We start from the raw sequence: 57,671 nt of genomic DNA, 5'->3' as shown, positions 1-57,671 counted from the left end.
ACGGTTCCCGGTCATAGGTGATAATAACCTTCGGCCTTAAGAGCTTTCCCCTTAGCGCCATATAAAAGTCCAGAAAAATCCTCTCCTTCTTCTCTTTGAGAAACTCATAGCGCCCCTCCAGAATCCAACTGGTTTCCAAAGGCGTAAGAAGGCCTGACTCCTTAAACCCCTGGGACAGGTGCTTTACTTTCTTTTCCAGACGGATCAGCGTGAAGTCTTCTTCATAGAGCCTGATTCTGAATTTCTCCCGGAGAGCGGCCCCCATCAGATTGTCCTGAAGCGCCTCATCATTGAAGCTGTCAAAATACAGGCTCCTGATGGTATAGCCTTTTCCTCTCACATGAGGGTCTCTTGGAAGGAATTTCTCCAATCTTTTGGATAAAATCTCTGCTTTCTCTGGGGAGAGGAGATATTTCAGTTCATGTCGATAACATGGTTCTTTCATCGCTTCCTTCCTCCTTTCTACATGTTTTATTCTAGCCCTTTGCATCAGGAGCATCTCCGAAAAACTCACCGAAAAGTTACGCAAAACTGATGCAGTTGAAACATAAAAAAAGAAAAAGCCCCTTAATATAAAAGGAGCTTTCATATAAAAAACAGTACTTATGGGGATTTACTTTCGATAGAATCCGGCAGGATTACAATAAATACGGTGCCGTCTTTCCCGCTTTTTACATCGATACGCCCTTCATAGGCGCTGATCACAGACCTTACAATGGATAGCCCTATGCCATGCTGACCATCCTTCCCTTTATAAAACCGGTCAAAAAGTTTCTTTCTGGTCTCCTCCGCCATGCCTTCCCCATCATCCTCCACTCGGATGAAAATGCGGCCTTCCGCCTTGGATACCGCAAGGGTGATTTCATGTTTCGCATAACGCACCGCATTGGACAGGAGGTTTTCAAAGGCTCTCTCAAGGGTCTTCTCCTCATAGATGAAATAAACGGGCTCCTTTGGAAAGTCATACCGGATGGTGAGTCCCTTCTCCAGAAGAAGGCTCATGAACCGCTCAGAGGAAGCAGACAGGGTCTCCCGAAGATCCAGCTTCTCTTTTCTTAAGTCCTCCATTTTGGCATCCAGTTTGGATAAAAGTATGATATCCTCCACGAGGCTTCCCAGATGATCCACTTCACGCTTCATCACCGGCAGGGCTTTCTCTTTTTCAAGAAGACCCACTTCCAGAGCTTCCGCATTGGATTTAATGATCTGAAGAGGCGTTCTCAGCTCATGGGACGCGTTCTGAAAGAATGTCCTTTGGTCTTCCTGATATTTTTTCAGCTTCTCACTGGTTTCATTCATAACGGCTTTCAGTTCATGAAGCTCCAGATCAGAAAAATCTTCCTCCAAACTGCCATACTCTCCTTCTCCCATTCTCTTGGCAAAAACCGACAGTGCCTTCACAGGCTTTACAATTCTACCTGCCAGAAAGTAGCCAAGGATCACCGTGAGAAGAAGGGCCACTGACATAATAAAGAGGAGCATTTGGGAGAGGTTTTTCTCAAAATCATAGAGATTGCTCATGTTGATAAAATGCACCTCATAAAGGTCTCTCCCAGTGACAGATCTGCTCTTTACCACGGTATAGTAATAGAGCCCCTCTCCAGCGGTAAGGCGTTTCACGCCCCCTTCCTCTAGAGAGATCTCTCTATCTTCCACTGCAGTTTTAACTTCAAAAAGGGGAGAGGATTCCGTGACCTCTGGATAAAAATCAGGCACCAGCACCTCATAGTCCTCTGTCACAAAAAGCCGCTGAGAGGATCCTCCTGGAATCTCCGGATACTTTTTCTCCGGCGGTACTTTTCCACCTTTCATGTCTTTGGGAATCCCATCACTTCTTACCCTTGTGAGGGCTTCCGTAGCGCTGCTTTCAATATAGCTGGAGATGAGAAGATTAAAGGCAGTAAAAATCAGAAGAAACACCAGAAGGATGAGGCCCGATAACAGAAATAGCACTCGGGTTTTTAGGCTTTTCAGTTTTTTCATGACTCTTCCTCCATGATTCTGAAGCCGAAGCCCCAGATATTGTCGATCCGGATGTTGGAGGAGGAAAGCTTTTTACGAAGCCTTCTCACCGTATCATCACAAGCCCTCGTCTCCACTTCGATGCTGTATCCCCAGACTTCATCCAAAAGCTCTGTTCTTGATACCGCCCGGTCACTGTTTTTCATAAGATAAGAAAGCAGCCGGAACTCTGTGGGCGTAAGCTCTAAAACTTTGCCCTCTAGCAGCACCTCCATGGTGCCTGGATTTACACTAAGGGTAGAAAAAGAAAGATTCTCTTCTTCCTTTTCCTTGAGGTTCTCCTGATCCAGGCGCACCCTTCTTAACATAGCCTTCACCCGCATGACCAGAGAAATGGCACTGAATGGTTTTGTAAAGTAGTCATCGCTGCCAAGGTTGATTCCTGTGGCATAGTCCAGATCGCTGTCTCTGGCCGTGAGGATGATGATGGGCACAGTGCTTCTTTCTCTTATTTTCTTCGTGATGTCAAAACCGCTGGACCCTGGCATCAGCACATCTAGAATCACAAGGTCCGGTTCTTTCTGAAGAAACTTTTCAAAAAGTGCATCTCCTGTAGAAAAATCTGATACCTCATAGCCTTCACTCATGAGAAAGGTCTTCACCATCTCTCTGATTTCTTTCTCGTCTTCTGCAATGTAAATGTGTTCCTTCATCTCTTTGTCACCACCTCTTTCTCTTTTATCATAGCAAGGATTCCGAACAGAAGTTACGCAAAACTGACGCAATCCATGGGAATCTAAAAAAAATTTCACCAGTTCTACTTCTCCGCTTCATAGTGTCATTGTAGAATTGTAGTGTGTCATCCCTGTGGCACAATGAAAAGATCGAGGTGAATAAAATGAAAGCATATGCAATAGAAAGTCCAGGCTCTTTTGAAAACCTGACCCTCATGGACCTGCCCATACCAGAACCAAAAAAAGGTGAGATCCTTGTGAAAATCCATGTGGCAGGACTGAATCCTGTGGACTATAAAGTTCTTTCTGGAGGACATAAAAAGTGGGTGTATCCTTTTGTGCCAGGTCTGGATGGCGCCGGGGAAGTGGAAGCGGTAGGAGAGGAAGTCACTGACTTCAAGGTTGGAGACCGGGTCTTTTATCATGGAGACCTCAGTAAACCAGGCGTTTTTGCAGAATACGCTGTGACCACAGCCTTAACTGCAGCAAAGATTCCTGATGGTATGGACTTTGCTGCCGCTGCTGCACTTCCCTGTGCAGGTCTTACCGCCTATCAGGCCCTCACTAGAAAAGTAAACACAGCCCATATGAAATGGGTGCTCATCCATGGAGGTGCAGGCGGAGTTGGCGGCTTTGCCCTTCAGATTGCGAAAAGCCTGGGTCTCAACGTCATCACCACCTGCTCCAAGGAGAATGAATCCTATGTTAGGGGTCTTGGAGCTGACGAAGTCATCGACTATAAAAGTGAGGATGTCACAGAACGGGTCATGACCATCACAAAATCTCTCGGTGCAGACCTCATTCTCAATACAGTGAGTAAAGAATCCGCCGAAGAGGATCTTAATAGGCTTGCCTTCAACGGCCATCTCATTTCCATCGTGGATCTTCCGGATCTCACGGGTTTCAACCCCTACAGAAAAGCTGTCTCTATCCACAGCCTGGCCCTGGGTGGAGCCCACAGCTCGAAAAATGACCTGCAAAGAAAAGACCTCCGTGTCATGGCAGAAGAACTTGCAGCTCTCACGGTTTCAGGAAAAGTGGATCCTATGATATCAAAGGTTCTCCCTTTCAGCGCATTGAAGGAAGGGCTCCGGGAACTGACCACAAGGCATGCCAGGGGAAAGATTCTCGTGCGTGTTACCCCCTAAAGAGTGAAAAGGAGTGTTCCCTTCAAAGGGTTCACTCCTTTTCGTATTTTTCCTTTCAGTCATCTTCAAGGTATTGCACGAAAGACGGTTCATATTCTCCACTTCTCCAAACCCATGGTTCCTCTCAGATTTCAGGAATAACTGTCATTAGAACAGTATGGCAAAGAGGCGTAAAAGAGCATCAAAGGTTCTGGCAAAGAGCGTTTCCTTCAGATCCTCTTTTTTGATCTCTTTGCTGACCGCAAAGGTCTCTAAGGCATCTTTCTTTAGATCCTTCAGCACCTCATGTCCATAGAGCAGTGCACCGCATTCAAAATGCAGATAAAGGCTTCTGTAATCCATATTGATGGTACCAACTACCCCAATATCGTCATCACTGACATAGCTTTTGGCGTGGATGAATCCAGGACTGTATTCATAAATCCGAACGCCTGCTTTCAGAAGAGGCATATAGTTGGACCTGGTGATCCGAAAGACCAGCTTCTTGTCAGGGATCCCTGGGGTTACGATCCTTACATCCACACCTCGTTTTGCCGCCAGGCAAAGAGCAGACTGCAGCTCATTGTCGATGATGAGGTAGGGCGTGAAGATATAGACATAGTCCCTGGCCTGGGAAAGGATCTCAATATACACATTCTCCCCCAAAGGCTCATCATCCAAAGGAGAGTCTGAAAAGGGCTGAACATAGCCTTTTGCTGTGAAGGAGGATGGTGCGTATAAAACTTCAGGAAGCGACAGCGGGTCCACCACATCGCTTCGGAAGGCATTCCACATTTCAAGAAACATCAGGGTGAAGCTTTTCACCGCTTCTCCTCTTAGCCGGATGCCCGTATCCTTCCAGTGACCAAAACGGACCTTTTCATTGATATATTCATCGGCCAGATTGATGCCGCCGGTAAAGGCGGTATGCCCGTCCACTACTAGAATCTTTCGGTGGTTTCGGTGGTTCATCACCACAGATAAAATAGGACGGAATCGGTTGAAGGCCATACACTTGATGCCTGCAGCCTCCATTTTTTTGATAAAGTCGCCAGGCAGAAGAAACATAGAGCCCACATCGTCATAGATCATGCGGACGTCCACCCCTTCCTGTACTTTTCCAGAAAGAACCTCCAGCATACGGTTCCACATGAGGCCTTCTTCCACTATAAAGTACTCCAGATAAATGAAGTGCTTTGCCTTCTCCATGGCCCTAATCATATCAGAGAACATCTCTTCTCCCACGGGATAGTACTTCACATCTGTCTTCTCATAGATTGGATAGTCATTTTTCTTCGACACATACTTTGCTGTGCCGTGGGCTCTGTCATCGTCCATCTTCAGCTTTTCTAAAATCTCTTTGCTTTGTGGAAGAAGAGGATGAATGGATTCATGGGACTTTTTCAGTCTCATTCTCATGAAACTGGAAGGTCTTTTGTTGCCAAAAAGAAGATAGAACAAGCCTCCAAATACGGGCAGCGTCATAATGAGTATGATCCACCCGATCTTATAAGAGGCATTCTCTTCCTTCATATTGAGGAACAATACCACCAATAGACTGAGGGCGGAAAGCATCACACTGATCCACTGACGGTTTCCCACAAAATCCATCAGAAACAGTGTCCCCCATAAAAGCTGCACCAAAATAATGAGGGCGATGAGGGTGATTCTATAGTTGATCTTCTTTAATAGCTGCATATGCCTCTCCTCCATACAATGTATCCTGTTCTTTTCTTCAACTGTAGCTTCAAATTTACATTTCTGCAAGCACTTGAAACCTATTGGTCTGATTTTCTTTCCATTTCTTTCTATCCCTAAGGTACAGACTTTATTGACCAGACACTTAATCCTGTATTTTTGAGTTCTTCAGCAAATGAAAAAGCCCGGAACAGAAGTTCCGGACCATGCATTTTAACCCTATAGGACCTGACTGTTTCTAGTTCTCCAGATGCTCCAGAATCTCATCAATGCAAAGATCTGGACTGGCCAAAACCGGGATTCCTGTACTCTTTTCGATCTCCTCCCGTAGATGGGCCATGGAAGCCTGAGCCAGTACAATGCAGTCCACATCTCCTATGGTTTTGACTTCGGCCCGAAGAAGATGGTCATGCAGCTCAGTATTTCCGGCCTTTAGCGCATCAAAGGCTTTTGCACAGACCTTTTGGCTCAATGACACATCTTTCCCCAAAAGAAGTGCTTCTCTCTCCAGTTTCCTTCTGGTCGGCACCACGGTGCTGCCTGCCGTGGCGAGAATGAGAATATTTTTCCCCATCCGCACAGCTTTTCTCCCCATGGCATCATCAATGGCAATGACCGGAACAGAAATCAACGGACGAAGCTCCTCCACCACAGGCGTTAAAGTGGAGCAGGTGACTACAATAAGGTCAGCATTTGTAAGCTCCGCATTTTTCAGATCATGATACAGCCTGTTCTTGTTTAGGATGGTGAACTCACCCACTTCATTGGGATGGAGCGCAAGAAAATCATCCAGAAGATTATAGATCTTCACAGGATCTTTTGCCCGGCTTCTGATCTTCTCATCAAAAGTATTCGCAACAGTTTTTACTGTATGAACCAGTGCTATGGTCTTCATTTTTCTTTTCTCCTTCTACATCATCACTTGTTTTTCACTGTGAAAAGGGAAGGTTCCCCTTCCCTTTTTTCTTATTCTATCATTTACAGAACGGAATGGACAGCCATTCTGGAAGCCATCTTCACTGCATTTTCAAAAGCAGAGGTTTTCACAATGCCTTTTCCAGCAATGTCATAAGCAGTTCCATGGGCACAGGTGACAATAGGTGCAGGAAGTCCTCCTGCTATGGTGATGCCCTGGTCAAAACCTTTCAGTTTCAGCGCAATCTGTCCCTGGTCATGGTACATGGTCACCACGCCGTCAAAATCCCCACGGAATGCTTTGATGAAAAGGATGTCTGAAGGGTAAGGCCCCATGGCATGGATGCCTTCCTCATTGGCCTTTCTGATGGTCGGTTCAATGACATCAATCTCTTCGCGTCCGCATTTGCCATGTTCCCCTCCATGAGGATTGAGGGCAGCTACGCCAAGTCTAGGGTTTTCAATCCCTGCAGCTTTCAATGTCTCATGGGCCAGAGTCATGGCTCGGAAAATTTTATTCTCTGTGAGGTTCTCACTGACTTCCTTGATTGGAATGTGACTGGTGGTTCTGGTGGTCCAGAGATTGTCCACATGGTTGATTTCTCCAAATGGAGCTGTATGCTCGAAAAGATGCGCCAGATAGTGGTGCTCACTTTCAAAGGCACAGCCCGCCTCGATCATTGCAGACTTGTTCAGGGGACCGAAGCAGAATCCGTGTATTTCTTTGGCTTTGAAAAGATCCGTGGCCAGCTTCAGAAGATCCAGTGTGACTTTGCCATTCTCTTTTGTAAGTGTGCCGTATGCCACTGTGGAAGGATCCTGATTCTTCTGATCCAGCACTGGAATTCCGTTTTCCCAGGTCGCTTCACTGATGCTTCCGATGATTTCCATAGGTACTGTTACCCCAGATGCTTTAGCACCCATCTCCAGAATTCTGGCATCTCCCAGAACCACAGGACGGCAGTGCTCTTTGTAAAAGCCATTCGCCGCAAGTTTTGCAATAATTTCAGGACCCACTCCTGAGGCATCCCCCAGAATGAGACCAATGATTGGTTTCATCTCCATATTCGTCCTCCATTTGTTCTCATTAGTGAAAGGAAAGGCAGGAATCTCCTGCCTGTTCCTGGTATCTTACTTAATGTTGTTGGCTGTCATAAAGTCCTTTTCATAGGTGGTCACATAAGTGGTGGCATCTGCTGCATTCTTATAGTCTGGAATCAGCTTGTTCTTTTCAATGTAGTCGTTCTTCCATTTATCTGATTCAGATACTTTCTTCAGTGCTTCTGTCCAGTAAGCCACTGCCTCATCACTCATTTCCTTTGGAGCCGCTACGCCTCTCCATACAGGAATCTCGACATTGTCATAGTCCCCAACTTCGCTAAGGGTTGGTGCATCTGCCAGATTTCCAGTGTATCTTTCATTAGAAAGTGCCAGTACAGGAATGAGGGAACCTGCTTCCACATACTGCGCCGCTGCTGCTGGCTTTGAGATGACAAATTCAACGTGCCCGCCAAGAGCTGCAGTGATGGCGTCTCCAGTGGAGTCATGGGTGATGAACTTCATATTGTCTTTGGAAACCCCAATCTCTTCTACCATGGCTTCGTAGGTCGCAATATCGTCTCCTTTAGATCCGCCGATGACAACACTCTCGCCGTTTTTGGCCGCTTCGATGGCATCCTTAAAGGTTTCATACTTTGTTTCAGTGCCCTTGAAGATCAGCTGCTTGTCCACTGCCATGATGGCCAGGATCCTGAAGTTCTCGGATCTGTTCTTGGTGTTGAGAACCATAGGCATTAAGTCTCCGCTGTTGAAGGTGAGCAAGGTGTCATTGGCCTTATTGCCTTTGGTGTTTGCCACTTCATTACGTCCGATTTCTCCGCCTCCGTCGGTCTTGTTGGTCACAACAAAGGTGCTGTCCACAATCTTGTCTGTAGTCATGATATCGCTGATCATTCTTGTGAAGATATCACTTCCCCCTCCAGGTCCGCTGGTGACAATCCAGGTGACGTTGGATGCGGGTTTGTACGCTCCGCCTTCCTTCGCGCCGCAGCCTGTGAGAAGAACCGCCAGTGACATAGCCCCAACCAGTAGTGAGATGATTTTCTTTTTCATAATGTACCCCCAATAATATATTTGAATTTAATTTGGAACACTTTGATTTTTCTTGACCCCGAATTTTGACAGTATGCTTCTCAGCACAGGAACCACAATGATGGAAATAAACACAATCATCAGCACAAGAGTAATGGGTCTTGTGAAGAAGATATTAAGGCTTCCACCGGATATAATGAATGCTTTTCTCATGTTGGACTCCAAAAGCGGAGCCAGTACAAAGGACAGAAGCATCGGTGCCACCGGATACTCATTCTTCTGAAGGAAGTAGCTGAGAATACCGGAAGCCAGCATCACAAACACGCCATACATGGAGTAGGTGGTGCTGTAAGCACCCACAAAACACACCACCGTAATGATGGGAATCATATAACGGGTCGGTACTGAGATGATCTTCGTTAAAAATGGAATCACAAGGATGGCGATGGTTAACGTTATAATATTTGAAATGAACAGTGAAGCGATGAGTCCCCAGGCAAACTCCGGCTCATTCTGAAAGAGCAGTGGACCTGGGTTCAGTCCCCACATCATCAGTCCTCCAAGAAGAACTGCGCCGGTTCCAGAACCTGGTATACCAAGGGCCAGAAGGGGAGCGAATGCCCCTGCAGCCGCAGCATTGTTCGCCGCTTCACAAGCCGCAATGCCTTCCACAGCTCCTGTTCCTAATGGTTCCTCATTTTTGAACTTCTTCTGCATGGCATACCCCATGAAAGAACCTGTGGTGGCTCCTGCTCCTGGCAGTACCCCCACAAAGGTGCCCAGAAATCCGGATCGCAAGGCAGGTGGAAGGAGCCTTTTCACATCCCTTTTCGTCAGCATACTTCCTTTGATCGATAGTTTGGACTCGAATTTTTCTTCAACTTTTTTATTTCTCTCACTCATGAGACTGATCACCTGGGAAAACCCAACGGTTCCAATGACAAAAGGAGTAAAAGGAATGCCGCCCAGAAGATACATATTGCCAAAATCAAATCTTGGCGCTCCGGAAAGGGTATCCATGCCGATGCTGGCAAGAAGGATTCCCAACATGGTGATGAGAACGCCTTTTATGGGATTCTCACCCACCAGCCAGCTGATGGAGGTCATGGCAATAAGGAGGATGGCCGTCATCTCCGAAGGACCAAACTTTAACCCAAGATTTGCCAGAGCCGGACCTGCAAAGGTCAGGATGATCATGCCGATGGTTCCTCCGATGAAGGAGGCCATATTGGCCGTGAAGAGAGCCTGTCCAGGCCTCTTTTTCTTCTTGGCCATGGGATAGCCGTCCAGAGCCGTCATCACCGCTGGAGAATCTCCAGGGATATTCAGAAGAATGGCACTGAAGCTTCCACCATACATGTTGGAGTAGTAAAGAGCACCCAGCATGATGATGGCGGTGGTGGGATTGAATTTATAAGTCAGCGGCAGCAAAAGCGCTACCCCAGCCAGAGATCCGATCCCAGGCATGGCCCCAACGATGAGCCCAAGGATGGCACCAAGAAATGCAGCCCCCAGATTCATTGGTGAGAATGCAACCATAAATCCATTCAGTAGCAGTTCAATATTTTCCATAATTTATTCTCCCCCCTATCCCACAAAGTTTTCCAAGAGTCCCAAAGGAAACTGGATGCCAAGCCAAGTACCGAAAACACCCATGGTGATGAGCATGGCAATGGCTACAATGACTGCACTTACTTTCCAGCTGATTTTCTCAAAGACTCTCAGCCACAGGAAAAGATACACGAGAATGGTCGGTACAAAACCGATGATAAAGGTTCCGGCAAAGATGCCAATACCTGCATAGATGACCAAAAGCTCTTCTTTTAGGAATTTTGCTTTTGTGTCGTCTTTCAGTGTCAGAAAGAAGGTTACCACCCCCATGACCATCATCACCGCTGAGATGATGGAAGGAAAGAAACCAGGTCCCGGACCATCCACCCAAAATCCCAGCTGAGTGAGGCTTACAGCCATAAACAAAGCTCCTAAGGCGATAAAGACCACGGGCAGTATTTTTTTTGTGTTTAGTCTTAACATCACATTTCCCCCAATATTAAACTAAAAGTCTCATGATCTGTGAGGCTGTCTGCGTCAGGTTTTTCTCCGCTGTTTCTTTCTTCATGGCTTCCTCCAAGGTCACCACCTCGTTCAGAATAGAGAAGCAGGCATCCATTCCCAATTCATTCAGTTTAGAGATCTCTTTTGTCACACTGCCCCCAAGGGCGATGACTCTTTTATTGTATTTCTTCGCAAGCTCCATGACACCCATGGGCGCTTTCCCCATGGAGCTCTGAGCGTCGATGCGGCCCTCTCCTGTAAAGATGATGTCCGCATGCTTCACATCTTCCTCCAGCTTCACTGCTTCCAGCACCAGCTTGACCCCTTCTTTCAACTCTGCGTTCAGATAACTAAGAAGTGAAAAGCCCAAGCCTCCCGCAGCGCCAGCTCCAGAGGAGTCGCTGTGGTCTCTATGAAGAGCATCTCTTGTCACCTTCGAGAAGTTCAGAAGACCTTCTTCCAGGACTTTCCCTGTTTCTGGTGTCACCCCTTTTTGTGGACCGTAGACCGCCGTGGCTCCTCGCTCACCCAGAAGCGGATTGTTCACATCACAGGCAACCTGGAATGTGCACTGAGAAATGAGAGGATGCACCTTCTCAAAGGAAACGGAGCAGATCTTTCCTAAGGATTCCCCAGTTTTATCCACAGGGACGCCTTCTTTATCCAGATACTCATACCCAAGGGCTGTGAGCATTCCAAGCCCTCCATCATTGGTGGCGCTGCCCCCAATGCCCAGAAGAAAGGTTCTTGCGCCCCGCCCTGCGGCATCAAGGATCATTTCCCCAAATCCGAAGGTGCTGGCTTTTAGTGGATTCATCTCACTTTTCTTTGCCAGCATGATTCCTGAGGAAGAGGCCATTTCCATGATGGCCATCTGTTTTTCCTTCAGCCAGCCATAGGTGGCTTCTACTGGTCTTCCATAGGGTCCTTCTACGGCCACTGTGATGATCTCACCGCCATAGCCTTCCACAAAAGCTTCTGTGGTTCCCTCTCCCCCATCGGCCAGAGCCTTCACCACCACTTGGCAGGAGGCTTCCTGAAGAATTCCTTTCTTCACGGCATTTCCCGCCTCCAGAGAAGTGAGGCTTCCTTTGAAGGAGTCCATTGCTACCACTACTCTCATCTTGCTACCCCCTCCTGTATCTCTGTCTGAAAACGGCTAACCGTTGACAATGTTCACAGGAGCGCCTTCAAGGTATGCCTTGAGATTGCTCACCGCAATATCCATGAGCCTCTGACGGGACTCCTTGGGCGCCCAGGCGATATGAGGTGTGAGATACACATTCTTTGCTGTAAGGAGCGGATTGTCAGAACGGATGGGTTCTGTAGAAACCACATCAAGGCCAGCTCCGCTTACTTTTCCACTGTTCAGCGCATCAGCAAGGTCCTGTTCCACCACAAGAGGTCCACGGCTGGTGTTGATGATCTTCACGCCGTCTTTCATCTTGGCGATGTTCTCTTTATTGATGATGCCTTGTGTTTCAGGGAACAGCGGACAGTGAAGAGAAATCACATCAGATTCTCTAAAGAGCTCATCCAGTTCCACATATCTGCAGGAATCAGACACCAGTTCATCAAACTTATGGGCATCATAGGCCAGAACCTTCATACCGAGAGCCTGTGCAATCCGTCCGGTGCCTTGGCCGATTCTGCCAAACCCGATGATTCCCATGGTTTTTCCAGCCAGCTCAATAAGAGGTCTCTTCCAGAAGGTCCAGTCCGGATTGCTGGTCCACTCGCCGTCTTTCACAGCTTCAGAATGAAGTCCGATGTGATGGCTCATCTCCAGAAGCATCGCTATGGCAAACTGGGATACAGCATCCGTACCGTAGGTAGGAATGTTTGAAACCAGCACATTCTTTTCCTTGGCATAATTCACATCGATGACATTATAGCCTGTGGCCAGAACACCGATGAATTTCATGTTCGGGCAGGCATCGATGGTTTCTTTGGTGATGGGCGTCTTGTTGGTATAAACCACCTCCGCATCGCCAATTCTTTCTACGATGAGTTCCAGTGGTGTTCTATCATACACGGTCAGGTCTCCAAGCTTTTCAAATCCCTCCCAGGAGAGGTCTCCAGGATTTTCTGTATATCCGTCCAGTATTACAATTTTCATAAGTATGTCCTCCTTCGTTTTCTAGTCTTCTAATAGTGCCCAGGCTCTGTTCAGCACACGCTTGCTGTTTGCCATGATGATGGCAGGATCTTCATCCTTCCATGGCTTCACTTCAAAAGAAAGCACATAAGGATTTTCAGCGTTGAAGAACCCTTCTTCTTTCAGCACCTTTAAGAACTCCAGAAGCTCCTCCACATCATTTGCGCTGTCCGGATATCCAAATCTTGGATGCTGGTCTCCATAGGCTTCATACCCTTCCTTCACCACAGCGTTTCCGATGTGGAAATGGGTGATATAAGGGCGTAACGTCTGAATCACAAATTTCGATGTCTCATAGGTGGTTGGGAAGTGGGACAGATCCACCATGAGCCCAAAATTGGCATGGGTGGTGCGCATGTCCGCAGCAAACTTCGCTGCATAAGGTGCAGGTCCGATGAGGGCTGCCTTGTCCATGTCAAAGTCAAAGACTTCCAGGTTCACGTCCATGCCCTTTTTTGCTGCATAATCACAAACATTCCGGGTGGTTTTCAGCAGCTGGCTGTAGGCTTCTTCTTTGGTCTCCGGATTCCATTTTCCAGACAGGAAGGCGATGGCTTTTGCCCCCAGCACCTCTGCTTCATCCAGAGCTTCCATCAGGGTCTTTTCCGCTTTCAGGCGTTCTTCCTCATCAATGGCATTGGGATTCAGCTTCGGACCCAGAATTCTTGGCTGTGCGCCATAGCATACTTTCAGGTGGGACTGCTTCAGAATCTTTACAGCTTCTTCTCTCATTTCCTCATCTGGAAATCCTTTGATTTCTATGGCATCAAAGTAGTCGTCTCTAGCAATGGTCCGGAGGGACTCCAGAAGATCCTCATTGGGATAACTCATAAACTGGATGACACCGACTTTAAAATATTTATGGATGGATTCTCTCATGTTCTTACCTCATTCTTTCTTATTTCATTTCCATGGCTTTTTTAGCCTTATCTGCAATGGCTTTTGGACTGTACCCGTATTTCTCCAGAAGGGCTTCGTAGTCTCCAGATTCTGCAAACTCTTCTGCTCCTACAAACTGCATTGGCGTCGGACATCTTCTTGCAAGGACTTCCGCCACTGCGCTGCCAAGTCCTCCATGGATGCTGTGCTCTTCCACCGTGACCACGGCTCCTGTTTTCTTTGCCGCCTGAACCAGAATGTTCTCATCTATAGGCTTCACCGTATGGATGTTCAGAACCTCTGCCTCAATCCCCTCTTGAGCCAGAAGCTCAGCTGCCTCCAGTGCCTTATGGAGAATGGTTCCTGTGGCCACAAGAGTCACATCACGGCCCTCTCTTAAGGTGACGCCTTTTCCAATCTGGAAGTCATAGGAGTCATCAAAAATCACTGGTGCGGGTGCTCTACTCAGTCTCAGATAAACTGGACCCTCATAGGCTGCCACGGCTTCCACCGCTTTTCTGGTCTCCACCGCATCACAGACTGAAACGATGGTCATGTTGGGAATGGACCGGATAAAAGCAATGTCTGTGATGGCCTGATGGCTTGCTCCATCATAGGAATCAGAAAGCCCTGCGTAGGTTCCTGCCAGCTTCACATTCATTTCATCATAGGCAATGAGGGTCTGGATGGGATCAATGCCCCGGGTGGTCATAAACACTGCAAAGGTGTTCACAAAAGGAATCATGCCTTGGGAGGCAAATCCTGTGGACATGGATACCATGTTAAACTCACTGATTCCTACATTGAAATATCTCTCTGGAAACTCTTTACCAAAGAGGATGCTCTTGGAGGATCCCCCCACATCCGCTTCCAGCACAACGATGCTGTCATTTTTCTTGCCGAGATCTCTTAAGGCTTCACCGTAAGCATCTCTGATTGCGATCTTCTTCTCCATCAGTTCTCTCCTCCCAGTTCCAGCTTGGCCGCCTTATACTCCTCTGGGGATATGGGCTTACCGTGCCAGATGTTCTTTCCTTCCATAAAGGAGACTCCTTTTCCTTTGACCGTTTTTGCGATGATCACAATGGGTTTCCCCTTGGTCTCCTTCGCTTCCTCCACGGCACTGGAGAAAGAAGCAATGTCATGGCCGTCACAGTGAAGCACTTCCCAGCCAAAAGCCTCAAACTTTCCTGCAATGTCTCCAATGCACATGATTTCTTCTAAGGTGCCATCCAGCTGCACTCCGTTATGGTCTAGAATGGCAATGAGATTGTCTGCTTTGTATTTTGCCGCAGCCATGGCTGCTTCCCAGATACCGCCTTCCTGCACTTCACCGTCTCCAAGAAGCACATAGACATACCCATCTGTTTTTTTCATCTTCTCCCCAAGAGCCATACCAAGACCAGCGCCTAATCCCAGACCAAGTGGTCCTGCGGAAAGCTCCACCCCTGGTGTCTTATGGGCACAGGGATGTCCCTGCAGATGGCTGTCCATCTGGCGCAGTGTCTTCAGGTCTTCCTTGGGAAAGTAGCCTTTTTCTGCCATATTCAGGTAAAGGATGGGACATGCATGCCCTTTGGACATGATGAACCGGTCTCTTCCCTCCATTTTCGGATTTTTCGGATCCACACGAAGTTTGTCAAAATACAGTGTTGTGACAATCTCTGCTGCGGATAACGACCCTCCAGGATGTCCTGTCTGGATCTCATACAGAATATCAATGAGATCATTTCTGAATCTGTGGGTCAGTTTTTTCAGCTCATGAACTTTTTCCTCTGTCATCTCTACATCTCCTCCTTTGTTCTTATGCGTAATACTTTTTCAAGATGGGCTTTAAATGTTCTATGGCGCCTTTAGCTGCTTTTTCCTGGCTTGGGATCTGGAAAATCTCTGTGGAGAAATTCCCCTCATACCCGCATTCCTTGAAGGTACCGATGATCTTATCAAAATCCAGCCCGCAGTGTCCGGGATATCTTCTGTTGTTGTCTGCCAGATGCACATGGATGTTGTGTGGACTGTAGGTTCGGATGGCTTCATAGAGGTTCTTCTCTTCCAGATTCAGATGAAACACATCCAGCATCAGCTGAAAATTCTTCATATCTACTCGCTTCACCATGTCGAGACCTTCTGCCAAAGTATTAATGAAGTTCGTCTGCATGATGGTCACCGTTTCCAGGGCAATTCTTACTTTCTTCTCCTCCCCATAGCGGCTGATTTCTTTAAACGCTTCCACCGCATAGGTTTCCGTCTCTTCTCTTGTGAGCTCCTTGCAGTACTGTCCCCGGATTCGGCCAATATTGATGTCCGCGCCCAGATAACTTGCAAAATCCATGATTTCTTTGGTTCGTCTGATGGCTTCCTTTCGGATGGCCTCTTCTTTGTGGGTGTAGGAAAGCTTCAGCTGTCCGAAGATTTCTCCAGTGCACACCAGCACCGCTTTCAGATGATACTTTTCAAGAAGTTCTTTCACTTCGTTCCAGTTCAGCTCTGACGGGTTCAGCGTCATAAACTCCACTCCCTGGTATCCCAATTTTGAAAGTTCACGCAAGCTCTTCTCCAACGGTCCCTGATAGGCTGTAACGGATTCATCCACTTTTACATCCGGAGTCGCCACCTGATAACATAACCTCATTTCGTCCTCTCCTTTTTCCCTCTACCCCATGAGCAGTTCTTTCATGGCATAAATATCTTTTTCTATATGCAGTTTTGCTTTTTCACCATTTTTTTCAGAGATTGCCTCTACCAGTTCTTTATGATCTTCCAGAGAACGCTTGATTTTTCTTTCATCCCAGAGCACGGATGCCGTTCTGGTATAGGTGAAAAAATCCTGTATGTCGTTGATGTACTCCATGAGCTTCAAATTCTCTGAAACCTTAGCGATGAACTTATGAATTCTGCTGTCCAGCTGACTGGCCTTTGCAAAATCCTTCTTTGTAAGCTTTTCTGTGTATTCCTCATAGATTTTCTGAAGCTCTGAGATTTCATCCTCCGTGATTTTTCTACAGCAGATGTCCACAGAAAGCGCTTCCAGCACAATGCGGATATCGAGCATTTTAATGAGATCCTCTTTGGAGATCTCCGCGGCAAAAATACCTTTTCGTGGCTCATTCTGCACAAACCCTTCTGCAATGAGCCGATTGATCGCTTCTCTGACCGGTGTTCTGCTGACCCCCAGTTCTTCAGCAATCTGTTCTTCCCAGATTCTCTCCCCTTGTTTGATGTGCCCTTCCATGAGCTTTTTCTTCAGTTCATGGTACACATACTCTTTCAAACCTGATATCTTCAACTTTTCACATCCCGTTCTATAATCCCCATTTTCTTATAGATTATAATGTATAATGTATAATGTATAATTTATAAGACAACCTCATTATACCGAAAACCTTTCCATTTGCAAACCATTTCATCTGATTTTTTACTGTTTTTGTGAAAAATAAAGTTTAGTTTCTTTATTTTGTTATTTTGTAAATCAAAGTATCTATTTTTCTTACAATACGTAATTGCAGCACCGGATTTTCCGCATAAAAAAGAAAGGATGCTTTCGCATCCTCTCAAGGGTTATTCTTCACTGAGCAGTTCCCGCATGGAGTCAATATCTTTTTGGACAATCTCAATGGCCACCTCTTCATTGCGGCTCTTGATGGCTTCAATGATTTTTTTATGCTCCCATATGGAGCGGTCTGCCTTCTCCTTGGTCCATTTGATGTTGTATCCTCTGGTATAGGCGAACACATCCTGAATGTCATTGACATAGGCCGCAAGCTTTTTGTTGTTTGCCACTTGAGCGATGAAACGGTGGATCTCACTGTCCCACTGGCTGGCTTTACTGTACTCCTCATCTTCCAGAGCTTTGGCAAAGGTTTGGTAAATGGCGTCCAACTCCTTCATTTGCTCTTCTGTAATGTTCTTGCAGCACTCTTTAATGGCAAGACTCTCCAGCGCCAGTCGCACATCCAGCATCTTTCTCAGCTCATCTTTTGTGATTTCCGCGGCGAAGATTCCTTTCCTTGGGCGATTTTCGATGAACCCTTCTGCCACCAGCTGATTGATGGCTTCACGGACTGGAGTTCTGCTGACCCCAAGTTCTTCTGCCAAGTGTTCTTCCCAAATCCTCTCCCCAGGCTTGAAGTGATTCATGATCAGCTTATTTTTCAGTTCCTGATATACGTATTCTTTTAACCCTGAAATTTTCATAGCCCCTCCTACATAGTTCCAAACATAATTACCTATATTATACGACATTATGTTCTCTTTTTATATTTATATATGAATATGTTTTCAGAAAAAACGGTTCTACTTCAGGCATTCTCATCTGATTCTCATAGATGAAAGAGTGCCTGAAGAAATATTCTTCCTCACCTCTCTTTGAAAACAAAGTAGAAACCCTTATAATAGCCATAGGATTCTTCCCCGGAATCCGTTATCTTTCACATCGGTTCATCCCCTTCTTCTGATAGAAAAGACGAGAGGAGAATGAATATGAACACAAAACAAATAGATAAAACGTTACGGATCCCCTCCATCGGATATGGCACCTGGAAGCTGGAAACTCCTGAGGTTTGCATCTCATCTGTACTTCATGCTCTGGAGGCGGGATACCGCCATATAGACTGCGCAAGAGTCTATGCCAATGAAGAATATGTTGGTGAGGCCATTATAAAAAGCGGTATCGAGAGACAGAATCTGTTTCTTACCAGTAAGCTTAGAAACAGCGCCCACGGATATGACCGGGTACGAGGAGAAGTAGCCGCAACCTTGAAAAACCTCAAGACAGATTATCTGGATCTATATCTCATTCACTGGCCCGTGGTCATGGGACATAAAGACGACTGGAAAGAGGATCTTCTTTCCACCTGGACAGCCATGGAAGAGCTCTATCATGAAGGGGTTCTCAAAGCCATCGGCGTGTGTAACTGCTCTAAAGAACATCTGGAGCCTCTTCTTGAAAAAGCCACGGTGAAACCCATGGTGAACCAGATTCTCATACATCCGGGTGTGCTATTGGAAGATGATATGAACTTCTGCAGACATCACGGCATCACACTGGAAGCTTATTCTCCTTTGGCTCCCCTTGCAGTGATCTACCAGGAGGCTGAGTTCATGGACATCTGTGCCCATCATAAGAAGAGCCCAGGCCAGATCCTTCTTCGGTTTGTATTGGAGCTGGGGGCGACTCCCCTAACCAGGTCCACAAAGAAAGAACGACTTACTGAGAATCTCAACATCTTTGATTTTTCCTTGAGGCCTCAGGACCTTACGTACCTAAGAGAATGGTCCCACAGGGATTTTACACCTCAAAACAATAAAGAAGTCCGTCCTCCCCAAAAGCTGGATTCTGTCCTGGCTCAGAAGGAAGGATAAGTATTAAAAAGCAGCCTATCTTAAACCGATAGACTGCTTTTTCTAGTTTATTCTACTTTTCACTGGCCGCATTTTTGCCAGCGATTCTTCCAAAGACCAGAATGTCCGTCAGCGCATTTCCACCCAGCCTGTTACCAGCATGAATTCCGCCGGTGACTTCTCCAGCTGCATAGAAGCCAGGAATGGCTGCTCCGTTTTTATCCAGCACCTGAGCTTCGTCATTGATTGCCAGACCACCCATGGTGTGGTGGAGTGATGGAGAACGAGGTGTTGCATAGAAAGGCGCTTCCAGGATCTTTGGACCAAAATTGGTTTTTCCAAACTCCGGATCCTTCTGATCATCAATAAAGGTATTGTACTTCTCGATTTCAGAGACAAATACATCTGCAGGAATACCCATCTGCTCTGCAAGTTCTTCCAAAGTATCTGCCCGGTAGATGCTCTTGGTTGCCACCAGATCATCAATGACATCTCCCCAGCCGTTCTTATCTCCAGGCTGTGGATTTCCTGCGGTGACCTGATCGCAGATGATATAGAAGAGGCTGTCTGTCTGCTTCAGTGCAGCGCTGGCCAGCACGTCTCTTTCTGCATATTCATTGACAAATCGCTTTCCTTCCTTATTGATGAAAACTTGGGATTCTGCACTTCCCCACACGCCTCCGGAAAGGGCTCCTGTTTCAGGATGTGAGCTTGGCATCAGCTGTGCAAATCCCATCCCCACAAGGTCTGCTCCCGCTTCAAGCCCCATATTGATGCCATCGCCTTGGGCATTAGAAGTATTGGTGCTCTTCATATCTTCAGGAATGGTAGGCCAGTAGGTATTGTACTGTGCAACCATTTTTGCATTGGCGCCAAATCCGCCAGTAGCCATGATGACACCTTTCGTCGCATGTAATGTCACTTCCGTGCCATCTGTCTTTACCGCTTTCACCCCAGAGACACGTCCATTTTCGATGATAAGCTCTTCTGCTTTTGTTTCCAGCATGAACTCAGCGCCATTCTTCTTCGCATCCTCTGCAAGAGGGTTTATAAATCCAACCCCAACACTGGCAGAAAGTCCGTGAGTTCTTGGCCACATGGCCCCCAGTACAGTTCCGATGCTGTCGTTGATTTTTAAAGTAGAGTCTTTGGAAACCAGCCAATTGAGCGCATCCAGCGCTTGACTTGTCAGCTTCTTTGCCAGGGACAGATCGCTTGTGATTTCTTCACCGTTCTTATCTGTACGCTTTCCACCGATATAGATCTGATACATATGAAGTTCTTCAGAGTCAAAAAGCTTTGTGGTATCTCCATCTTCAAAATACTTCTCAATCTGACCTTTCAGTGTCACAACCGTGTCTTTGAAATCTCCAAATGTGTTTTCATCCACTTCTAAGATTGCTTTCAGATCATTGACCAGTGCGTTGTTCATATCCACTGCAGATTGTCTTTCTTCATCTACAGCATTATAGGCACCGCCTGCACGAACAGTATTCCCACCTAGTGAGGAACCTTTTTCCACTAGAATCACAGAAGCTCCATTCTCAGCTGCTGAGGCAGCGGCTGCTGCACCAGCTCCGCCACCGCCAATAATGACAACATCCACTGTCTTTTCTATTGGTTCTTTCTTTCCTTGCTCGACCACTTTATTCTTGAGTTTCTCCACATCTCCGCCTGCTTTTAGAATGCAAGCTTCAATGGCAGCCAGAAGACCTTTACTGGAATTGGTTGCTCCCGCAATGACATCCACATGAAGAGTCTGGCCCTTCAAGATTTCCTCAGGAATCTTTTCAAATACAGGTTTTGCAATATCTGGTGTTTCTTCATTATCTCCGACAACAATGGACAGAATTTCTGTCTCACTGAATGTCACGGTTACTGGAATCTCCCCGTAGTTTCCTTCACCCGTTGCTGTATATTCTCCTGCGGTATAAAGCTTTTCAGATCCAGCCGATGGTGTTTCAGGAGCCTCCTCCACTTTCGCTCCACAGCCACCGCTGATGAGGAGGAGCATCAGGAGCACTGCTGCCATACATTTCTTTTTGAACATTTCTTTTTCCCCTTTCAAGTTTGATATTTATCAAACTAAATATAAACCCTGGTGCAGCACCAAGGTCAAGGGAATATTATTCGGTTTCCACAGGGAAATATGCGTAGTGATAGTTCACTTTCTGTCCTTGTTCTATTCTGCTTGAAATGTACATGGTCATGACATCACCAGATAGACGATAGCCATTCTTCTCCAAATACATCAGCCCCTGATCCAGATGTTTTCCAGAGAGTACTTCCTCATGATTTTTTCTAAGGATGGTATGGATACATTTTCTTTCCGGTGAAGTTCTCACGCACGGTGGAAGGGGTACTGGCCACAGAGCTAGATTTTCCTTTGAAATGCAAAGAGCCATATAGTAGTGAAAGGGCTCTCTCTTTTCGATAGATGCTTTGGGTACCCATCTGGTATAGAACGTCACAGGCAAAAGCTCCATCCACGCCCTGACATAAGGGAGAATATCTTCATCCTGCATGAGCTGGTCTTTCATAGAATGAGGAAGGTAGAGAAGCTCCGGAAGAGCCACTTCTTCATAGAAAGATTCGCCTCTTTCAATAAGATTATAGTATCTTTGAAATCTTATCAGCTCCTTGAGTTTTTCCTCCTCATATACGATCTGCCTCTTTTGCTCCAGGATTTTCTCTGAAAAGGCGGACTGTAGAGATTCATTAGACAGCGTCTTCATAATCTCCGCCACCTGACTCAAGGTAAATCCAAGACTGGAATACCATCTGGAGGTAGATACAATGCGAACGTCCATATCCGAATAATACCGGTATCCATTTTCCTCATCCTGAAAAGGCTGTATAATCCCCTTTTTCTCATACTAACGCAGCGTATCCACGGTTAGACCCTGCATACTGGCAAACTTCTTGATTGTGTAATTCATGATGCTATCCGCTCCATTTCAATGATTATGTTAGCATTTTAACATAATACGATGAAATATTCTTTTTTTCTACTGATTCATCTCTACCCACTCTTCCCGCAGCATAGCATAGATCACATCATCCACCCATACTCCCTCATAGAAAAGTCCTTTGATGAAATGTGCTTCTCTCCGAAATCCCAGTTTTTCCAGAAGCCTGATGGAATTCTCATTCAGTGGGTCTACGGAGGCTGTGACGCGATGCTTCTGAAGCTTCTCAAAAAGGTACTTCAGAATCTCATGCATGGCTTCAGCCGCATATCCCTTTTTCTGATAACAAGGGTCCAAGGTATACCCGATTTCCACCTGACAGCCATCTGGCAGAAAATGAAGCCCAAGATCTCCAATGAGCTTCTTCTCTTCTTTCAGATGGATGCCGAGCTGAAACCAAGTATCCTCCACATCAGGCACCTCGGCAAGATCCTTAAAGAACTCTTCCACATGCTGAAGGCTCCTAGGATGAAAGCTCTGAAACTTTCGCACTTCTTCTCTCGACCAATATGCATACAACACTTCTGCATCCCGCCTATCGAGCTTCTTCAGGATCAGTCTATCTGTTCTCAGCTCCATCGTCACCACACCTTTCATTCTCATTATTTTCAGTATACCATCTCTACTACTTGGAAAATATACCGCTTCCACTAGAAGAGTTATCACAGATGCAGGATGTATGTGCAGAAATCCTTTATACTGAAAGAAGAAAAACAGTTCCATGAGAAAGGGTGATGAAATATGAAGGGTGCATTGCATCATATTGAACTATATGTGAAAGATCTCGAAAAAAGCAAGGCTTTCTGGGGGTGGCTGCTGCAGGAACTAGGCTATGAAGAATATCAAGTCTGGCCTCAAGGCATCAGCTATCTCCTGGGACATACCTACCTGGTATTTGTACAGACAGAAGAAAGATTTTTGAACATCCCCTACCATAGATGCAGAGCAGGCCTCAATCACCTGGCTTTTCATGGGGGAAGCAAAGACTTTGTTGACAGTCTCACGCTGAAACTGAAGGAGAAGGGTGTGAAGATTCTCTATGAGGAAAGGCACCCCTATGCAGGTGGACCCGATTATTACGCGGTTTTTTTCGAAGATCCGGATCGGATGAAAGTAGAAGTCACAGGGGAGTAATAAAAGCCTCTCTGCTTTTTTGAGCAGAGGGGCTTTTATCGTCACGTCACTGAACCATATCCGAAATTCTCACAAAACTGTACCCAGCATCCTTCAAACGTTTCAGGATCGTGGGCAGTCCTTCCACGGTCTTAGAAGAATGCATGTGCATCAGTATGATGCCATTTTGAGCTGCTTTTGTTACCGCTTCATCAATGACATACTGGGTGGTGATGGTTACGCCATACCTGGTGGTTGCCCAGTCACTGGTATCTACTGACCACAAAATGAGATATCTCATGCCTTCCTCTGCTGCCAGTCTCTGGATTCTTTCATCATACCTTCCATTGGGTGGCCTTAACAGTGTGGAGGTTTTGCCGATGGCCGAATAGAGGGCATTTTTTGCCAGTCTGATCTCATTTCTCACTTCACTGTCCGAAAGTCCTGTTAAGCTCTTATGGCTGTATCCATGGTTTTCAATCTCATGACCTTTGGCTGCAATCTCCGAAATGAGCCCCGGATTGTTCTTCACAAAATCACCATTGGGGAAAAACGTAGCTTTTGCGCCATACGTGTCGAGAGCCTTCAAAATGGACCTGATATTCGCTGCAGAGCCTGAATCATCAAAGGTGAGCGCAATCTGCTTCACACTGCTTGCTTTATTGCCTTTATGAAGGACAGGTGCTAGAGCCGTAGGTTTCGTCGCCGACAAGTATTTGGGACTGCAGTAGCCTTCATATGTTTTATAGCGTACTTTTGGCCATGCTTCTGATGTGCTAAGAACCGTTACCTCAGATCCTTTTGGCATGACCGCAACGATTGCATAAGAGACCCCTGGTCCTTTTCTCAGATTCAGTTCATCAGTGGTATAAAGGACCGTTCCACCTGTGCTAGGCTTTTCTGCAGTCAGATACTTTCTGCTGGCGTAGCCCGTAGTGCCTTTATATCTAACCTGATACCAGTCCCCATTTTTCTGAAGCACTTCAACACCTGCACCTTTGGGCATCACAAGGAGCACCTGATAGCTGGTACCCGGACCAGATCTTAAGTTTAGACTTGCAGTGGTATAGTACATTTCCACTGCTGCAGGTTTCAGATAGGCATTGGATGCATAACCCGTCTTTCCATTATAGGTTACCTTCGCCCAGTTTTCACTGTACCCCGTGACTTCCACCTGAGCACCTTTAGGTATCACAAGAATCACCTGATAGCTTGTGCTGGGCCCTGTACGAAGATTCAAATTCGCTGTTGTCACTTTAACTTCAGTCGCTTCCGCTGTTGCTGCGATATTCTCCGTGAGTATATGATGTATTTCCTTCAAAGAAACTCCAGAAAAAACCAAAAGCAGAATCAAACAAAACGCAGAGACCACAACCTTTGGGATGAACCTTCTTGTTTTCATGGTTGCGCCTCCTTCTTATATTGATGAAGGTCCTTTTTGTCGATTCTATTGTAGCACTGCTGAACGAATTTACTTGTCAAAGGAGTAACAGAAGAAAGACGAAGTAGTAACAAATATGTGGACAAATAGGAGAGCCCTTCTCTAAGGGAAGAGCCCTATTGCGTGATGATTAAAACCAGCTATATTACTGTTTCAAGCTGATTTCTATCTGTTCCGTCCCCCAAAAACCAGTCTGTCCACGTAGCACCGCAGAGTTAAGATCCAGGTCTCCACCAACTTCAAAAACCACCTTTCCAGTCTTGGATAGACCAGGATTCACCTGTTGAAGGAAAAAATCTTCCTCTTCCATCATCGCCATCATGACAGCTCCGTCCGTGTTAGGGTCATATTCTACACCATCTGTTGTAATCAGCTTGAAGTAGCTTGAGTGAATGGTTATTGCTTCTTTTTTCTCGTTCTTTACATTGACCTCCAGAATAACATACTTCCCTTCTGTTTTTGCACTTTCGATAAACTGGTTGCTGGATTTGATCTCATTGGTTTCTTCTATGCTGTTCACAGTGAAACTAACATCCGCAATCATAGCTGGTACTCCGATTCCAACTTCTACAATTTCATCCACTTCTTCCTCTTCTTCTTGTTCCTTCTCTGGCGTAGATACTACAGGTGCTACATCCTTACCATCTGCCGCTGCTTCTTTCCCATCTTCTTCTCCACCACTAAGTGCGGCACCAATAATCACTATCGCAAAAAGCCACACCCACCACCTCTTGTACAAAGGTTTTCTTGTCCGTTCTTTTCTCATGATTTTCCTCCTACTATATTAAGCTTTACGCTTTATGATCGCTGGGGCCCCATGGTTCAAGAATTCTCATGACAGCTTTACGAAGAGGCGGTAACAACTTCTACTATTCTGAGCCTTCTCTCTCCCAGGGGCTTATGAGTCCAGTATAGGATGTATGGTGTCCATAAATACGGACAATAATCAATAAATCCACGGAAAAAAGATACCCCTCACACCTGTGTGTGAACATAGATTGGCGTTGAAGCTTGATCCTCCTTTATAATAAATCGTATTAAAAAAAGCCCTATGTGCATCCACATAAGGCTTACGGTCAGAACTATAGATTTAATTGAGACAGGGGTGTTATATCAATATATTGTCTATAGTTTGATCCTTTACTTCAGATTGAGAACACGAAGTTTCTGCTGATATTCTTCTTCGGTGATCTCTCCTCGGACAAACCGTTCATCCAGCATCTTCTTTAAATGATCTTCCTGAACGGGATGGGCGTTATTTCCTTTGGATTTCTTCAGTATCAGTACCACTAAAAGAACAATTAGTAATACAAACCCTACCATCATGAGGATATGCCAAATACCAAAATCACCGAAATGGTGTCCATAATAGAATCTGTCAAAATACCGGTCAAAGTATCTGCCAGAACCATAATATCTTCTTCCAAACATCATAAGCCATTCCTCCTTTCTAATTAGTCTTCTATGACAGTTTTCATTCTAAGATAGGTTTCCTCGTCGATTTCACCACGGATATATCTTTCCTTCAGCTTCGTTAAAGCAGTATTGCCCTTTGAAGATGGAGTTAATCTGTCACGGTCATTATAATGCAGGTATAGAAATACCAGCAGCAAGACAGGTATCAAAAACATTTGAATAGCCTCCTTTTATCGTTATTTCTGTTTATTCAAATCACAGCAATCCAATTTTTTATTTCCATACTGCTTCTTGTTGGACTCGGCAATTCTTTCAAGAAGTCTTTTCCACCAGGAAATCAATATCTTTCACCTTCTTTATCACTTTCTGTAACTTTATCATACACTCTAATTATGTTTTAACTGTGACAAAAAATGTGAATCAAAAAAACAGCCTCCTGAAAAAGAAGCTGCTCTTGTCATTCAATTCATTCAGTTCTTTTAAAGGATGGTTTCCTCTTTCAAAAGCAGAATCTTTCTCAATTGTTCCAGAGCTTCCAACCAGCCCTGTTCATTGTCTTTCATTGAAATGGACTCCGGAAGCCCTTCATGTATCACCGTCAGCTTCGTTCCTTCTTTTATCTCTTCCAGTAAAAATGTAAGAGTCATCCTATTTTTAAGGCTCTCTTCCGCACTTTCAAACTGGAGCTCTTCCACAATTTTCTCATAGGGCTTAAGTTCCATGAATCTCCCATGATACGTATCGGTATGCTCCCCTGTTTTTCCAACCTGTGTGTCATCAAGATACGTAAGAGATATTCTAATCCATCCGCCTACAAAAGGCTGAAACTCGTGGAGGGTGCACTCCATATCCTTTGGCACTCTCCAGAAGCAGATTTTTGTAGGATCCAGCATCGTTTCATAAACAGTTTTAGTAACTGCAGGGAGTTTTACACAGATCTTTATAGCATCTTTATTCATTTTGGCTTTCCGTATATGCCTTATAGCGGTTCAGGATGGACTGCCATCCCTCCTTCTGCATTTCCACAGAAAAGGTGTTTTCTGCTTCAAAAATGCTTTCGATGAATGTCTTCCCATCTCTTTCTATAAAAGTCGTCCAGACTCTTCTATCATCATCCATGGTATAGCTAATCTTCTCGTAAGGAACCACTTCATCATAGGTCCCTGTAAAATCAAAGCCCTCACTTCCGTCCTTTGCCTCCATGCGGTAGCTAAACTTTCCTCCTGGCTTCAAATCATTCACCGCACTGGGAGAATGCCAATCGTCAGAAGCACTGTTCCAGTGTATAATATGCTTCGGTTCTGTCCAGGTTTTCCAGACCTTTTCAATGGTGGCATCTACTGCAGCTTGAATTGTAACCTTTGTCTTTTCCATAATCTTACTCCTCCAATGAATTAATAGTTTTATACTCGTTATTTTTTATCAGTATAAAACAATAACTCTGTCGTTACATTTAGAAATCTATAACAATGTGTGAATTATGTGTAGATTAGCCGATTTCGAAAGGATTTGATTAATTGTAATTATATTAAGGGTCTTTCTTCACCTCGAGTAATGAAACCATCAAAACCTTGTCTATTTCGATAATAGAACATCGAAATGCACTTAATTACCCACACTTATATATAGAATGCGGATAATTGAGTGCATTTATTTCAAATTTTTTATTCATATTGCCTTTTAGCGAAGTTCCAAGTTTTCATGATTTCAACTTCAATGATCATCGCTTGAAAAGATAGTTTCAGGAATGAACTCATCAATCGAACTTCTTCATTCTATTAAATTCGAATCTACTTAATAGCAAAAGTACAGTCTCTTCCAAAAATAGGATCACCAAAAAAAGATACCTGTAGGTGTCAACTTTAAAGGTAACTTTTAATTCCAGTTCTATCAGATTATAATTCTAAAAGAGAAATCACTTCTCCTTCAACTACATCCCCTGTTTCTTGAAACCCAAAGGAATTGTAGAGTTTTTTTGCGACTTCATTTTCAGGTTCATAAGAAAGCCAGCAGTACTTCGCTTTTCCGCAAGGAAAGGTTCTTAAATAAGCAAGGCAGGCTTCCATGGCTTTTTTCCCATAGCCTTTTCCTTGATGCTTTTCATCGATCATAAACCTCCAAAGACCATAGCTTCCCTTGATATATTCAGGATCACCTTCCTCAAAGCCATCGAATCCAAACATCACAAAGCCCACCAGTTCTTCTCCTTCATAAAGGCCAAAAGGAAGGGCGACACCACCAGACGTGATGGTGGTATACGCCTGCAGTATACTTTGCGCGTTGGTTGCAACGAATTTTCTCTGGTCTTCTCCCACACTGAGCTTTACAATCTGCCAAAGATTGCTGTCATCCACTTTTCTAAGTTCCATAGAATCACCTGCTTTTATTTTTTGTTTTTATCATACCATAGGATGGAAAGATCCTCTTCACATCTTTAAGATTTATGATATAGTTAATATGTACAATTCAATAGTTCTTATCAGGAGTTGCGGTAGAGGATTAGCTCTGTGACCGCATACCAACCTGCTTTTTTTAAGTAAGGTGGTTCAGCTAATATCGATGAGGAGATGCATAGCTCCTTAAGAAGGGCTTTTTTTATTGCCTGAAATTCCTGAAGGGAACAAAAATAATGAGGAGTGATCAATATGTACAACAGCACAACCAGAGTCCCAGGAGGCAGGAGCTACGCAGATGCTGTTTTCCGAACCACTGCAGACGCCAAGTCTTATGCACAAAAGATGTTCCACCGGGTGATTGAGAAAAAGAGCTTCAATCCAGAGGAGATTCGATTCTTTACCACAGAGGAGTTCTTTATACTGATTTATCAGAAGAAGCCTTTTCATATGGAAGACTTCAACTTTGTGGAACTGAAAAGAAGTGAAGGTGTTCACGCTTTTGAAGAGTGGCTTTCAAAAACTATCTTCCAAAAGATCCGAGAGAAATAAAACCCCTTCAGAAAAAGTGGCTCCCTTGAAAATCAACTTCATGGAAACAGGTCTGTTAGAGTAACAGATCTGTTTTTTCTTACTTCATTCTACTGAGTAAATAAAAAGAGACAGGCGTCCAAAGAAACCCATCTCTATTTTTTACAGAAAAACCCTCTGCTGTACGCAGCTTACTTTCCTATTTTGCACCCAGTGCAGCCATGGTGATGTAATTGTAAGGCTTATTGAAATGAGGCAGGAAGAAAATGTCCGTCAGAGCCAGCTTATCAATGGTGACCCTTTCCTGAATGGCCAGGGAGAACAGGTGGATGCCCATGGAGATGTCATAGGTGGATGCCATCTGAGCACCAAGAATGACTCTGGTCTTCTTATCATAAACAATTCTGATCTTGACTTTCGGATTGTTCTCTTCAATGAACTCCGGTTTCTGCAGATCATCATAATCTGTAGCCGCTGCTTCAAATCCGCAGACATTGGCTTTTGCCAGCGTCATTCCAGTAGACAGCATTTTCAGATCATAGATGCAGATTCCGTTGGATCCCTGTACTCCAGCAGATTCCAGTGTTGTCCCTCCAGCATTGTGAGCAGCCACGATGGCAGTTCGAACCGCATTGGATGCCAGTGCAATGTAGTTGGTATCCTGAATGCTGTTGTCAAAAATTGTAGCGCAGTCTCCAATGGCGTAGACATCTTTTATACTGGTCTCCTGATGCTTATCCACCACAAACGCACCATTTCTAAAGAGTTCTAGCTTTCCGTTTCCAAGAGCGGTATTGGGTCTGAATCCAATGGAAAGCACGACCATATCAGCTTTATGGACTCCCTTGTCTGTAACCACTTCTCGAACCTTCTGATCTCCTCGAATCTCCAGCACTCTTTCGCCAAAAGCCAGATGAATGCCATGATTCTTCAGGTTCTCTCTCATGAGATCGGTGAAAGGTTCATCGTAATAGACAGGCAGGCAGGTGTCTGCAATGTCAATGAGGGTGACGTTCTTTCCTTTTCGTTCGAAGGCTTCGGCCAGCTCCACACCAATGTATCCTGCACCTACCACGACCACATTCTCAATCTCTTCTGTCTTCAGCTTCCTAATAACTTCATCCGCATGCTGATACAGCTTCACTTTCTGCACATTCTCCAGATCTATGCCAGGAATATTAGGGATGATTGGCGTAGATCCAGTGGCAAGTATTACCTTATCATAGGATTCTTCCACCTTGGTGCCATCCTTCAGCGTTGCATAAACGACTTTACGATCAAAATCAATATTTTCTACAGGAGCTTCCATATGGACCACCGCTCCTTGAGCCTCCAGCTTCTCCTTGTCGGAATAAAAGAGCCCTTCTGCTCCGGCAATCTGCTCCCCAATCCATAAGGCCATGCCACAGCCTAAGAAACTGATGTTGGAATTCGCATCAAAAATGGTGACTTTGGCGTCCTTATAGTTTGCCATCAGCGTATTGGCTGCTGCAGTTCCTGCATGATTCGCACCCACAATGACAATTTTGTTCATGATAAAATCTCCTCTCACTTGGTGAAATATTTATTAATAATTATAATTATGGTTATAGTCTAAACTTAAATTCAAACTAACTTAATAACCATTACAATCCAACCTCATTATAGCACTGGTTAAAAAAATAGCAATAAACAAATTGTGAATTGTCCTCCTTCTCCAGCACACCAAGTTCCAGACTCATGCTGTCTATTTCATTGCATATCAATCATTTTAACGGTTATACGAGACCAATTTTTCCGTAGTCACTTATTCCGTAAGCAAAGAAAAACGACCCAAACCGCTCTGATTTTCCAGCTGTTTGCGTCATTTTACCGTAAACTTATTTATATTTTTGTCAATCTTTTGTGCTGCTTCCTATCCTTTTGCTGTCCATCTCTGAAGTTCCTCTTCTGTAGCCAGGACCTGATGGGTTCCTCCCACATTCTGCAGCACTCCTTTAGAGTAGTCAATGCCACTGGAAGCATAGTCATAGGTCATGGATTTTCTCTCCCGTTCCGTCACAGGATTGGGATGAGGAATGGCTGAGAGCAGAGATTTGGTGTATGGATGAATGGGATTTTCAAAAATCTCTTCCGTGGTTCCTGTTTCCACCAGATGCCCAAAGTGTAGGACTCCGATCCTGTCAGAGATGTATCTCACCATGGAAAGATCGTGGGCGATGAAGAGATAGGCAATGTTGGTCTTTTCCTGAATCTCTTTCATGAGATTCACCACCTGAGCTTGGATGGATACATCCAAAGCACTGATGGCTTCATCAGCAATGATGAGATCCGGATTCATCACCAAGGCTCTTGCAATCCCGATACGCTGGCGCTGCCCTCCGGAGAACTGATGAGGATACCGGCTGGCATGCTCATGAGAAAGACCCACCAGGTCCAGAATATCATACACCTTCTTCTTTCTCTCCTCTGGATCCATCTTTGGATGATGGATGTCCAGACCAAGGGCGATGAGATCCAGTACTTTCTTTCTGGGATTTAAAGAAGCCATGGGATCCTGGAAGATCATCTGCATCTTCATCCGAAGATTCTTTTCTGTCTTTTTGTCCATCTTTCCAGAGATGTCTTCTTCTTTAAACAGGATGCTTCCACCCGTAGGGTCATACAGCCTTATGATGGAGCGTCCTATGGTGGACTTTCCGCTGCCGGACTCTCCCACAAGGCCGTAGGTCTCTCCTGGATAAATCTCGAAAGAAACACCATCCACCGCCTTGACACTGAACTTTCTGGAGACTTTGAAGTGCTGCTTCAGATTTCTCACTTCTAGAAGTGGCTTTCTATTTTCCATGCATCTTCATCTCCTTTCTCATCCCTTCGATTCTTTCTTTCAGCTGCTTTGGCATCTCCACCTTCGGTGCGTCCTCATGAAGAAGCCAGGTGCTGGCAAAATGGGTGTCTGATATTTTAAACATAGGCGGTTCTATGCGGTAATCAATGTTTAAAGCATAGAGGTTTCTTGGGGCAAAAGGATCTCCCACCACCTGATGGAGAAGATTCGGCGGACTTCCAGGAATGGCATACAGCGCTCCTTCTGTCTTTTCCAGGCTTGGAATTGCCGATAGAAGTCCCCAGGTATACGGATGTCTTGGATCAAAGAAGATTTCTTCTGTGGTTCCTTTTTCAATGAACTTCCCCGCATACATGACCGCCACATAGTCCGCCACCTTTGCCACAACTCCCAGGTCATGGGTGATGTAGATGACAGAGATGTTCATCTTCTTCTGGATCTCTTTGATGAGTTCCAGAATCTTTGCCTGGATGGTCACATCCAGCGCCGTGGTGGGTTCATCACAGATGAGCACTTCCGGATCGCAGGACAGAGCAATGGCGATGACCACTCTTTGACGCATGCCGCCAGAAAGCTGATGGGGATAATTCTTCATTCTTTTTTCAGGCTCTGGAATGCCTACCAGATCCAGAAGCTCAATGGCCCGTTTCCTGGCTTCGGCTTTGGACTTTTTATGATGGTAGATCATTCCTTCCATGACCTGGGCGCCAATGGACATGGTGGGATTCAGGGAAGTCATAGGGTCCTGGAAAACCATGGCAATGCGCTTCCCGTTGATTCTTTTTCTCATCTCATTTCTGGAGAGTTTTAGAAGATCCTCATGAACCACCTCATCTCCTCGATGATAGGTGAAGTGAATAGATCCGCTGTTCACGGTCTCATTGCCGGATAGAATGCCCATGATAGCTTTCACGGTAACAGACTTGCCGCTGCCGGATTCTCCTACAATGGCCACGGTATCCCCTTTATATAATGTAAAATCCACACCGCGGATGGCCTTCACTTCGCCTGCAGAGGTCTTGAAGGAGATGGAAAGATCTTTCATCTCCAAAACAGTTTCCTTTTCCACAGTGTTCACCTACCTTTCTTTCATTTTCGGATCAAATGCATCACGGAGTCCATCAGCCAGAAGGTTGAAACTCAGCATGATGATCCCAAGAACAATCACCGGAAACACAATCATATAGGGATGTGTGGTGAAGGACTTGAAAGCATCGCTGATGAGAGAACCCAAAGAAGCGTTGGGTGCCGGAACACCCAGTCCCACAAATGCTAGAAACGCTTCTGTGAAAATGGCATTGGGCACTGAAAACATGGACATGATGATGAGCTGACCAAAGATATTGGGGAGAATCTCCTTGAAGATGATGAAGAAGTCCTTCGCTCCAAGGGTCTTGGAAGCGAGTATGAACTCCTGCTCCTTCAGTTTCAGCACCTGAGCTCTGGCCACCCGGCTCATGCCGATCCACCCCGTAAGGGCTAATGCCAGAGTAATGGTGAACAGCCCCGGTTTCATCACAATGATGAGGAGCGTCACGAGAACCAGCGTTGGAATGCCGTTCAGCACTTCCGAGAATCTTTGCATGGCCATGTCCACTTTCCCGCCGAAGTATCCGGAAATGAGTCCGTAGCTCATGCCAAAGAGCATGTCCACCAGCACAGCCACCAGAGCAATATAGAGCGAGATTCTCGTTCCCGTCCAGGTTCTCGTGAAGATGTCTCTGCCAAGAACGTCGGTGCCGAACCAGTAGTAGGTGCTTTCAAGACCTGTTTCCTTTTCAGGATTCACGTACTTGTTCACTTCCACAACACCTGTGGAAGTACTCATCTTCTCTGATCCGTCAAAAATACCAATGTTCAAGCTTTCAATGGCACGGATTCGAGGCGCCAGATTCTGATGCTGAATGATTTGGGAATCATAGGTGTGTTCATTCATGCCAGGCCCCACCACCGCCATGAGTATGATGAGGAAAATGAAGAAGAGACCAATGACTGCCCCTTTGTTTTTTACAAAGCGGGACAGAATATCTCTCCAGTAGGATTCCTTTGCATAGGCCTCATCCACGAAGTCATTCTGATCTTCTCGCACCAGCTCGAAGTCGCCTGGTTTAAATAACGTATCCTGATTATTCATGGAGATTCTCCTTTGCAAGTCTGATTCTCGGATCAATGATGCCGTATAAAATGTCCACCACCAGCATAATGCTGATGAACATCACGCTATAGACAAAAGCCAGGGCAATGATCACATTGTAGTCATTGGACTGGATGGCCGTGACCATGAGAGATCCGATTCCCGGAATGGAAAAAAGCTTCTCAATGACAAGGCTTCCTGTCATGAGGCTCACAACAAGAGGCGCAAGTACCGTGATGATGGGAATGAGGGCATTTCTCAGCGCATGGACAAAGATCAGACGGTTTCGATGCATGCCCTTGCTTTCCGCCAGCAGCATATACTCTGAACCCAGCACCTCCAGCATTTCTGTCCTTGTGAACCTTGCCACCGTGGCGATGGTGAACATGCTAAGAGCCACTGTAGGCAGTACTGTGGAATGAAACGGTTCATCCAGCTCATAGAGAAGCGGAAACCACTTCAGTTTGAATCCCATGGAATAAATCAGCGCCATGGCAAACACATAGGAAGGCAAGCTGACCCCAAGTACAGAGATCACGGTGGTCAAAGTGTCAAAAATGGTATTGTGTTTCACCGCAGCAATAAGTCCCAGCACAATGCCAACGGCTGTACCGATGAGCACTGCTTGTCCTCCGATCCGAAGTGATAAAGGAAGCCTCGACTCCAAAAGCTGAGTGATGGGTGTATTTTTAGAAATATTGTAGGACACTCCAAAATCTCCGGAAAGCATGGCTTTCAGGTAATTAAAGAACCTGAGAAATACAGGCTTATCCAGACCGTATTTGGCATTGATGATGGCTCTTTGGGCATCTGTCAGTTTTTCATCGTTAAATGGAGAACCGGGCATCAGTTCCAGCATGATGAAGAGGATGAACAGAATGACCAGAAGAGTCAGTGCTGCGATGCCGATTCTTTTCAATATATACTTTTTCATAAGCGCTACTCCTCACAGAAATTTGGCTGAAAAACAGAAGAGAGACGCTGTACACTTTTTTTCGTTCTAAACAGCGTCACACTCTTCTATTTGTTTATGGTATTTTCTTTCGTTCTTTAATTCTTCACAGCGTTCTTGAAGACTCTGTTGATGCCCACGGAGTGGAACTCAACGCCTTCAACGCCTGTTCTTACCATGACCGCATCACCTTTCTGATATACAGGAAGGATGACAGCTTCATCCATGACAATCTTTTCTGCTTCCTTTAAAGCTTCCCATCTGGCTGCAGGATCAAGCGCAAGCTCTCCTCTTTTTGCATCTTCGATGATGGCATCATAGTCTGCATTGGACCAGGATCCATAGTTGTTGGAGCTTCCTGTGGTCCACATGTCAAGGTAGGTCATTGGATCTGCATAGTCGGGGCCCCATCTGGTCAGTACCAGTTCATAGTCTCCAGCCTGCATCCTTTCAACACGGTTCTTCTTTGGCATGGTCTGAAGTTCTACAGTAAGACCTGGGAGGGCTGCCTGCCATTCAGACTGAAGGAACTGGGCAACATTGATGGAAGCTTCTGTATCCTCCACCAGCATGGTATAGGTCAGTCCTTCTACGCCAAGCTCTTCCAGACCTTTGGTCCAGAATTCCAAAGCGCTTTCCTTATTGGTCTCCAGATACGTTCCGGAGGTTTCTCTAAAATCTTTTCCATCTGGGCCTGTGGCCAGAAGAGTAGGCACTGGGAAGTTCGCTGGAATGGATCCATCCTTCAGGATGTTGTTTGCAATGGCGTCTTTATCAAAGGAAAGAGCCATGGCAGTTCGGATGTTCACATTCTCAAGGCCTTTCACCAGCTGGTTTGGTGATACATACCAGAGGTAACCTGCTACTACATTGACAAATTCAGGATCGTTCATGAACTGCTCCACCTGTTCCCCTGAAAGGGTTGCGATATCAAGGTCTCCATTCTGATAGGAAAGCATGGTCTGCTGGGAATCCTTGATGACCTGATACTCAATACCAGAAAGCTTCACTGCATCCTTATCCCAGTAGCTGTCGTTCTTCGCTAAGGTGATGGTGGTTGCTGCTGGCTCATAGGCTGTAACCTTGAATGGTCCGTTGGCCAGAAGAGTCTCAGGAGATGTTCCATAGTTGTCTCCAGTGGAAGTGAAGAATTCTTCATTCATGGGCAAGAAAGAAGGGAAGGACATGAGGGACTCAAAATATGGCACTGGTACATCCAGCTGGACCACTAAAGTCTTGTCATCCTCTGCTGTTACACCAAGATCATCCACAGGAAGTTCTCCTGCAGCAATGGCATCTGCATTCTTCACACCGGCAACGCCCATGATGAATGCATATTCACTGGCTACTTCAGGATCAACCAGTCTCTTCCAGGCAAAAACGAAATCCTTCGCTGTGACTGGCGTTCCATTGGACCATACGGCATCTTTCAGCTTAAAAGTATAGGTCAGTCCGTCTTCACTCTTTTCTACAGTATCCACCATGGCAGGAATCGGTGATCCGTCCTTATCCACAGAGTACAGTCCTTCCGTAACTGCTGCGATGACTTCAAAAGAAGTTCCATCTGTGGCAATCTGCGGATCCATGGAAGCTACTTCCACATTGAACTGGACTTTTAAAGTGCTGTCTCCCTCTGCAGGGTTTTCGGATGGTGTCTCCCCTGGTGTTTCAGCAGGGGTTTCAGCGCCGCTGCTGCAGGCGGTAAAGATCATTACAGCCGATAAGGCAAGTGCCATGGCCAGTATTCTCTTTTTCTTCATGTTAATCCTCCTTCTACTCTTCTTTGTATTTCCCATTAGGTACATCTGTACACGCAACTCAAACAATTTTGTAAACAAACTGTATCGGGTCGCCTAATATTTAATAATTATACATCCAACCATGCAAGCGTCAATAAATATCTTGCATTTTTCTTGATTATTATGACATTTACTTAAAGCAAAGCGACATATTCTGATGTAATCGTATTAATTTTTATTCTTTTTGCGAATTTAATATGAGGTCCTCCTGTTAAATTTCGGACGATACTGTTCATTTCTATCACAACATTCGGAATAGGTAATAATATGATGATAATTTCATAAATAACATCCGCTTATTGGTGCAGGATTTCCTTCATTAACATATTATTCATGAATAATTATACGCATTCATTGTTTCTCTGAATAAACAAAAAAAGACAGCCTAAATGATGACTGTCTTCGTCAAACCGATGTTATAACGTTGTTTTTCGAAAAAGATAATGACTGATGTACCATTCATTACCTTCCCGGTAGGCAAAAAACTCAGAGGAGGCCAGGAAGAAAGTTCTCCAGAACACAAACCACTTCAGCGCTTCTTTCTTTCCTTCCACCTGTTCCATAAGGAGCATGATTTCATCTTTCTTTTCATCCATTTTCTGAAGCCAGGCTTCCAGGGTTTTGCTGTAATGGGTTCCCGATACAGCCCACTGCTTTTCTAAAGAAAACCTTTCAGAGAAATAATGAAGCAGGTCCTGACTTGGCATGGTTCCACCAGAAAAGAAATACTTGGTCATCCAGTCGTTCTCACTTCTGACTTCGTAGGAGTAAGGAGTCGTTTTATGGGTAAAAATATGCACAAACAGCTTTCCATCCGGTAGAAGAAACCCACTGACCTTTTCCATGAGTTTCTCATAATTTCTCATATGTTCAAACATCTCCACAGAAACAACCCGTTGAAATTTCTTTTCTATGGCAAAGGTGTTGATGTCTTCGGTGTACACCGTTAGATTCTCAAAACCTCTTTCCTTGGCTTTCTCATCAATATAAGCTTTCTGCGTGGCGGAGTTTGAGACAGCTACGATTTGAGAATGTGGATACTTCTCCGCCATATATAGAGACAACGATCCCCAGCCACAGCCAAGATCCAGAATGCTCTGTCCATCTGAAATCTCTGCCCTTTGGCAGGTAAGCTTCAGCATGGCTTCTTCCGAAGCATCCAGATGATGCTTCCAGTCCCTATACGGCAGTTCTTCTTCCCAATATCCACAGCTGTATTTCATTCGGCTTCCCAGAACCTTCTCAAAAAACTCCGTGGGCTGCTCATAGTGCTGCTCATTGGCATCTTTTGTGTTAATGGCAATGGGCTGGTTTTTCAGCTCCGCCACATAAGAAAGAAACTCTTTTCTATGCTTTTCAACATCTGTCACAGTAATTTCCTTGCACCGTGCCCTTGTGATGAGCCGGGCCCCCCACCGGATCATAAAATCCGGCAGCAGGTTCTTTTCTAAAAGTGGTTCAAATCTCATAACATCCTCCAAATACCTAAAGAATCAGTCTAAAACAACCTCATTTTGCTTTCCTTTATTCTTCTCATAATAGGTTTTCACTTTTTCAGCGTAATGTCCGGCAGTATTCTCTTCCCAATAAGGGATAGATTTCCTGACGGACTCCAGCGCTTTCTCATAATATGTGCTGTCCATCTCATTTCTGATTTTCTCCATGAGGTATTCAAAATCCTTGTATTTGATTACCCTGGAGTTCGGCTGACCTTCCATGAGATTCGCTAGAAAATACAGATAGATAAAACTACTGCTCTCATTCATCCCCGTATTTCGAGCCACCATCACCTTCAAGTTCCCAAGTTCATCACTACCATCCATATACCGTTGAAAAGAAATCCAAAGCTCATCAATCATTTCTTTGGTTATCGCAGTATAGCTTCGAATTCCTGATTCCTGATCGTCAAGATGCTCCATCTGAGGGACGGTTAGGTCCAGGGGAAGCCTTTTGTCATATGCAATTCTTCTTAGAAAAATCGTTACCGCCATTTCTACATCAATGCCCATAGGTTTAAGTACTCTTTCAGTTTCCTGAATCAGATCTTCTGAAACTTGCAGCTCCAGTTTGGCCATAATTCTCTCCTCCTTTTTAAAGAGTGTGTTGCTTACATAGGCGATTACTTTCGCTGTGACCTATTTACACGACACGTAAACCACATTTAAGAATCCTACTACATAGCATGTGAGGTAACCGAAAAGCTAAATATCAGCGCTGCTCCTTTTTCTTTTTCACCTGATCTGCGGCAAGTTTTCCCGTAAGAATAGACACCGGAAGCCCTGAGGGACTGAAGGTCCACTGACCACACTGATAGATGTCTAGTAGAGGTGTCTTCACAGAGTTTGCAATCTTTTTGAATCTGTCTTCTGAAGGCATGGTTGGGTTTGTGAAAGCCCACCCCGTGATGGCTCCCTGATAATTATGCGTTTCTTTTTCCATGGTCAGAGGAGTAGCACAAAGGCTGAACCGGACCTTTTCCTGAAAACCTGGAAAGATGGACTCCTCTAACACCCGAAGGATGGTCTTCACGGAAAACGCCTTGAACTCTTCATAGACGCCCAAGTCCTCCATTCTTTTCACCACGTCATAACTGAACAGAGTGCTGACCACAAGGCCTGTGCACCCTAGAGGTGCCAAAGACCTATCTCTTAAAGAAGGACAGGACATCTCATAGGTGGTTTTCTCAAGATATTCTTCTGTATAGCGGAAAAGCTCCTTCTCCTTTGCCTCCTCCACATGTACTGGAAAATGAACCGTGGAAAGTCCTTCCAGACTTGGCGTGTGGAACCTGTGGCTGCCGCATCGCTCCTGAAAGTAAGTTTCGTCTTTTTCAACACCTAGAAATACCGTCAAAATGGTGTCTCCACCACAGCTTCTCTCCACCAGGTTTTTCTGTGCCTGCACCTTTTCATCGAAGCCCCCTTCTATCATAGAATAGAAGGACCTCTGGTCCGCTGCCCAGATGAGCTTTTCATAGGTGATCACTTCTCCATCATCCAGTGTGACTGTACGGTTTTCAGGATTCACCTTCACCACCCCAGTGCCAGTTTTTATTTCCCCCTTGTTCTCCAGGATGTACTCTGCCATCTTTTCCGGAAGTTTCCCTGTGCCTCCCAGTGGATAACTGTAATCCAGATACAGGCTGAAGTAGCTGAGCGCAAAAAACGCAGGTGTATCTTCAAAAAAGTGCTGGATGATCACATCAATGAGGGCCTGATTTTCCGTAAACCTTCGTAAGTATACCCCAATGGGCTCCTGAAGCTTTGAAGCCTTCCGGATGTTCACCTGATACTTCATAAACCAGGGAAGAAGCGTTTTCCGAAGATAAACTGGATCCATTTTCTCAATAAACAAGGGATTGTCTATGCCATAGAGAACCTCCATATATCCCATGACCTTTCTGATTTCCGCCATGATTCTCCCAATACTCTCTCTTTCCATGGGAAAAAGGTCGGCAAGCATCTCCTCATACCGGATGAGGCTATTTTTCCCCTCAAGCGCCATGGATTTCTTCCCGATCCCAATGGTTACTTCATTTTTCACAAAGGGAAATTCAATCCCCAGATCCTTCAGCATAGGAAAGATGATTCCAGAGTTCTCAAAAGCCCGAATACCCGCATCAAAGGCAAACCCCTGATGCCAGAAGGTCTCCACAAGACCGCCAAGCTTTTCACGTTTCTCCACGAGGAGCGATGAAATTCTGTTTTTTCTCAGATAGGCCATGCTGGTGAGCCCCGCTAGGCCTCCTCCAACCACAATGCACTCATAGCTTTTACTCATACTGTCCTCCCTCAAGATAGGAAATGATTCCCTTTATGTGCACCGGTTCACCTTTCTGGTGCTTTAGAATGCACCGGCCCTCATAGAGGGACAGATCCAAGGTTCCACCCTTCGTTCTTTCCAGGCACTTCTTAGCTCCCTGGAGATTCCCCACAGAAACTCTTCTCATGATGCCCCGGACATCCAAAGCTTTTCCGTGTGAGCAGGAAGGATGTTCACAGAATCTGCATCTCATGGCCTCCAAAAGGATTTCCCGGGTCTTCTTCTCATACCCTTCATACATACGGTCTCTGGTGAAAGGCTTCTCTACTGTATGCACAAAATTTCTCATTCCTTCCCGATAGACAAATGGTTCTTTCCCAAGACTCTTCAGCACCGCATTGGCTGCGGAAAGACCGGAGGTGGTCACCGTTGGCGTCCCTGTTCCCATGACGGTAGATTCTCCGCAGGCGTAGAGATGCTTCCACTCGGTTCTGATATGAAGCCTCTTAAACATATGCTGACCAAGCATCTGCTTGGGTCCTGCCACAGCCCCTCCATTTTTCATATTGTAGCGCTCGATGGTCCTTGGGGTCGCCACCTCGGTAAACCGGACTTTCTTCTTCAATCCAGGAAACCTTTTTTCAAGAACCTCTAGAAGCCTCTCTTTTTCTTCCTCCTTCTTTTCCTGATACTCCTTCTCCAAAAAGGTCTCCCAAGGAAGAAACGTGGGCCCGATGGCCATGACAAGATGCTCGTCCTCAGGACAGAGGGTTCTGTCATCGACGCTGAGTAGATACGCCGTCACTTCGCTTTCATCAAGCTTGTCCGGACTTCCCACCAGCATTTCAATGGGAGCTGTATCTTCTGGAATGACTTCACGGTCCACCGCTGCATAAAGCACCACACTGGGATAGGTGGGCACCTGATTTTTCGCCCAGGTCCTCTTTTTCTCTGTGCTTTCACTCTCTGGAATCATCTTCCCATAGAGATTCCAGACGGTACCGGAGTAAATGATGTCTTTTCCATAGAGGGTTCTTCCATCCTGGAGCCTGACCCCACAGGGTTCCCCCTCCTGAAAAAGAATTTCCGCCGCTTCTGTTTCCAAGTACATATCTCCCCCGTGCTCTTCGATGACCTTTTCCAGCTTTCCTGGAAGAAACAGGGTGGATCCTGCGGGGTAATAGCTTCCCCCCACATGATTGTCCACAAACATCACCGAGGCCAGCACCGCAGGGGCTTCTTCCACCGTGGCATAGCAGTAGGTGGACGTGAGCTTGTCGAAGAAATTGAAAATCTCTGGGTCCTTGAAGTATTTTTCCAGAAGATTTCTTGCACTTTTATTGAGATAACCAAGAAACCTCATATAGGATATGGGATGCTTTCTCATGCTTTTCAGGGCACTTTTCGGGTCCGTCTCATCGGCAGACGTATAGGTGGGGTTCTCCACCATGATGTGCTCATACATCAGTCTCATGTCACCATAAAACCTTCTGATGCTCTCCTTCTCCTTGGGAAACAAGCTGGAGAGCTCTTCCATGAAACGGTCCAGATCCTCATAAAAACGGATTCGTTTTCCTTCATAATTGACGCAGTAGAGAAGATCATGATGAATCATCTCTATGGGTTCTTCCAGACAGTTCATGACAAAGCGGTGCGCGTTGAATCCTTTTTCTCCAAATCCATAGAGCATAGCCGCCCCCTGATCAAAGGTCCTGTCTCCTCTCTTAAAGATGCCGCAGGAGCCCCCGGGCATATAGCTCTTTTCAATGACAGCCACTTTGCATCCTCTTTTTGAGAGTAAGCTTGCCGCGGTGAGCCCCGAAAGACCGCCACCGATGACAAGGACATCATAGTGTTCCATACTTTTCCCTACCTTTCTGCTGGTGATTCTTAAGCCACTTCCTTCTCTTTTAGAGGGTAAGATCCCGAAACTGGTATCTGCCCCTTTTTTTCGTCCCTTTTCCATACTGGATGGCTTCTACTGGACACCGGTTGATGCAGGACGTGCACATATAGCACTTGTCCTTCACATAGACAGGCTTCCCTTCTCTCATCTCTATGGCTTCTGCGGGGCAGTCTTTTGCACACCGACCGCAGGAGATGCAGGCATCGGTGATATAAAAAGGTTTTGTGCTTCTTGCAGCCAGATTGAATCCAAAATGAATCAGAGTGGATTTCAGAAGAGGAAAGCTCCCTTCCTCCACTTTCACGACCTTCCTCCTGTTCTTCACTTCATCTGCCATATGGAAAAGATCCACTTTCGCTTTCGTGATCTTATTTCTTACAGATTCTTCCGGTTCTAAGTTGGAACCCACCACGTAGTTATTTGGCATCACCACGGTGTAGCAGGCGTCCAAAGGCAGTTTCTTCTGAAGATTCCGCATGGCATAGCCCGCTTCTTCTCCACAGGTGGCTATGGCATAGGTATAAGATGGTATTCCCTCTAAGAGCTTTATAAAATCCAGGACCACTTTCGGTACACCCCAAGCATAGATGGGAAAGACCAGCCCCAGCACTTCTCCTTCTATGGATATGGGTGTCTTCTCCTCCACAAGGCTGACACTGACATCCTCTGTTCTCTTTGCCATTTCTTCCGCAATCCATTTGGAGTTTCCTGTGCCTGAAAAATAATAAATCATAATACCCTCTCCTCATTCTTGTATATCGTTTTCTCACTTTAGAGATTTTGGGGTCTTCTTTACCGCGTTTCTCTTCTTTTCTTTCTTTCCAGAAGCTTCTTCACCCTGGGCCGGTTGTAGCGCTGCACTAGGATACAGGGCAGGTTCACAAGAATCGCATAAACCAGCATATAGAAGACGATCAATGGAGGCGTAAAGAATCCAAACACCCAAAAAAAGGGGAGTGCCAGCCAGTGGGTGAGCTCCGCCCGGCGAGATTCCAGAAGAAACTTCTGAAGCCCCTCTTCGGAAAAATCGGAAAGGTGCTTTTTCTCGTATCTGTCTTCTCCCTTCTTGATGCTTCCGTCTGGAAGAAGATGTTTCCACCGGTTCACCCGGAAGACCTTCGCATATAACTGTCCCTCTTTCTCAAAAGAGAAGGTTCTAAATAGAAAAGTCCTTTCTGTGTAGAGGGCGTCCGGAAACTTATGGCAAAGAAGCGCTGCGGTATACTGCAGCAGTGGCCAAAGCACAAAGATGGAAAGGATGGTCCATCCTGGTGATAAAAAAATAATCTGCATCACTTATCTCCTTCTATATGGATCGTCCTTTCCAGACAACCTTTTTCTTAAAAATCTTCTTGTACAGGGATGTGAAAAAAACAAAAACCAGCACCAGGAGCGGCAAAGGATAAAAAAGAACCGCCAAAGGATGAAACTTCCCCACGTTTTTCGAAAGATTATAGAGGATCCCTACCCAAAGAACATAAAAAACAAGATACACAAAAAGCCAAGTTCCCTGCTCGCTTATAAAAAAGGTCAGTATATGGAGTGGTACAGAAATCAAAGAAGAGAGAAAAAAGAAAATCATCATAAAGAGCAGAGGCGGTATGCTCATGGCTCCGGATGCAATATTTTTCGTCCATCCTTCCAGAAGACTTCTGAAACCTCCACTGTACATACGGAAGGAAATCTCTTCATCTCCCACATAAAGATCATATGGGATTTTCGCTTCTTTCAGTCTCACTCCTAGAGCCATATCCTCCACAATGTTTTCTTTCACACTCTCATGCCCACCAATGATTTTATAGTCTTCATTAGAGAGAAAAATCAGTGGACCATACAGTCCAATGTTCTGAGGCTTCTTGAGACTTGTGCCGTTGGCGCCGATCTGGATCAGATTAAAGAACAAGGAAGCCTGCTCATAGCATTTCTCTGTTTTATGATAGGGCTGCACAGAAAGCGGAACTCCATTTTTCTCGTAGACTTCTAGGATTCTTTCCACAGCATGAGGCTTCAGCCTCACATCTGCATCGAGAAACAGAAGAAGTTCTCCTTCTGAAGCTTCTGCCCCTTTCTGACAGGCCCAGTTTTTTCCAAGCCATCCGGGAGGCTTATCACAGATGGTGATAACTGTAACGTCAAAAGCCTTTGCAATCTCACCTGTTTTGTCCCTGGAGCCATCGTCCACCACAATGATTTCCAGGTTTTCATAACGCTGCTTTATCAGGTCGTCTAATAGAAGAGGGAGATTCTTTTCCTCGTTTCTGGCTGGAATAATGACGGATATGCTCCTGGCCTTTTTACCATCCGATGGTTCTATGTTCTCCGGTATTTTGGGAAACCTGTAGTACAGGAGCGGCGTCATCCCTATGCCAAGAAGGACGATGAGAAGTTCTATGATGTGCTGCATGAAGTTTTTCTCCTTTCTTCTCTGTTTCTATAGACCCATTTCACTTACAAGCATTTCTCAGTCTCCGCCAGAACACTTTCTGGTAAGTACTCTATTTACATTCCATATGATTTTATTATATCATTTTTTATATTTTCTGTTAATTTATTATTTATGATTGCTTCGATCAGACTCTCACTGTATGACCTTCTTACCGGTGAGACGTCCTCCCTGAAAGAAAAGAAAGGAAGCTCTTCGTTTCTATGGTTTTAATAAGTTGTTAATGTATCACATTCTTTCAACTTATCGTTTATATTTTAACTATATTTTAAAGTGACTAATCACCTTGCAATAGATAATACTCTGTCCATCAATTATTCTTTTTATTTTCACTTTGATATCTTATAATGAAGTAAGACCCTGACTTTTCTCATGTATGACAGGGTCCCGGTAGATAAGTGCATATTGATGTTACTGGAACACAAGGTTCATGTTTTGAATGAATTTTCTTGAGTTATCCCGTAACCAGAATGCTTCATTATCACTACCGACGCTTTATCACAAAAGACGAAAGGAATGATATAGATGAGTACAGTAGTGAACAGCCGGAAAGTTGCCGTCATCGGCACCGGATTTGTCGGTTCCTCCTCTGCCTTTGCTCTAATGGAAAGTGGACTCTTCTCGGAGATGATTCTTCTGGATGCGGATCAGAACAGAGCTGAAGGAGAGGCCCTGGATATTTCCCATGGACTGCCTTTTGCACGGCCCATGAAGATCAGCGCTGGCACCTATGACGATCTTGTGGATGCAGCCATTATTGTCATTACTGCTGGTGCAGGACAGAAGCCTGGGGAGACAAGGCTTGATCTTGTGAAGAAGAATGTAGCGATTTTCAGAACCATCATTGGCGAGATTGCCAAAAGAAACTGTCAGGGGATTCTCCTCATCGTGGCAAATCCAGTGGATATTCTGACCTATGTGGCTTTAAAGCTCTCGGGATTCCCAGAGAACAGAGTCTTTGGCTCAGGTACCACCTTGGATACAGCAAGGCTCAAGTATCTTCTGGGTGAGCGCCTTAGTGTGGATGCAAGATCCGTCCACGCCTGGATCATCGGGGAGCATGGAGACTCTCAGATTGCTGCCTGGTCCAGCGCCAATGTATCCGGAGTTCCGCTCTCAGACTTCTGCTCCATGCGTGGCTTTACAGAGCATGACCAGAATATGGAGGATATCGCAGAAGATGTAAAAAACAGTGCCTATAGGATCATTGAAAAGAAGAAAGCCACCTACTACGGTGTTGCAGTGGCGGTGAGAAGAATTTGCGAGGCCATCATCAGAGATGAAAAATCCGTGCTTCCTGTGTCTTCCATTCAGCATGGATCCTTTGGCATTGACGGTGTAGCACTCAGCATGCCGGCCATTGTAGGTAAAAACGGTGTGGAAAAACAGATTCCCATCAAGCTCAGCGAGAAGGAACAGGTAGAACTTAGAAAATCCGCTGACGCTTTGAAGGAAGTGCTCAAAAGCATAGACCTGTAGTATTGATAAATATCTTCATTTAAAAAGCGGTTCCCTTTGATTTTGGGAAACCGCTTTTTCTTTGAACTCCTTAATCCAACCTGAGGATTAATAGACTTCTCTTTTTCAACATATCGTGGTACAGCTCTTTAGTCTATGCTTAGATTTTTTTATAATATCTCACAAGCTGAGCGATCTCTCTCAGTCTTTCCAAAGAATACGCATAAAACTTTTTGTATGAACTGCAGTAATAATTCTTCCTGGATGTGCCACTTTGAACATAATGGCGCTTACATCCTGATTTGCACAGCTTTACATAATCACAGCTTACACACTCCACATTTTTAGTTTTAGACTCATCCACAAATAGGATTGCTCTATCCTTCTTTTTCAGTGATGAAAAGTCATCCTGCAAAATATTGCCCAGCTTCCACTGATCCAGCACGTAAAAATCACAGGGATACACAGAACCATTTGCTTCTATGACTGTATTCACAGAACATACACCCGCCATATCACAGCTCTCAGGGGAATACCCCAGAAGAATCTGAATCAGATTGTCAAACATTCTGACACTCACGGGTATATTCTGTTTTATATCGTGGTGCCATAGGTCAAAGATCTGGCATAAAAACCGACCATAGTCCTCAGGTGTCAGGGAAAACACATCCCCACCGGGAGGTTCATCCAATCTGTCCAAACAAGGGATAAACTGCATGTACATGAAGTCATTCTTCTTTAGAAACTGATACACTTTACCAGGATGTCTTGCAACATTTCTTGTAACAACTGTGAGGACATTAAACTCCACCTTATGCTTTCTGAGCATCTTTGCTGCTTTTAACACTTCTTTATAAGTACCGTTACCTAAGTGGTCTACTCTATTGATGTCATGAATTTCTGTTGGTCCATCCATTGACAGCCCAATGAGAAAATTGTGCTGTCTGAAAAATTCTGCCCAGCTTTCATGGAGGAGTGTTCCATTGGTCTGTAAAGAATACTCTACATGAATTCCTTTTGTATTATACTTCTCTACCAGCCCTATGAAACCCTGGTAGAACTCTATTCCTACAAGAGTTGGCTCTCCCCCCTGAAAAGCAAATCCAACGTAACTGTCTGCATAGGCAAAGGCCTTTCTGACAATTTCTTCCACTGTATCCATGGTCATGAATCCATAATTCTTTGTTTCACGATGATTTGTCACATCATTATAAAAGCAGTAACTGCAGTTCATGTTGCAGTACCCTGATGCTGGCTTGATTAAGATGGTCTGATTAGGCATTTGAAAAGCTCCTTTATCCGGTCATGGCAGGGATGCACTGAACCATGAATATATCCATAGTTCCTTTATTTTTTATAAAGTTTTAATCAGCTTGCTCTGTACCAAATCTTTTTTTGCATTCATTCATGAGCACAAAAGGATTCACCCCTTTTGCGATTTTCATCTTGATTTCTTCCTCATGTTCTTTTGGCACCAGACTTTTTAGTTTATGCCATGTCATTTCTGGACTGAAACGCATATCATAGTCAAAAGGCACAACATCACTTGTATGTAAGTACCAAAACATCAGGAGCTCCTTGTGACGGAGGATTTCTTCCCGGTATGCCTCCTCATCCATCAGATTGATCAGCTCCTTGGGGTCCTTCTCCAAATCGTAGAACTCATCTTTCTCATAAAGCCTTGCGATATATTTAAATTGTCTCGTTCGAATCATTGTGGCTTTTCCATGGGCTGTAGCATCACTTTGTGCCAAGTGTCTTGGGTAATAAGGAGTATATGGGTTTGTCCCCTGGGGTCCATTTGCATGAAACTCGTCGCAGTGGAGTTCATGGGCAAGTCTTCCGCCTTCACAGCAAACAAATTCCCGGTTCTCGTTCAACCTGCTCCCAATGATCTCCTTTAGACTCTTTCCAAAGTGCGTATGGGTGGAAGAACAATTTGCATAATCTAGAACAGTACCATAAAAATCAACGAGCTCCACCAAACTGTCACTGATTCCTGGATCTACCTTTTCCCAAGCCGGTGGTTTAACTAGGAGAGGCACATTGGTGAGACAGTCTTCAAAGGTATTCTGGGATTTTTCAGATATCCCATAATCTCCGGTATAGTCTCCATGATCTGACAGAAAGAAGATCGCGCAGTCATCATAGATACCTGCCTCTTTCAATGCATCACAGAGCTTTTGAAACATATGGTCCACTTTCATGACCATACCTAAATAGCAGGCCCGGACTTCATTCCAGTCCGATTCTGTTAAATGTGAAAGCTTCTGATTACTCCTTATAAGCTCCATCATCCGCGCTTTCTCTTTTCCATCCTCAGCTTTGATCCGAGGCGGCAGTTCTTCTCTCTTTATGGCACTGAAATATGGATTTTCCACTTGATAGGGCGGGTGAGGATTGATGAGACCAAGGAAGAGGCATAGAGGATTCTCTTCCTCATAGGTTGTAATTCTCCTGATGGCAGCATCTAAATCCTCATCATCAGCTCCGTAATATACACCGTCCTCATCCACGCCCAATTCACCGCGGTACATGGAATAATCAATAGAGCCTTCTCCTGGCTTGAATCCCTCAAATAGAGGATCTGGAGGGGTCTTTGCATTGCCTCCATAATAGATTTCAGAGGCATGCTTTTCAAGAAGACCGTCGATTTGTCCCGCAATGAGATCATTTCTCGCGTTCATCCATACATGATACCCCTGGTCTTTGAGTTCTTTAAACAAGGACTCCTCTCCCGCTCTCAACAGATGTGTCATGGTTCTGTGTCCATGCACATGGGGATAAAGTCCTGTTGTAAAGCTGGCACGGCTGGGCACACAAACTGTATTCTGACAGAAAGCATTTCTGAAAGAAACTCCTTCCGTGGAAGCAAATCGGTCCAGAAACGGCGTTCTTGCCGCGATATTCCCAAGATGCCCCATACTGTCACTTCTCATTTGATCCGGGTTAAATATAATGATATGTGGTTTCTTCATTCTTACCTCCTTATTTCATAAAAGCTAGGTTTCTCACAGTGAAGCAGTGTGTCTTTTCTTGCCCACTTCTTCTCCACTTGGCATCAGTTTCAACACTGAAGATCCACCGCAATAACACCATGGGCTGGAATCCTCAGTATCAGTTCTGACTGGATTTCCATAGTTTGAGGAATCAGTTCAGATGCCTCATGGAGAAGCTGAAGCTCTTTTTCTTTCAGATACTCCGGTTCTCCCATCTCCATCCATTGCTTTTTGGGATTTGCATGAGTGTCATCGATCCGGTAGACCAGAACCTTCTTCAGTGAATGTACGGATGAGACATTTAAAGATACCTTTTCCTCCCCAATCTTTTCTCCTGGAATGGTATGATTATAAAAAATGATCCGGTACCCTGAATCCGTTTTTGTGGCAATGGCTTCCACGGTAGCATTGGAATCATCTGAAGAAATATCCACTCTATGATCCCCTAGTCCGTGAAACAGCTCAAAGACTCTGTAGGATGGCTTTTTAATCCCATAAAAGTTCTGCAGTCCGAATCCCCCATGAAAGACTCCAGGCAGCTGACCGCTTTCCTCAAAGATATCCGAGAAGGTCCAGTATGAGTACCCTTCTACCAGTCCGTCCTGATCCGCCAAGGTCTTGGCAATCATGGCCGCAGCATAGGGTTCATCCCGCTTCACATCCCCTTGCATGGCAGAGGTGTTCCACTCTGTGAAGTACACCGGATAGTCCCCCGCCTCTTCACGGACTCTTCTTGCCATCTTTGTCAGTACACCACGTTCATAGGTGCGGTTTCCAGCCAAGTCTGACTGAAAAAAATCCATAATATCCATACCCGATTTCCACAGGGGATCATCTGTGGGGTAATGATGGGTAGTAATGAAATCCAAGGGAACATCATGGACTTTGCAATAATCCACCGTATCCTTGATCCAGGAGTTGCAGGAAGTCGCTGGCCCCCCTACTTTCAGCTCAGGATGGACGTCTTTGATGGTCCTTGCTGAAACTTCATACAGCTTAAAATACTCCTCCTTGGTTCCATCAAAAAAGAAGAACAGATTCGGCTCATTCCACACCTCAAAAAACCAGGTTTTTACTTCTTCCACTCCGTAGCGTTCCACAAGATGCTCTGAAAACTTTCTCACAAGCTCTGCCCACATATCATAAGACTTTGGTGGCGTTATGTTTGCATTGTAATGAAATATGGTTTTATCACCTCGAGCAATGGCCGAAGGCATAAAGCCCAGCTCAATAAAAGGTTTCATGCCGATTCTAAGAAGAAAATCAAAAATGTTGTCGATGTTTGAAAAATTATACACAAGTCCGTATTCATTGCCATGATGATCTTTTTTCATGAGAAGTGTACTCATCTGATCATCAAAAATGCCATGAAACCGAACATATTGAAATCCAAGTTCGTCATGAGCTCGCATCAGCTGCGTTCTGTAATCTTCTCTCAGTGCAGTATAGGCATGACAGCTGCCTATGCTATGTTCCCAGTAGTGGGGAAACGGATGAAGCTTGTCACTATCTAAGGTAAATCTGATCATTTTTCTCCTGCCCTTTCATTCAAAGTTATGTTTTCGTCATTTGAAGGTTGAATCATATCTCCTTTAGGGATTTTGATGAGTTCACCATTCATTTCTTTCACCATTTCTTCCGAGAGAACGCTTTTCATCTTGTTGCAGACCCATAGTAGGGTTACAGCTCCAGGCACTGCGCGTTCTGCAAGTTTTGGCGCGAACTTTTTCACAACATTCCACGCTGCTTCGCTTGCCATCAGTGTATCCAGTGAATCCAATATAGAATAGAAGTTCTCCGGAAAAACATCCACCTCACCCTGTTCCTGAGTAAACCAATTTTTCACATTGATTTCCGGATGAGGATCCACAAAGACATATGAAAGGTCCGGCTCGTCTACTTTCATAAACACAGCCTGATCTTCTACCTCTTCCTGATGAGCTCTGATGATGTTCTGACCTGGCTTTAAAGCTACATTCTTGATGAGGAATACAAATTTTCCAGAAACCGGCTCCATCTCAACACCGTTAACGGATAAGGTGATTCTTGATAAATTCGAATACACCTTGATGTCCATCAAATCCTCATGACGGTGGATAAACCGCTTTTCACAGATGTGGATAAACGGTTCCTTGGACCAGTTGGCCTTATAGAAGTAAAAGGCATCCTTCCGAACTTTTCTGTCAAAAGTGACCAGTCCCTTACAGTTTTTCCCCTTGGTTCCTCCTTCATTTCGGATGGCACTGCCAAAATCAAACATATTCCAAAGAAAACTGCCCCAAAGATAAGGCTTGGCGCTGATTATGCTGTAGGTTTCTTCATGGTAGACGCTCTGAAACTCCTCTGAATAGTCCTTCACTTTCGGATGAGCAGAATGGAAAGCAAGGTTCGCATCTGCCCCGTATTCTGAAATCCCCAAGGGAGCCTCTGGATTCTCCTGATGAAACGCCTCAATCCAAGGATCCAGATCTTTTGTCTCCCCATAGTACCATCCATAGTAGAGATTATATCCTATCATATCTGTAATCTGATTCAGCTGACTGGCGTTTTTCACATAGTACATATTCGCACTGGCAGTCAGTGCCTTAGGTAAAAGTTTATGCACAGTATCATTGAGTTCATCCACAGATCTGTACATGCTGATGGACTCTCCACCCATAGCAATCTCATTCTGAACCCCCCAGAAGCAGATGGAAGGATGATGACAATTCTGAAGTACAAGCTCTTTCAGCTGTTCTTCCGCATTTTTCAGAACACTTTCTGAATCAGGCATGGACATCATTGGAATTTCAGCCCAGACAACATATCCTTCCTGATCACAGAGATCATAGACGAGCTGATCATGCTGATAATGAGAAAGCCTTACAGCATTGGCGCCAATCTCTCCAATCAGGTCGAAATCTCGTCTTATGACTTCCGGTGTCACTGCATTGCCATACCCTTCACAGTCCTGGTGTTTAGCCACACCGTTGATTCGCAGGTGTTTTCCATTCAGATAGAAGCCCTGTTCAGCATGTAGGGAGCACGATCTGAAGCCAAATTTCAGACTGACCTCATCATAAACAGTATCTACGCCCACAAGCTCCGCTTTCAATGTATAGAGACAGGGATTTTCTTTCCCTTGCCATAAAACTGGTCTCTCCACCTTCATGGTGATGTTTTTTACGGATGCATCTTCAAATTTTGTCTCCAGGATTTCATGGTGCTCATCTAGAATGGACAGCTGAACCCGAACACCTTCGCTGCATTTCGTATGCAGCTCCAAGTTTAGAACCCCGTTTTCTTCCTCATCTACGTCGCTTCTGAGAATCACACCGCTGGTGCCATAGTACCCCAGATCAAAATGATTTTGATCTGTGCAGATGAGATTCACGCCCCGATAAAGCCCGCCGTAAATGGTAAAATCTCCAGCCAAGGGGGAGACATCTTCTGTCGGGCTGTTGTCCACATATACAGTCAGTTCATTATCCTCTTCCCATCTGACCAGCTGGGTAATCAAAAATCGGAAGGTAGCGTATCCACCCCGGTGCTCTCCTAGATATGTGCTGTTTAAATACACCTGACATACGGAGTTTGCTCCCAGAAATTCGATGTAGATTTCTTGATCCGTATGCTGACTTCCTATAGAGAAGCTTCTCTGATAGACATACCTCCCCCTGTCGTTGTTGTCCCCTGTGTTCCAGGTATGGGGAAGATTTACTGTCTCATGGGATAATCTAAAACAGTGATTCTTCTCAAGATCTGTATTTGCTTTTTCGAACATCCATCCTGTATTTAATGGATATAATTCTCTCATTTTTTACCTCCGTATGCTGCTACGCTTCCACCGAAACCCGTCCGAAATCTTTTGATTCTTTATGGTGAAACGAAAGAGACAAGGCATGGATTGCTTGTCTCTCCTCGTTTGGTATGCGTCTTTCCTTTTCTATGATTCCTTTAAGACATCCGATAGATTCTCATCCATAGTCCTCAAAAGTTCATCTTGGATCTTCTCATCAAAATCTCCATTCAAGAACATCTGAAAATACTTGTCTGTAAATGCCTGCCAGGAAGAAGTTTCCTTGGCCGCCAGGATGGGATAAAACCTGATGCTGTTATTTATGGCTGCCTTATAATCCCCCATGGCATCTCCTACCATGATAATTTTATCATTTCTGTACCCTGAATCGATGAGTTTTTTGATGCATTCACTTTTGGTTCCATCATTCTGAGCAAAGAAGAACTGTACCAAATTAAATAGTCCACTGGTTTTCCATTCTTCCTCAATGGCAGATCTGTTTGCTGAAGAAACTACTGCAATGTCCGCCTTCTCTCCAATGCGCACCATGGCTTCTTTGACTCCTTCAAAAGGAAGAGCCAAGGGCAGATCTGTAATCAGCTCATTCACTCGGTGAGACCACGCAAGTGCTTGGGATAGGATCTCAAGTCCGGTTTTATCATATTCTGTCTTCAAGGCTTCAGGTGATAGAACCTTCGTATGGTGAACCCACGCGTTAAACTGCTTCATTTCATCACCATCTACCAGTTCCGGGTAGTAGGATAAGATAGCGGAAAGTCCTTGAAATCTGTTGATTCCTCTGGTTTTGGTATAGAGATTCAAATCATTCCACAGCGTAAGGATCTCCTGATGTCTTTCAGTCGGCACATCCCAAACATCAAGTAGTGCAGGTCCGAAAGCTTTTTCATGTTTTACTGTCATAGAATCGATGGCGCAGCCATCAGAATCAATGCAGACCAAATATCTATTTTCTTTAAGAGTGCTCATTTATAACCTCGTTTCCCACCGGTTGCAGAAGTAATGTTCTTTCACCTCTCCAGTGAACTCTGACTTGCCGCAGAGCTTATCCACAGTGGCTCTGATATGTTCTCTTGTACTGCCAAAGGCGTTGATAAAGGTCTTCACCTGAGGAATGTCAATGAGATGATTTGTATAGTTCAAGCTGATTCCAATGGTAGGAACCTCTGAAATATACCAGGGCAGTTCCACACTGTGATGCTGGCTCCATTTGACACGGACAACATTTTCCTGCGCATAGCCGCTGATGTTGAACACCACCAGAACCAGGTCATATTTTTCTTTAAATTCTCTTCTGCTAGTTTTATTCAGCATCTTCACAAAATTCATCATGCCTGGACCATTCTCCGCTTCCAGATCGTAAAAGCATGGTGCCAGTTCCACTTGGAATCCAGCTCTTTCCAGCTCTCCCACCATAACAAGGCGCTGCGGGTCCGGTCTGTAGGCGATGCTTGTGGGTGCAGACTGCACATAGACAAGCCAAACCTTCTTCCTTTTTTCTGGGTCCACAGGAATGAGACCTGCCGTATCCTTTACCAGGGTCACACATCTTTCAGCAGCCAGTTTTCTGAAGCTTTGATGCTCCTCTGTGTTTACTGTGGTGTAAAGAAGCTCTTTCTTAGGGATCGCCACCTGCTCATCAGTGAGATTGAGCTTCGCTTTCAGCCCCAGGATTCTTGTGACTGCATCATGAAGGCGCTCTTCCGAAATGATATTTTTTTCAATGCCATTTCTTATGAATGCCATGTCCTCATCCAGATCATTGGCAAATAAAATCATGTCACAGCCCGCAGCTACAGCCAGAGGCAGCGCCTCTTCCCTGCTCTTTACCGCAGACAGTCCAATCATATGGGTGGCGTCGGTAAGAAGCAGTCCATTAAATCCCATCTCTCCTCTGAGAAGATCTGTGAGAAGCTCTGGAGCTATGGTGGCCGGCATGATTTCTTCATCCCTGATGCCTGGTCTTAACTTTCTGCTCATTTCCGGTAATCCGATATGTCCCACCATGATGGTTTCCACACCATCCTCAATGAGATTTCTATATACTTTTCCAAATGTTTTGTTCCATTCATCTACGCTGAGACTATTGATTCCAAAAACCAGATGCTGATCGAGTTCCTCCACACCATCTCCTGGAAAATGCTTGATGCAAGAAGCCATGTTGGGATTTCCATCTTTCACTCCGCGGATGAACGCTCTTGTGTTTTTGAGAACCGTATCTGCATCGGATCCAAAACATCTGGTGTTAACAATGGTGTTTCTCCAGTTCATGTAGATATCCGCCACGGGATTAAACAGCCAGTTGCAGCCAATACTCGTCGCTTCACGTGCTGAAACCAGCCCCATATGGTAGGCTGTATCAGGAGATTCATGGGCTGCGGCCTGAGCTGCCGTTGCTACAAAAGTCCCTTTCTCAGGGATACATCCATTTCCTCCATCATCACAGTTTGCTGCGATGAAAAGCGGTATTTTTGACAGCTTCTGATAGGTGGTGTTTTGGAGATAGACCGTTTCCATATCTCCCCCCTGCCAGCGTAGTCCGCCTTGGTGATACTTTTCCAAGGTCTCTTGAATCTCCTTCTCATCAACCCCCGGCTTACTCTTCAGCGTAATAAACAGCTGACCTATTTTTTCTTCTAAAGACATTTCAGAAAGTGTCTTTGTGACCCAGGTGATTTTTTCTTCACTGAGTTCATACGGTTTTATTCTTAAATTGACCATCATATTCTCCCTACAGTAGTACGTTTTCAAGTTCTAATCTTTTGGCCTTCGCTTCCTTAATACGTGCTCTTTCTCTTCTTCTTAAAGCCGGAATCTTTTCATTGGCTAGAAATGCAAGGAATCCGATAAACACCAGCATATTGATGACAGTATTCAGTGAGTTTGAGATTTTTAATGCGACCATTCCTATCCCAAAGAGCTTTATGGTCAAAGACGCACTGAGGATCCCCACAGCAATGTTCGTTCTTCGTGCCAGATACGTCCCAAGAAACATCGGGAAAGTCATGGCGATTACTGCACTGTTACTGGTCATGCCAAGCATCGGCGCAAGAGCTCCTGTGAAAGATGCGCTGAATACACCTGAGATTGCAACCAGTCCTCCCGCCAAGGTGTAGCAGATGACAACATGTCTGAACACATTGATGCCAGAAGTCTTTGCAATCTTCTGTGAGCCTCTCATGGCTTGCATCTCATATCTGAACTTTGTGAAGGTGAAGAGGATAAAAACAAACAAGGTGCCCAGCCCCAGGACCAATAGGGTGAAATTAGGATCTACCAGCATTTCTATATTGGGCACACCAAAAAGCTGCAGCCCTTTCCCATCAGAACCAGCAAAAGCCAGACTTTCATAGATCATGGCCATACCAAGACCTAGGATCACAGGTGGAATCCTGAAAACACTGAAGACCATCCCAACACCGAATCCGGCCAGAAGCCCCATGAGAATTGCCATAATCAGCAGTCCAATGCCATTAAAACCAAGACTCACAGCGATGTTGCCACCAATGATGGTGGCAACAAGCCTCTGAGCGCCTAAGGATAAATCAAATCTGCCACTGCCTAGATTTAGAGACAAGGCAAAGGCAATCACCGCTGTAACGCCAAGATCTCTTACTAAGTTCCGAAGATCCAGCACCGAAGAGATGAGATGTCCTCCTGTCTGCGAATACACCAGCAGTTCCATGAAAAGACCCACAGCCAGCGGTACTGAAATCAAATAGATGGCTTTATTGACAAATTGTTTAACATTCAATTGCAGTTCTCCTTTACACTACCGTCTTACTTCAGGCCACGTCTTTCCAGAATGTTTTCTGTGGTGAAGTTTCGGCTTGTTTCCATAAGCAGATCATAATCTGAAGCATCGTTATATTTCTTCAGAAGGTTTTTGATTTCATCGGAAGTGTATACATACATCTCATCACTTGTATCCAGCTGTTCCAGCTTGCTGTAAGCTTCTGCTCCGCTGGCTACAAGAGGTCCTGGTGCCATGGTGATGGCCTTGCCTTCCGGCTTGAAGGCATCTCCATGTCCTGTGATGCCGTTATAAAGAAGCACTACTCCATACGCATCTGACGCGGATCCGGAGTTTATGACTGCACCGTCCAGGGTTGGGTTTCCTGTGGAGTCCAAGGTGCTGAATGCCTTCTTGGTATTTTCTCCAAAGTTTGCCTGACAAAGAAGCTTGATGTTCTTGCCCAGGGCTTTCTCCACTTCATCGATGGCAGTTCCAAAGGTTTCAGCGGTAGGGTATACAGAGACAACTGCATCATATTCTCCTGTCTGCAGCAGTCCTGAAACACCAGAAACGTATCCGTCCATATTGGGGAATCCTGGCACGATGGTGATTTTCACTTCGTCATTGCCTGTGGCAATCTCTGTGGTGGCGTTCAGTGTAGCCAGTTCTGTGACATCTGCATCATAAGTCAGATTGTATTTTGTCTGAAGGGTTTCCAGCATGGATTTTGCTCCTTCACGATGGGATGCAACGCCCATGGCGGATCCACCGGAAATCACAATGAAATTCGCAGGTTCAGAAGAATCAAACTGCGCATCTATCAGTTCACCATAAGCATCAGCAACCTTGCTTAAATCGATTCCGGTGATGCCCATATAGGTGGGTACAGAAGCTACTTCGTCATAAAGAGTGGAAGATACCACAGCGGTATACACTCCAAGCTCGTCTGCCTTGGATACCAGCTGCTCTGTGCCATCGGTAATAAGTGAAAGAAGACCGTCAGCGCCAGCTGCGTAGGAGTTCTCAAGGAATGTCAT

At 45.1% G+C, this 57,671-nt stretch carries 53 protein-coding genes and 1 pseudogene (1 of these 54 running past the window's edge); 5 read left to right on the top strand and 49 right to left on the bottom strand.

The annotated features are described in order from the left end of the window. The 3 genes from DEF30_RS02135 to DEF30_RS02125 form a co-directional block, all read right to left on the bottom strand. Positions 1-445, bottom strand: partial view of a polyphosphate polymerase domain-containing protein gene (locus DEF30_RS02135; protein ID WP_294096026.1) — the 5' portion only. 242 nt of this gene lie to the left of the window's left edge; 445 of the gene's 687 nt are visible here — the first part of the coding sequence; the start codon lies at positions 443-445; the stop codon falls past the left edge of the window. A gap of 158 nt (positions 446-603) precedes the next feature. After that, the gene (locus DEF30_RS02130) at positions 604-1,983 is read right to left on the bottom strand and encodes a HAMP domain-containing sensor histidine kinase (RefSeq protein ID WP_294096024.1); all 1,380 of its coding nucleotides are present in this window, start codon (positions 1,981-1,983) and stop codon (positions 604-606) included. Further along, positions 1,980-2,675, bottom strand: a complete 696-nt coding sequence (locus DEF30_RS02125; protein ID WP_294096022.1) for a response regulator transcription factor — start codon at positions 2,673-2,675, stop codon at positions 1,980-1,982. Before DEF30_RS02125 ends, DEF30_RS02130 begins: the two co-directional genes overlap by 4 nt. Positions 2,676-2,860: 185 nt before the next feature. Between DEF30_RS02125 and DEF30_RS02120 the strand changes: the two genes are divergently transcribed. Next, a complete protein-coding gene (locus DEF30_RS02120) occupies positions 2,861-3,844 on the top strand; it encodes a zinc-binding dehydrogenase (RefSeq protein ID WP_294096021.1) in 984 nt (327 codons plus the stop codon). Between the two features lie 147 nt (positions 3,845-3,991). On the opposite strand, the gene cls is transcribed toward DEF30_RS02120, so the two are convergent. From cls to DEF30_RS02050, 14 genes are all read right to left on the bottom strand, one after another. Further along, positions 3,992-5,521, bottom strand: a complete 1,530-nt coding sequence (gene cls / locus DEF30_RS02115; RefSeq protein WP_294096018.1) for a cardiolipin synthase — start codon at positions 5,519-5,521, stop codon at positions 3,992-3,994. A 238-nt stretch (positions 5,522-5,759) separates the two neighbouring features. Further along, complete coding sequence (locus DEF30_RS02110; RefSeq protein WP_294096016.1) at positions 5,760-6,416, bottom strand: aspartate/glutamate racemase family protein; 657 nt, start codon at positions 6,414-6,416, stop codon at positions 5,760-5,762. An 83-nt stretch (positions 6,417-6,499) separates the two neighbouring features. Then, positions 6,500-7,501 (bottom strand): 4-hydroxythreonine-4-phosphate dehydrogenase PdxA, encoded by a 1,002-nt coding sequence (locus DEF30_RS02105; protein ID WP_294096014.1) that lies wholly within the window; start codon positions 7,499-7,501, stop codon positions 6,500-6,502. A gap of 66 nt (positions 7,502-7,567) precedes the next feature. Next, positions 7,568-8,548, bottom strand: a complete 981-nt coding sequence (locus DEF30_RS02100; protein ID WP_294096012.1) for a tripartite tricarboxylate transporter substrate-binding protein — start codon at positions 8,546-8,548, stop codon at positions 7,568-7,570. 27 nt (positions 8,549-8,575) lie between these two features. After that, a complete protein-coding gene (locus tag DEF30_RS02095) occupies positions 8,576-10,099 on the bottom strand; it encodes a tripartite tricarboxylate transporter permease (RefSeq protein WP_294096010.1) in 1,524 nt (507 codons plus the stop codon). Between the two features lie 15 nt (positions 10,100-10,114). Beyond that, positions 10,115-10,561, bottom strand: a complete 447-nt coding sequence (locus DEF30_RS02090; protein WP_294096008.1) for a tripartite tricarboxylate transporter TctB family protein — start codon at positions 10,559-10,561, stop codon at positions 10,115-10,117. Between the two features lie 16 nt (positions 10,562-10,577). Then, positions 10,578-11,705, bottom strand: a complete 1,128-nt coding sequence (locus tag DEF30_RS02085; protein WP_294096006.1) for a glycerate kinase — start codon at positions 11,703-11,705, stop codon at positions 10,578-10,580. Positions 11,706-11,741: 36 nt separating this feature from the next. Continuing rightward, positions 11,742-12,701 carry a D-2-hydroxyacid dehydrogenase gene (locus DEF30_RS02080; RefSeq protein WP_294096004.1) on the bottom strand — a complete coding sequence of 320 codons (960 nt, stop codon included), beginning with the start codon at positions 12,699-12,701 and terminating at the stop codon, positions 11,742-11,744. Between the two features lie 21 nt (positions 12,702-12,722). After that, positions 12,723-13,619, bottom strand: coding sequence for a TIM barrel protein (locus tag DEF30_RS02075; RefSeq protein ID WP_294096002.1), 897 nt, complete (start codon positions 13,617-13,619; stop codon positions 12,723-12,725). A gap of 19 nt (positions 13,620-13,638) precedes the next feature. Continuing rightward, positions 13,639-14,574, bottom strand: coding sequence for a transketolase C-terminal domain-containing protein (locus tag DEF30_RS02070; RefSeq protein WP_294096000.1), 936 nt, complete (start codon positions 14,572-14,574; stop codon positions 13,639-13,641). Further along, positions 14,574-15,401 (bottom strand): transketolase, encoded by an 828-nt coding sequence (locus DEF30_RS02065; RefSeq protein WP_294095998.1) that lies wholly within the window; start codon positions 15,399-15,401, stop codon positions 14,574-14,576. The genes DEF30_RS02070 and DEF30_RS02065 overlap by 1 nt, the downstream gene beginning before the upstream one ends. 22 nt (positions 15,402-15,423) lie before the next feature. Beyond that, positions 15,424-16,251 (bottom strand): sugar phosphate isomerase/epimerase, encoded by an 828-nt coding sequence (locus tag DEF30_RS02060; RefSeq protein ID WP_294095996.1) that lies wholly within the window; start codon positions 16,249-16,251, stop codon positions 15,424-15,426. Between the two features lie 21 nt (positions 16,252-16,272). Continuing rightward, complete coding sequence (locus tag DEF30_RS02055) at positions 16,273-16,890, bottom strand: GntR family transcriptional regulator (protein ID WP_294095994.1); 618 nt, start codon at positions 16,888-16,890, stop codon at positions 16,273-16,275. Positions 16,891-17,177: 287 nt separating this feature from the next. Then, entirely contained in the window at positions 17,178-17,813 is a 636-nt protein-coding gene (locus DEF30_RS02050) for a GntR family transcriptional regulator (RefSeq protein WP_294095992.1), read from the bottom strand. Positions 17,814-18,098: 285 nt separating this feature from the next. On the opposite strand from DEF30_RS02050, the gene DEF30_RS02045 reads away from it, so the two are divergent. Then, positions 18,099-18,980 carry an aldo/keto reductase gene (locus DEF30_RS02045; protein WP_294095991.1) on the top strand — a complete coding sequence of 294 codons (882 nt, stop codon included), beginning with the start codon at positions 18,099-18,101 and terminating at the stop codon, positions 18,978-18,980. Positions 18,981-19,032: 52 nt separating this feature from the next. Here the strand turns inward: DEF30_RS02045 and DEF30_RS02040 are convergent, their stop codons facing one another. The 3 genes and pseudogenes from DEF30_RS02040 to DEF30_RS02030 all read right to left on the bottom strand — a co-directional run bounded on the left by DEF30_RS02040 (position 19,033) and on the right by DEF30_RS02030 (position 22,531). After that, complete coding sequence (locus tag DEF30_RS02040) at positions 19,033-20,991, bottom strand: flavocytochrome c (protein ID WP_294095989.1); 1,959 nt, start codon at positions 20,989-20,991, stop codon at positions 19,033-19,035. 94 nt (positions 20,992-21,085) lie between these two features. Next, positions 21,086-21,823, bottom strand: a pseudogene (locus tag DEF30_RS02035) (hypothetical protein); the annotation flags it as partial. A 144-nt stretch (positions 21,824-21,967) separates the two neighbouring features. Next, on the bottom strand, positions 21,968-22,531 hold the full coding sequence (locus DEF30_RS02030) for a GNAT family protein (protein WP_294095987.1): 564 nt from the start codon (positions 22,529-22,531) through the stop codon (positions 21,968-21,970). Positions 22,532-22,669: 138 nt separating this feature from the next. Between DEF30_RS02030 and DEF30_RS02025 the strand changes: the two genes are divergently transcribed. Beyond that, on the top strand, positions 22,670-23,062 hold the full coding sequence (locus DEF30_RS02025) for a VOC family protein (protein WP_294095985.1): 393 nt from the start codon (positions 22,670-22,672) through the stop codon (positions 23,060-23,062). A 46-nt stretch (positions 23,063-23,108) separates the two neighbouring features. Here the strand turns inward: DEF30_RS02025 and DEF30_RS02020 are convergent, their stop codons facing one another. The 8 genes from DEF30_RS02020 to DEF30_RS01985 all read right to left on the bottom strand — a co-directional run bounded on the left by DEF30_RS02020 (position 23,109) and on the right by DEF30_RS01985 (position 28,267). Continuing rightward, the gene (locus tag DEF30_RS02020; protein ID WP_294095983.1) at positions 23,109-24,443 is read right to left on the bottom strand and encodes an SH3 domain-containing protein; all 1,335 of its coding nucleotides are present in this window, start codon (positions 24,441-24,443) and stop codon (positions 23,109-23,111) included. A 184-nt stretch (positions 24,444-24,627) separates the two neighbouring features. Then, positions 24,628-25,248, bottom strand: a complete 621-nt coding sequence (locus DEF30_RS02015) for a DUF4352 domain-containing protein (protein WP_294095981.1) — start codon at positions 25,246-25,248, stop codon at positions 24,628-24,630. Positions 25,249-25,622: 374 nt separating this feature from the next. Further along, positions 25,623-25,916, bottom strand: a complete 294-nt coding sequence (locus DEF30_RS02010) for an SHOCT domain-containing protein (RefSeq protein WP_294095979.1) — start codon at positions 25,914-25,916, stop codon at positions 25,623-25,625. A 20-nt stretch (positions 25,917-25,936) separates the two neighbouring features. Continuing rightward, positions 25,937-26,113, bottom strand: coding sequence for an SHOCT domain-containing protein (locus tag DEF30_RS02005; protein WP_294095977.1), 177 nt, complete (start codon positions 26,111-26,113; stop codon positions 25,937-25,939). A 21-nt stretch (positions 26,114-26,134) separates the two neighbouring features. Beyond that, positions 26,135-26,239 carry an LDCC motif putative metal-binding protein gene (locus DEF30_RS02000; RefSeq protein WP_278245033.1) on the bottom strand — a complete coding sequence of 35 codons (105 nt, stop codon included), beginning with the start codon at positions 26,237-26,239 and terminating at the stop codon, positions 26,135-26,137. 138 nt (positions 26,240-26,377) lie between these two features. Continuing rightward, positions 26,378-26,857, bottom strand: coding sequence for an SRPBCC domain-containing protein (locus DEF30_RS01995; RefSeq protein WP_294095968.1), 480 nt, complete (start codon positions 26,855-26,857; stop codon positions 26,378-26,380). Beyond that, positions 26,850-27,272, bottom strand: coding sequence for an SRPBCC domain-containing protein (locus tag DEF30_RS01990; RefSeq protein WP_294095966.1), 423 nt, complete (start codon positions 27,270-27,272; stop codon positions 26,850-26,852). The genes DEF30_RS01995 and DEF30_RS01990 overlap by 8 nt, the downstream gene beginning before the upstream one ends. A 521-nt stretch (positions 27,273-27,793) precedes the next feature. Continuing rightward, positions 27,794-28,267, bottom strand: coding sequence for a GNAT family N-acetyltransferase (locus DEF30_RS01985; RefSeq protein WP_294095964.1), 474 nt, complete (start codon positions 28,265-28,267; stop codon positions 27,794-27,796). A gap of 276 nt (positions 28,268-28,543) precedes the next feature. Between DEF30_RS01985 and DEF30_RS01980 the strand changes: the two genes are divergently transcribed. After that, the gene (locus DEF30_RS01980) at positions 28,544-28,843 is read left to right on the top strand and encodes a hypothetical protein (RefSeq protein WP_294095962.1); all 300 of its coding nucleotides are present in this window, start codon (positions 28,544-28,546) and stop codon (positions 28,841-28,843) included. Positions 28,844-29,021: 178 nt separating this feature from the next. On the opposite strand, the gene nox is transcribed toward DEF30_RS01980, so the two are convergent. The 13 genes from nox to DEF30_RS01915 all read right to left on the bottom strand — a co-directional run bounded on the left by nox (position 29,022) and on the right by DEF30_RS01915 (position 44,606). Then, on the bottom strand, positions 29,022-30,356 hold the full coding sequence (gene nox, locus DEF30_RS01975) for a H2O-forming NADH oxidase (RefSeq protein ID WP_294095960.1): 1,335 nt from the start codon (positions 30,354-30,356) through the stop codon (positions 29,022-29,024). A gap of 360 nt (positions 30,357-30,716) precedes the next feature. Then, complete coding sequence (locus DEF30_RS01970; RefSeq protein WP_294095958.1) at positions 30,717-31,649, bottom strand: ATP-binding cassette domain-containing protein; 933 nt, start codon at positions 31,647-31,649, stop codon at positions 30,717-30,719. Beyond that, a complete protein-coding gene (locus DEF30_RS01965) occupies positions 31,639-32,727 on the bottom strand; it encodes an ABC transporter ATP-binding protein (protein WP_294095954.1) in 1,089 nt (362 codons plus the stop codon). Before DEF30_RS01965 ends, DEF30_RS01970 begins: the two co-directional genes overlap by 11 nt. Further along, positions 32,728-33,783 carry an oligopeptide ABC transporter permease gene (opp3C, locus tag DEF30_RS01960; RefSeq protein WP_294095952.1) on the bottom strand — a complete coding sequence of 352 codons (1,056 nt, stop codon included), beginning with the start codon at positions 33,781-33,783 and terminating at the stop codon, positions 32,728-32,730. It lies immediately after the preceding gene. Further along, positions 33,776-34,717, bottom strand: a complete 942-nt coding sequence (locus DEF30_RS01955; RefSeq protein WP_294095950.1) for an ABC transporter permease — start codon at positions 34,715-34,717, stop codon at positions 33,776-33,778. Before DEF30_RS01955 ends, opp3C begins: the two co-directional genes overlap by 8 nt. 116 nt (positions 34,718-34,833) lie before the next feature. Further along, positions 34,834-36,495 carry a peptide ABC transporter substrate-binding protein gene (locus DEF30_RS01950; RefSeq protein ID WP_294095948.1) on the bottom strand — a complete coding sequence of 554 codons (1,662 nt, stop codon included), beginning with the start codon at positions 36,493-36,495 and terminating at the stop codon, positions 34,834-34,836. 455 nt (positions 36,496-36,950) lie between these two features. After that, entirely contained in the window at positions 36,951-38,003 is a 1,053-nt protein-coding gene (locus DEF30_RS01945; RefSeq protein ID WP_294095946.1) for a cyclopropane-fatty-acyl-phospholipid synthase family protein, read from the bottom strand. 24 nt (positions 38,004-38,027) lie between these two features. Then, positions 38,028-38,609 (bottom strand): type II toxin-antitoxin system RelB/DinJ family antitoxin, encoded by a 582-nt coding sequence (locus DEF30_RS01940; RefSeq protein ID WP_294095944.1) that lies wholly within the window; start codon positions 38,607-38,609, stop codon positions 38,028-38,030. Between the two features lie 133 nt (positions 38,610-38,742). Continuing rightward, positions 38,743-40,314: an NAD(P)/FAD-dependent oxidoreductase gene (locus DEF30_RS01935; protein ID WP_294095942.1), complete on the bottom strand. Its 1,572-nt coding sequence runs from the start codon at positions 40,312-40,314 to the stop codon at positions 38,743-38,745. After that, positions 40,307-42,157, bottom strand: coding sequence for an FAD-dependent oxidoreductase (locus DEF30_RS01930; RefSeq protein ID WP_294095939.1), 1,851 nt, complete (start codon positions 42,155-42,157; stop codon positions 40,307-40,309). The genes DEF30_RS01935 and DEF30_RS01930 overlap by 8 nt, the downstream gene beginning before the upstream one ends. A gap of 49 nt (positions 42,158-42,206) precedes the next feature. Next, complete coding sequence (locus tag DEF30_RS01925; RefSeq protein ID WP_294095936.1) at positions 42,207-42,935, bottom strand: EFR1 family ferrodoxin; 729 nt, start codon at positions 42,933-42,935, stop codon at positions 42,207-42,209. A 59-nt stretch (positions 42,936-42,994) separates the two neighbouring features. Beyond that, positions 42,995-43,495 (bottom strand): hypothetical protein, encoded by a 501-nt coding sequence (locus DEF30_RS01920; protein WP_294095934.1) that lies wholly within the window; start codon positions 43,493-43,495, stop codon positions 42,995-42,997. A 13-nt stretch (positions 43,496-43,508) separates the two neighbouring features. Continuing rightward, positions 43,509-44,606, bottom strand: coding sequence for a glycosyltransferase family 2 protein (locus DEF30_RS01915; protein ID WP_294095931.1), 1,098 nt, complete (start codon positions 44,604-44,606; stop codon positions 43,509-43,511). A gap of 564 nt (positions 44,607-45,170) precedes the next feature. Here DEF30_RS01915 and DEF30_RS01910 point away from each other — a divergent pair. After that, positions 45,171-46,124 (top strand): L-lactate dehydrogenase, encoded by a 954-nt coding sequence (locus DEF30_RS01910; protein ID WP_294095929.1) that lies wholly within the window; start codon positions 45,171-45,173, stop codon positions 46,122-46,124. 139 nt (positions 46,125-46,263) lie between these two features. On the opposite strand, the gene DEF30_RS01905 is transcribed toward DEF30_RS01910, so the two are convergent. The 8 genes from DEF30_RS01905 to DEF30_RS01870 form a co-directional block, all read right to left on the bottom strand. Next, positions 46,264-47,385, bottom strand: coding sequence for an anaerobic sulfatase maturase (locus tag DEF30_RS01905; RefSeq protein ID WP_294095927.1), 1,122 nt, complete (start codon positions 47,383-47,385; stop codon positions 46,264-46,266). 82 nt (positions 47,386-47,467) lie between these two features. Beyond that, positions 47,468-49,081: a sulfatase-like hydrolase/transferase gene (locus DEF30_RS01900; protein ID WP_294095926.1), complete on the bottom strand. Its 1,614-nt coding sequence runs from the start codon at positions 49,079-49,081 to the stop codon at positions 47,468-47,470. An 89-nt stretch (positions 49,082-49,170) separates the two neighbouring features. After that, positions 49,171-50,631 (bottom strand): beta-xylosidase, encoded by a 1,461-nt coding sequence (locus DEF30_RS01895; protein ID WP_294095924.1) that lies wholly within the window; start codon positions 50,629-50,631, stop codon positions 49,171-49,173. Then, positions 50,628-52,898 carry a glycoside hydrolase family 2 TIM barrel-domain containing protein gene (locus DEF30_RS01890; RefSeq protein WP_294095923.1) on the bottom strand — a complete coding sequence of 757 codons (2,271 nt, stop codon included), beginning with the start codon at positions 52,896-52,898 and terminating at the stop codon, positions 50,628-50,630. The genes DEF30_RS01895 and DEF30_RS01890 overlap by 4 nt, the downstream gene beginning before the upstream one ends. A gap of 129 nt (positions 52,899-53,027) precedes the next feature. After that, the gene (locus DEF30_RS01885) at positions 53,028-53,867 is read right to left on the bottom strand and encodes an HAD hydrolase-like protein (RefSeq protein ID WP_294095921.1); all 840 of its coding nucleotides are present in this window, start codon (positions 53,865-53,867) and stop codon (positions 53,028-53,030) included. Then, the gene (locus DEF30_RS01880) at positions 53,868-55,622 is read right to left on the bottom strand and encodes a glycoside hydrolase family 3 N-terminal domain-containing protein (protein WP_294095917.1); all 1,755 of its coding nucleotides are present in this window, start codon (positions 55,620-55,622) and stop codon (positions 53,868-53,870) included. Positions 55,623-55,629: 7 nt separating this feature from the next. Next, positions 55,630-56,652, bottom strand: a complete 1,023-nt coding sequence (locus DEF30_RS01875) for a hypothetical protein (protein ID WP_294095915.1) — start codon at positions 56,650-56,652, stop codon at positions 55,630-55,632. A 26-nt stretch (positions 56,653-56,678) separates the two neighbouring features. After that, positions 56,679-57,671 (bottom strand): hypothetical protein (locus DEF30_RS01870; protein WP_294095912.1); only part of this gene is annotated, 993 nt, incomplete at its 5' end.

Origin of the sequence: Proteiniclasticum sp., from assembly GCF_003514505.1 — a bacterium.
GTDB lineage: Bacteria > Bacillota > Clostridia > Clostridiales > Clostridiaceae > Proteiniclasticum.
Note: the sequence above shows the minus strand (reverse complement) of the source record. Positions and strands in the feature narration are given on the sequence as shown.

Coding starts and splice junctions, on each gene's coding strand:
- DEF30_RS02130 (WP_294096024.1), bottom strand. CDS start 1,983: ATGAAAAAACTGAAAAGCCTAAAAACCCGAGTGCTATTTCTGTTATCG.
- DEF30_RS02125 (WP_294096022.1), bottom strand. CDS start 2,675: ATGAAGGAACACATTTACATTGCAGAAGACGAGAAAGAAATCAGAGAG.
- DEF30_RS02120 (WP_294096021.1), top strand. CDS start 2,861: ATGAAAGCATATGCAATAGAAAGTCCAGGCTCTTTTGAAAACCTGACC.
- cls (WP_294096018.1), bottom strand. CDS start 5,521: ATGCAGCTATTAAAGAAGATCAACTATAGAATCACCCTCATCGCCCTC.
- DEF30_RS02110 (WP_294096016.1), bottom strand. CDS start 6,416: ATGAAGACCATAGCACTGGTTCATACAGTAAAAACTGTTGCGAATACT.
- DEF30_RS02105 (WP_294096014.1), bottom strand. CDS start 7,501: ATGGAGATGAAACCAATCATTGGTCTCATTCTGGGGGATGCCTCAGGA.
- DEF30_RS02100 (WP_294096012.1), bottom strand. CDS start 8,548: ATGAAAAAGAAAATCATCTCACTACTGGTTGGGGCTATGTCACTGGCG.
- DEF30_RS02095 (WP_294096010.1), bottom strand. CDS start 10,099: ATGGAAAATATTGAACTGCTACTGAATGGATTTATGGTTGCATTCTCA.
- DEF30_RS02090 (WP_294096008.1), bottom strand. CDS start 10,561: ATGTTAAGACTAAACACAAAAAAAATACTGCCCGTGGTCTTTATCGCC.
- DEF30_RS02085 (WP_294096006.1), bottom strand. CDS start 11,705: ATGAGAGTAGTGGTAGCAATGGACTCCTTCAAAGGAAGCCTCACTTCT.
- DEF30_RS02080 (WP_294096004.1), bottom strand. CDS start 12,701: ATGAAAATTGTAATACTGGACGGATATACAGAAAATCCTGGAGACCTC.
- DEF30_RS02075 (WP_294096002.1), bottom strand. CDS start 13,619: ATGAGAGAATCCATCCATAAATATTTTAAAGTCGGTGTCATCCAGTTT.
- DEF30_RS02070 (WP_294096000.1), bottom strand. CDS start 14,574: ATGGAGAAGAAGATCGCAATCAGAGATGCTTACGGTGAAGCCTTAAGA.
- DEF30_RS02065 (WP_294095998.1), bottom strand. CDS start 15,401: ATGACAGAGGAAAAAGTTCATGAGCTGAAAAAACTGACCCACAGATTC.
- DEF30_RS02060 (WP_294095996.1), bottom strand. CDS start 16,251: ATGAGGTTATGTTATCAGGTGGCGACTCCGGATGTAAAAGTGGATGAA.
- DEF30_RS02050 (WP_294095992.1), bottom strand. CDS start 17,813: ATGAAAATTTCAGGGTTAAAAGAATACGTATATCAGGAACTGAAAAAT.
- DEF30_RS02045 (WP_294095991.1), top strand. CDS start 18,099: ATGAACACAAAACAAATAGATAAAACGTTACGGATCCCCTCCATCGGA.
- DEF30_RS02040 (WP_294095989.1), bottom strand. CDS start 20,991: ATGGCAGCAGTGCTCCTGATGCTCCTCCTCATCAGCGGTGGCTGTGGA.
- DEF30_RS02030 (WP_294095987.1), bottom strand. CDS start 22,531: ATGAGAATGAAAGGTGTGGTGACGATGGAGCTGAGAACAGATAGACTG.
- DEF30_RS02025 (WP_294095985.1), top strand. CDS start 22,670: ATGAAGGGTGCATTGCATCATATTGAACTATATGTGAAAGATCTCGAA.
- DEF30_RS02020 (WP_294095983.1), bottom strand. CDS start 24,443: ATGAAAACAAGAAGGTTCATCCCAAAGGTTGTGGTCTCTGCGTTTTGT.
- DEF30_RS02015 (WP_294095981.1), bottom strand. CDS start 25,248: ATGAGAAAAGAACGGACAAGAAAACCTTTGTACAAGAGGTGGTGGGTG.
- DEF30_RS02010 (WP_294095979.1), bottom strand. CDS start 25,916: ATGATGTTTGGAAGAAGATATTATGGTTCTGGCAGATACTTTGACCGG.
- DEF30_RS02005 (WP_294095977.1), bottom strand. CDS start 26,113: ATGTTTTTGATACCTGTCTTGCTGCTGGTATTTCTATACCTGCATTAT.
- DEF30_RS01995 (WP_294095968.1), bottom strand. CDS start 26,857: ATGAATAAAGATGCTATAAAGATCTGTGTAAAACTCCCTGCAGTTACT.
- DEF30_RS01990 (WP_294095966.1), bottom strand. CDS start 27,272: ATGGAAAAGACAAAGGTTACAATTCAAGCTGCAGTAGATGCCACCATT.
- DEF30_RS01985 (WP_294095964.1), bottom strand. CDS start 28,267: ATGGAACTTAGAAAAGTGGATGACAGCAATCTTTGGCAGATTGTAAAG.
- DEF30_RS01980 (WP_294095962.1), top strand. CDS start 28,544: ATGTACAACAGCACAACCAGAGTCCCAGGAGGCAGGAGCTACGCAGAT.
- nox (WP_294095960.1), bottom strand. CDS start 30,356: ATGAACAAAATTGTCATTGTGGGTGCGAATCATGCAGGAACTGCAGCA.
- DEF30_RS01970 (WP_294095958.1), bottom strand. CDS start 31,649: ATGGAAAATAGAAAGCCACTTCTAGAAGTGAGAAATCTGAAGCAGCAC.
- opp3C (WP_294095952.1), bottom strand. CDS start 33,783: ATGAATAATCAGGATACGTTATTTAAACCAGGCGACTTCGAGCTGGTG.
- DEF30_RS01955 (WP_294095950.1), bottom strand. CDS start 34,717: ATGAAAAAGTATATATTGAAAAGAATCGGCATCGCAGCACTGACTCTT.
- DEF30_RS01950 (WP_294095948.1), bottom strand. CDS start 36,495: ATGAAGAAAAAGAGAATACTGGCCATGGCACTTGCCTTATCGGCTGTA.
- DEF30_RS01945 (WP_294095946.1), bottom strand. CDS start 38,003: ATGAGATTTGAACCACTTTTAGAAAAGAACCTGCTGCCGGATTTTATG.
- DEF30_RS01940 (WP_294095944.1), bottom strand. CDS start 38,609: ATGGCCAAACTGGAGCTGCAAGTTTCAGAAGATCTGATTCAGGAAACT.
- DEF30_RS01935 (WP_294095942.1), bottom strand. CDS start 40,314: ATGAGTAAAAGCTATGAGTGCATTGTGGTTGGAGGAGGCCTAGCGGGG.
- DEF30_RS01930 (WP_294095939.1), bottom strand. CDS start 42,157: ATGGAACACTATGATGTCCTTGTCATCGGTGGCGGTCTTTCGGGGCTC.
- DEF30_RS01925 (WP_294095936.1), bottom strand. CDS start 42,935: ATGATTTATTATTTTTCAGGCACAGGAAACTCCAAATGGATTGCGGAA.
- DEF30_RS01920 (WP_294095934.1), bottom strand. CDS start 43,495: ATGCAGATTATTTTTTTATCACCAGGATGGACCATCCTTTCCATCTTT.
- DEF30_RS01915 (WP_294095931.1), bottom strand. CDS start 44,606: ATGCAGCACATCATAGAACTTCTCATCGTCCTTCTTGGCATAGGGATG.
- DEF30_RS01910 (WP_294095929.1), top strand. CDS start 45,171: ATGAGTACAGTAGTGAACAGCCGGAAAGTTGCCGTCATCGGCACCGGA.
- DEF30_RS01905 (WP_294095927.1), bottom strand. CDS start 47,385: ATGCCTAATCAGACCATCTTAATCAAGCCAGCATCAGGGTACTGCAAC.
- DEF30_RS01900 (WP_294095926.1), bottom strand. CDS start 49,081: ATGAAGAAACCACATATCATTATATTTAACCCGGATCAAATGAGAAGT.
- DEF30_RS01895 (WP_294095924.1), bottom strand. CDS start 50,631: ATGATCAGATTTACCTTAGATAGTGACAAGCTTCATCCGTTTCCCCAC.
- DEF30_RS01890 (WP_294095923.1), bottom strand. CDS start 52,898: ATGAGAGAATTATATCCATTAAATACAGGATGGATGTTCGAAAAAGCA.
- DEF30_RS01885 (WP_294095921.1), bottom strand. CDS start 53,867: ATGAGCACTCTTAAAGAAAATAGATATTTGGTCTGCATTGATTCTGAT.
- DEF30_RS01880 (WP_294095917.1), bottom strand. CDS start 55,622: ATGATGGTCAATTTAAGAATAAAACCGTATGAACTCAGTGAAGAAAAA.